A 55,428-nucleotide genomic window follows, 5' to 3' on the forward strand; every position below is an offset into this window, starting at 1 on the left:
AGATGATCGGAAAACTTGGTGCGATACATGGTCTGTCCTCTCAATTGTAGTGGACGCGCCGCTCGATGAAGCGGAACTGGAAGATGGTGAGGACGAAAACCACGATCATCAGGATGACCGACTGGGCCGAAGAGCCGCCGATGTCATTGCCGCGGAAACCGTCGGCATAGACCTTGTAGACCAGCGTGACCGGGTTGTTGGCGGGCTTGTCCTTGACCATGACGTCGATGATGCCGAACGTGTCGAACAGCGCGTAGGTGACGTTGATGGTCAGGAGGAAAAAGGCGGTCGGCGCCAGAAGCGGAAGGATGACCGTCCAGAAACGGCGCATGCCCGAGCGGCAGTCGATCATTGCCGCTTCGCGCACGGAGACCGGCACGTTCTGCAGACCCGACAGGAAGAAGATGAAATTGTAGGGGATCTGCTTCCAGACGGCGACAACCGTCATGGCGAAGGCCGTGTCGTAATAGTTCAGGCCAACCTGCATATGCCAGCCGAAATAAGACATCATCTTCACGAAGGGGCCGACATGCTGGTCGAAGATCATCATGCCGATCAGGCCCGAAACGGGGGCTGCGATGGCGTAGATGGCGATGAGCAACGTCTTGTAGGTCGAGGCGCCACGGATGACGCGGTCGGCCTTGACGGCGAGCAGCAATCCCAGCGAAAGCGACAGGAAGGTGACGAGCACAGTGAAAACGGCCGTGAACAGCGCAATCGACTGGTATTCAGAGCTGAAGATCACATCGGTGTAGTTGCTCAAGCCCACGAAGGTGGAGCCGAAGCCGAACGGGTCCTCAAGGTAAAAGGACGAACTTACCGCCTGGACCGAGGGCCAGTAGAAAAAGATGAAGATCACCGCGAGCTGCGGGAAAAGAAACAGATAGGGCAGAACGGGCGAGGTGAACTGCACACGCTTCATTTCTTCCGCCGCGACGGCAGTCTTCCTGCTGCGTGCCTTGCCCCCGAAACCGAGACGGGACAGGAAACCGCCGGGCTGCGGTTGTGACGTCGTATAGGCCACGAGTTCTCCCCTTTCTTGCAATTACAAAAGAGCCCGCCCGCCCCTTATAGGGAGCGGACGGACCATGATGGGAGATGGCTATCAGCCAGCGGTCTTGGCGAAACGGGTGAGGAGGTCGTTGCCTTCCTTCTCGATGGTTTCGAAGGCCTTCTGAACGGTCGTTTCGCCCGAGAAGATCTTGTTGTATTCGCGTTCCATGATGGAACGGATCTGCGGGTAGAAGCCGAGGCGGTAGCCCTTGGACCATTCGCCCGACGGCAGCATCAGCTGCTTGATGCCGACTTCAGCAACCGGGGTCTTTTCGTAGTAGCCTTCCTTCTTGGCCAGTTCGTAAGCAGCCTTGGTGATGGCGACGTAACCGGTAGCCTGGTGGTAGAACTTCTGGATTTCCGGCGAGGTCAGGAACTGGAAGAAGTCAGCCGTGCACTTGTTTTCGGCTTCCGGCTTGCCGGCCATTGCAAAGAGTGCAGCGCCACCGATGAAGGTGTTGGTGCCGGCGCCCTTGATGCTCGACCAGTAGGGAAGGAAATCAGCCGAGAATGGCATGGAAGCGGTCTTCTGCAGGCCACCGAAGGAACCGGAAGAACCGATCCACATAGCAACCTTGCCTTCTTCGAAAGGCTTCTGGTTGTCGTTCCAGCTTGCGCCGTAGAACTTGTAGAGACCTGCGTCAGACCAAGCCTTCAGCTTTTCGAACATCATGACAAGGTTCTTGTCAGTGAGGTTCATCTTGGTGTCGACAACGCTGTCGTAACCGTTGTTGTTGTTTGCGAACTGGATGTTCTGGCGCGAGAAGAAGTTCTCGGTGAACTGCCAGGTCAGCTGCGAAGCGGTCATCGGGATGAAGCCGGCTTCCTTGAGCTTCGGAGCGACAGTTTCAAACTCTTCCCAGGTCTTCGGAACGGCAACGCCGGCCTTTTCGAAAGCCTGCGGGTTGACGTACATGATCGGAGCCGAAGAGTTGAACGGCATGCCGATGAACTTGCCCTTCGAGTCGGCGTAGAAATAACGAACGCCTTCGATGAACGCGTTGCGGTCGAACTTGTAACCTGCGTTGTTGATCAGATCTTCAGCAGCAACGGTTGCGCCCTTGGCGTTGATGATGGTGGCTGCACCAGCGTCGAAGACCTGGAGGATGTTCGGCTGTTCGCCCGAACGGAAAGCGGCGATGCCGGTTGCCAGAGCTTCCTCGTAGGTGCCCTTGGAGATCGGCGTCAGGTTGCAGGCGGTCTGCGAAGCGTTGAACTTCTGCGAGACTTCGTTGATGACTTCACCGTTGCGGCCGCCCATGCCGTGCCACCAGGTGATGTTTGTTGCTGCGAGCGAGGAGGTTGCAGACATTGCAACTGCCATCGCGGCCATCGAAAATTTCTTGATCATGGTCATGGTTACGTCCTCTCCGCCTTGGTTGGATCGAGGATCGCAATAGGGCTTGCCCGTGACAGGCTCTTAACAGTTCTGTTTCAGATTTGTGACGTTTGCACAGCTTTGCAAAAACTTCACAACACCGTCAAAAAGCATCCGGAAAATGCCGGGGCAAACGCCAGGGCAGGACGGCGATAATATCGTAACGGCAGGATAGAAGATGGGCGTCACGGCGGCGCGACAGCCAGATATCACTTGCAGCCCTTATCCGCCTTTGGGCGCCGTAACCGACCGCATCGATCGCGTCAGCTTCTCGGGCGCGCGCCTTGACCTCGACAAACAGGATAAGAGTGTTTTTGCGGGCGACGATATCGATTTCGCCAAGCCGTGTCCGGTATCGGAACTTCAGTATCCGATACCCTTTAAAGAGAAGATAGAGAGCTGCGAGATATTCGGAGACGTGGCCGCGCCGTTCGGCGCGCCGGCGTTTATGCCGCCTGTCCTCGGCTCCGCGCCCCATCAGCCCTCATCCTTGTCCTTCATGGCGGCATCTTTCATGGTAACCAGCCGTTGATAGAGGTCTCGCTTCGAAAGGCCTGTCAGACGTGCCGCTTCCGCCGCAGCCTTTGCCGCGGGCATGGATGATGCCAGCTCCTCCAGCAGCACATCGACATCGACAGCCGCCGGCACATCATCATAGGCAGGCGGCCCGACGAGGAAGACGATCTCACCCTTGACGTTGCGACCGTCGAAGGCTTCAGCAAGCTCTCCGAGCGACGCGCGGCTGATCTCCTCGAAGGCCTTGGTCAGTTCGCGCCCAACACAAGCCGCGCGGCCCGGCCCCAGAACATCGGCAGCGGAGGCCAGCGTGGCGGTAATGCGATGCGGAGATTCAAAGAATATCAGCGTTGCGGGAATTTTCGACAGTTCCGCCAGTCGGTCGCGGCGTCCTTTTTCCTTCACCGGCAGAAAACCGGCAAACAGGAAGGCATCATTCGGAAGACCGGAAGCAACCAGCGCGGCGAGAGGCGCCGAAGCGCCCGGAATGGGGACTACCCGATGGCCCGCCTCGATGGCCAGCTGTCCGAGCCGATAACCCGGATCGGAGACAAGCGGCGTGCCGGCATCGGAGACCAGAGCCACGGACTTTCCCTGTTCCAGTGCCGCCAGCAGCCTTGGCCCCATCTCATCGGCATTATGCTCGTGATAGGCGTAAGGTTTGTTGGCGATGCCATAGCGATCGAGAAGTACGCGGGTGACGCGCGTATCTTCGCAGGCCAGCACATCGGCACCGGCGAGCGTTTCAAGCGCGCGCAGCGTGATATCGCCGAGATTGCCGATTGGCGTGGCAACGAGATAAAGCGCCGGCTCCAGCGGGCGCGAAGGCACAAAAGTATTGGCGACGCGGTAGCCGCGGGTCGCTTCAGCAGGTCCAGCCACGAGCTTCGCAATTCAGTTGGATGATCATAAGCCCTTTATGGTCAAGGCGATGGCGGCCCGCAAGCGGCACGGGCCCAAGTTTTCTGTGTGCAGGTCTATTGCAAGTGCCGAAATGAAGCGGACACCCCGCATATGCTCTTGCGTTCAAAGGCTGATCTCTGCCATTTTGCCCCTCCACATCGTCCGGCTTGCGAAAGCCGAAGAATATCCGGTGCCCCGCCTCCCGGGACACCCAGGTCGAAAGCGGTTGAGTCCATGCGTATTACTCTCGAGCGGTCCAATCTTCTTAAGTCGTTGAGCCACGTTCACCGCGTGGTCGAGCGCCGCAACACAATTCCGATCCTTTCCAACGTTCTGATGCGCGCTTCCGACGCCAGCGTCGAACTGAAGGCGACGGACCTGGATCTGGAGATCACCGAATCCGTTCCGGCGATGGTCGAGCAGGCCGGCGCGACCACGGTTCCCGCACATCTTCTCTACGAAATCGTGCGCAAGCTGCCCGACGGTTCGGAAGTCCTGCTCGCCACCAATCCTGATGGCGGCTCCATGACGGTCCAGTCCGGCCGTTCGAAATTCTCGCTGCAGTGCCTGCCGGAAACCGATTTCCCGGATCTGACCGCCGGTTCGTTCAGCCATACGTTCAAGCTGAAGGCGACCGATCTGAAGATGCTGATCGACCGGACGCAGTTCGCGATCTCCACCGAAGAGACCCGTTATTACCTGAACGGCATCTTCTTCCACACGATCGAGGCTGGCGGCGATCTGAAGCTACGCGCCGTTGCCACCGACGGTCACCGCCTTGCACGCGCCGACGTTCAGGCTCCTTCCGGTTCGGAAGGCATGCCGGGCATCATCATTCCGCGCAAGACGGTTGGTGAACTGCAGAAGCTGGTAGATGATCCGGAAGCACTGGTCACCGTCGAGGTTTCCGACGCCAAGATCCGCCTGACGATCGCCGACATCATCATGACGTCGAAACTGATCGACGGCACGTTCCCCGACTACCAGCGCGTCATCCCGACCGGCAACGACAAGGAAATGCGCGTCGATTGCCAGACCTTCACCAAGGCCGTCGATCGCGTATCGACCATTTCGTCGGAGCGTGGCCGCGCGGTAAAGCTTGCGCTGACGGACGGCCAGCTGATGCTGACGGTCAACAACCCGGATTCGGGCAGCGCGACGGAAGAAGTTGCGGTCGGATACGAGAACGATCCGATGGAAATCGGCTTCAACGCCAAATACCTTCTCGACATCACGGCCCAGCTTTCCGGCGACGACGCCATCTTCATGCTGGCGGATGCGGGCTCACCGACATTGGTCCGCGATACGGCGGGAGACGATGCGCTCTATGTATTGATGCCAATGCGCGTATAAAACAATCGAGGCGGCCGGAAATTCCGAGCCGCCTTTTTTATGCCGTTTTCTAATTGCGACATTCTTTCCTGCCTTTGCGTCATTGACCTTGACCCCTGAGGTCGGACGACCAAATAGGCATGAAAACCGGGAGAGGTAACTAGATGGAATTACGCTTGAAGGAACGGCTCGGCCGGAAGTTCGACGAGGAAATCCGTTTCTTCAAAGGCTGGATGGATGGCCCGAAAAGCGTAGGCGCGATCTGCCCCACCTCTTCCGTCACCGCCAAGCGCATGGCGAGCGTCATCAACTCCTCATCGGGCCTGCCCGTGCTTGAACTCGGCCCGGGCACGGGCGTCATCACCAAGGCGATCCTGGAACGAGGCATCGCGCCGGAGAACCTGGTTTCGATCGAATATTCGACGGATTTCTACCAGAACCTGATCAAGGCCTATGAAGGCGTACATTTCATCAATGGCGACGCTTTTGCACTCGACAAGACGCTCGGGGAGATGAAGTCCGTCATCTTCGACAGCGTGATCTCCGCCATCCCGATGCTGAGCTTTCCGATGGAAAGCCGTATCGCGCTTCTTGAAGACCTGCTCGACCGCATGCCGGCCGGACGGCCGGTGATGCAGATCACCTATGGCCCGGTCTCTCCGATCATCGCCAATCCGGATCGCTACAAGATCAAGCATTATGATTTTGTCGTGCGGAATATCCCCCCGGCACAGCTCTGGACCTATACACGGGCCTAGTTCACACTCGCGTCAATGGCCCGGTGTAAGCGGGATCGATTTCGACCCGCTGTGGAGCTTTGACCGGCATGACCTTCGGCCTTTATATCACCCACCCGCAGGTGCGCATCGACGCCAATGTGCCGGTGCCGCAATGGGGTCTGTCCGATCTCGGCCGACAGCGTGCCGAGAAAGCAGCGCTGCTCCCTTGGGCGCAAAAGCTCGGGCGCATCATTTCGAGCGACGAGACCAAGGCTATCGAGACGGCGGAGATTCTGGCCGCATCCAACGACGTCCCGATCATGATCGCTCCCGACACGCATGAAAACGACCGGTCGGCCACCGGCTTTCTTGCGCCGCCGGAATTCGAGGCGGCGGCGGACTGGTTCTTCGCCAATCCCACCGAAAGCTTCAGGGGCTGGGAAAAGGCTGCGGATGCGCAGTCCCGCATCGTTTCGGCCTTCGACCGCATCCTTTCCGATCACAATCCAGACATGCCGATCGCTTTTGTCGGTCACGGCGGGGTCGGCACGCTGTTGAAATGTCATCTGCGGCAAATGCCAATCTCCAGAAACCAGGATCAGCCGGGTGGCGGCGGAAATCTCTTCTGCTTCTCCCTTGCGGATCGCGCTGTCTCGTGCGACTGGACCCCGATAGAAACATGGCAAGGGGAATGACCAACATGCAAGCGCGTGACCGACTGATCGTGGGCCTCGATATCCCGACCGTTTCCGAGGCCGAAAAGATGGTCGCCACGCTCGGCGAGAGCGTCTCTTTCTACAAGATCGGCTATCAGCTGGTATTTGCCGGCGGGTTGGAATTTGCCCGTGACCTTGCCAAGGACGGCAAGAAGATTTTTCTCGATATGAAGCTGCTCGATATCGACAACACGGTGGCGAAGGGCGTCGAGAACATTGCGAAGATGGGCATGACCATGCTGACCCTGCACGCCTATCCGAAGGCGATGCGTGCAGCGGTCGAAGCCGCCAAGGGATCGGATCTCTGCCTGCTCGGCGTGACCGTGCTGACCTCGATGGATGCAGCCGACGTGACCGAGGCCGGCTACGCCCAGACGCCGGAACAACTGGTTCGCACCCGCGCGGCGCAAGCACGCGATGCCGGCATGGGCGGCATCGTCTGCTCTGCGGAAGAATCCGCCGCCGTGCGTGAAATCGTCGGCGCCGACATGGCTATCGTTACTCCCGGCATCCGTCCGAAAGGCGCAGATGCCGGCGATCAGAAGCGTGTCGTGACGCCATTCGACGCTCTGAAGGCCGGTTCCACGCACCTCGTCGTCAGCCGCCCGATCGTCAAGGCCGACGACCCGAAGGCATCCGCAGAGGCAATTCTTGCCGAGATGCGGGATGCTCTCTGGCCCGCCAACAACGCCTGACCCGACCGAAAGGCGAGACTAACGATTGTTGGAAACCCGGTTACGGGAGCCTTCATCGACAATCAGGTTCGGGTTTCCGCCAGGAAGACGATTATCGACGACGGTGTTGTTATTCGCGCCGTCGTTGTGATCCAGCCCGCCAAGCAGCATCTTGGGCTGGACGAGGCAATAGCTGTTGAACATGCTCAGCCCCTGCCGGCTGCCAATCCAGACTGCCGGACGCGCCACCGGCACATCATACTTAAAGGTGTTGCCGCTGATGATGTTGCCCTGCGGCGACTGATGGCGGAAGGTGCCGCCCTCGCCGCAATTGCGGTAGAGATAGACCCCGCCAGAAAGCGGGTTCACGAATGTATTGTTCTCGATGCGGTTGCTCGCAGACCCGTCCACCGCGATGACTTCGCGCCATTCGGGGCGAGCGGCGAATGTGTTGCCGGTGATGACATTTCCGGCGGATTCAGCGTCGAGATAAACAACGGTCGAACTTGCCTTGCCCGTAAAGCGTGAATTCTGCAGCGTGACCCTTGTCACACCTGGCGCGAGATAGAGCGGCACGCCGACACTGCCGGAAAAGGCAAGATTGTCGAGCAGGATACCGGTCGGCGCTGCAGCCTGTGCCCGCTGCGTGTGCCCATCCTTGTTCGAGGATGCCTTCACTTCCTTAGCCTGGCCGTTGTTTCCAAGCCCCTGGATGCGCAGATCGCCCTTGATCTGGCAATTGCGGATGGTGATGTCGGTGGGCACGCTCCACTTGCCATCTCCTCCCTTGCGAGACTGGATCAAAACCGTTCTCGCCTTCGTGCCGCTGCCGTCGATCATTGCGCCATTGCAATCGAACACGACGCCGGAGGCGCGACTACCTGAAAACGTGATGCGCTGAGTGATCCTGTCATTCTTGTTCAGGGTGACATCGCAGCGGATATCGACCGGCTTTGCATCCTTGCCGGCCGGCGCGCGCAGCGCATCCATGACATTTGCCGGGCATGCAGCAGCCTGCGCATCGGATGAGAGTGTGAACAGTGGCGAGCCGATCGCCAGAAATAGACCCGCTGACAAAGGGAATGCGTATCGCACCATATTGACTTGCCTCCTGATTCGCCCGATCTCGAATATACCTAAACGGGAGAGGAGGATATTTGATGACCAAGGGATATTGGATCGCACGAATGGATGTGCATGATCCCGAGCGCTACAAGGATTATGTGGCAGCTGCCAAACCGGCATTCGAGAAATATGGCGCCCATTTCCTGGCGCGCGGCGGTACTTCCGAAGAGCTCGAGGGCTCATCACGCCATCGCAATGTCGTGATCGAGTTTCCGTCGATGCAGGCTGCCATCGACTGCTACAATTCACCGGAATATCAGGTGGCCGCCAAAATCCGGCAGGAAGTCGCCGATGGCGAAATGGTCGTGGTCCAGGGGATCTGACAGGCAATCACGCAGGGTGCTGCATCACTCCAGAACCGGCGCATCGAATTTTCCGAAAACCGTCCCCCGGTTGCCGGATCGATGCGCCCGAGACTTGCGACATCTAAGGCCTGCAAGTCTCTTCCACCACGTCGAGGTTTGAGCTAAAGACCAATGAGTAAGAGACAGCTTTCGGGGCAGACCATGACCGTGAACAATCTTCCGCCGCTCGTTACCGTTTTCGGAGGATCGGGCTTCGTAGGTCGCCATGTGGTCCGCACCCTGGTCAAGCGCGGTTATCGCGTGCGGGTCGCTGTGCGCCGCCCAGATCTCGCGGGCTTCCTGCTTCCCGCCGGTTATGTCGGGCAGATTTCACTGGTTCAGGCCAATCTCCGGTATCGCCAGTCCATCGATCGCGCCGTGGAAGGCGCCGCGCATGTGATCAACTGTGTCGGCATTCTGTTCGAGAGCGGTCGCAACACGTTTGATGCGATCCAGGACACCGGTGCGCGCTCGGTTGCCGAAGCCGCCGCTAAGGCCGGCGCCAAGTTCACGCATATTTCGGCGATCGGCGCCGACGTCAATTCCGGCTCGTCCTATGCCCGCAGCAAAGGCCGCGCCGAAGCAAGCATCCGGTCGCTGATCCCCGATGCCGTGATCCTGCGGCCGTCGATCGTTTTCGGGCCGGAAGACAATTTCTTCAACAAGTTCGCCGGCATGGCCCGCCAGCTTCCGGCACTGCCGCTGATCGGCGGCGGCAAGACCAAGCTGCAGCCGGTCTATGTCGAGGATGTCGCCGAAGTGGTCGGTCGCTCGGTCGACGGCACATTGACGCCCGGCACGACCTATGAACTGGGCGGTGCCGAGGTACTGACCTTCCGCGACTGTATCGAGACAGTGCTACGCGTAACCTGTCGCGATCGCGCGCTGGTTTCGCTGCCCTTCGGCATTGCCTCGATGATCGGAAGCATCGCATCCCTGATCCCGTTCGTGAAGCCGCCGGTCACCGCCGACCAGGTGGAGCTTTTGAAAAGCGATAATGTCGTCTCCGAAAGCGCGGTTAAGGAAGGCCGCACGCTTTGCGGGCTTGGCATCCGTCCGGTCGTTCCGGGCTCGATCCTTGCGTCCTATCTCGTGCACTTCCGCCCACAGGGCCAGTTTACGGGTAGTGGCAAGGCGGCCTGACCTTAGCTTTCATCATTTTCATTTGGCGCGCTTCGGGTGCCTGCCTATCAGGCACCCACCTCTAAAGCCTTGGATTTATGCAACTTGACATTTGTCGATGTGGCATAAAGTCCTCACACGCGAATGAGTGTGCGTTAACCGCAGGTTTAGCAAAAACCGTTATTGAATTCAGAAGCGGTGACCAATAAATCGGTCGCACGAAATTAGTTCACTGCAAATCACCTGTTTGAAAGGCGTCTTTCATGGGCAAGCCTATCGCCCTTTTCTTTGCATGCGCGGCACTTGTTATTCTCGCGGGCTCGTTCATGGCGCCCCAGACCGCCGCAAGCGGCAAGGAAGGCTGCGCTCCGGCTTACGGCGTCGATCCTTGCGCCACGGCATCCATTCCTCGCTAAGCGAGACATGAGAGCGGCAACAAGCCGCTCTTTGCTTTTTTAATCCAATTACGGACGCAAAACCGGCGGGCACTCTTGCCGGTTTTGATTTGAGAGCGAGCGCCATCCGGCCCTGTTTCCCGCCTTTGATGGCGGCCTTGCGGTATAGCTGACAGCTCCGGGAAAACCGGCCGCAATATCCGCAATTCGCACCGTTACCAGCAATTGCAATCGTTCTTAATTATTTGCTGACGAAATGCAGGCAGTTTGCGACTTGTCGCGAATTTATGCCGTTTGCTTGTGTTGGCCCTATCAAGTCCATATAGCTGACCTTAAGTCAGGCGGGCGCGATAAAGCCTTAAGCCACCCACACCCCGTACACGATAGCCGAAGCCCGATGCCCACCCTCTATCATCACCCCATGTCGTCCGCCTCGCGATTTGTTCGCCTGATCCTTGCCGAGTATGGATTTCAGGCCGATCTGGTCGAGGAACAGCCATGGGAAAAGCGGCGGGAATTTCTCAACATCAACCCGGCAGCGACGCTTCCCGTCTATGTCGATGACAGCATGCGTGTGCTCTGTGGCCCTTCGGTGCTGATGGAGTTTCTCGACGAAACCCATGGCGTGCTGAAACGCGAGCGCCGGCTTCTGGCGGAAGATCCCTGGCATCGCGCGGAAATCCGTCGCCTGACGGAATGGTTCCTGCAGAAGATGGAACAGGATGTCACCCGTCCCCTCACCCGCGAGCGCGTCTACAAGCTGCAGATGACCGCAGCACAGGGCGGCGGCGCACCGGATTCGAAGGCGCTGCGCACCGCGCGCGCCAATATCCGCCAGCATATGAAATACCTGTCCTGGCTTGCAGGCTCCCGCCAATGGCTTGCCGGTGAACGGCTGAGCTATGCGGATCTGGCTGCCGCGGCCTCGATTTCCGTTCTCGACTATCTCGGCGAAATCGAATGGTCGGATTTCCCCATCGCCAAGGACTGGTACCAGCGACTGAAGTCGCGCCCGTCCTTCCGCCCGATGCTTGCCGAGCGCATTCGCGGCCTGACCCCGGTCTCCCATTATGCGGACCTCGATTTCTAGCGCCGGGAAGAGCGGAGACGAGAAGGCGCTTCGCCGGCGGGAGAAGCTGACCGCGTTCATTCGCGAGGAAGCAACCGCTCAAGGCTTCGACCTCTGTCGCATCACCGTGCCGACAAGCATTCCGCGTGCGCCGGAAAGGCTCTCCGTATTTCTCGATGACAGCCATCACGGCACGATGGACTGGATGGCGGAAACGAAAGAGCGCCGCGCCGATCCTAAAACGCTGTGGGGCGAGGTTCGCTCGATCGTCATGTTCGGGCTGAATTACGGCCCCGAAGAAGACCCGCGCTATCTCCAGTCGATGAAGGACAAGGCGGCGATCTCGGTCTATGCCCGCAATCGCGATTATCATGACGTCATCAAGGGGCGATTGAAGGAAATCGCCACCCGGTTTGCAGCGCGGGCGGGCGAAGACGTCAAGGTCTTCGTCGATACGGCGCCCGTCATGGAAAAACCGCTGGCGGAAGCGGCAGGCCTCGGCTGGCAGGGCAAGCATACCAATCTCGTCAGCCGCAGCCATGGCTCATGGCTGTTTCTCGGCAGCCTGTTCACCACCGCCGAGCTTTTGATCGACGGTCCGGAGAAGGATCATTGCGGCTCCTGCCGCGCTTGTCTCGACGCCTGTCCGACAGCCGCCTTCCCTGCCCCATACCGGCTTGATGCTCGACGCTGCATTTCCTACCTGACGATCGAGCACAAGGGGCCGATCGATCCGGAATTCCGGCCTATGATCGGCAATCGTATCTATGGTTGCGACGACTGCCTTTCAGCCTGCCCGTGGAACAAGTTCGCGGCCAGCGCATCCGAGATGAAGCTGAAGGCGCGCGAGGATCTGAAGGAGCCGTCGATCGCCTTTCTGCTGACGCTGGACGATCCGACATTCCGAACCTTCTTTTCCGGCTCGCCGGTGAAGCGCATCGGGCGCGACCGCTTTGTCCGCAACGTGCTGATTGCCGCCGGCAATTCCGGTGATCGTCAGTTCATTGAACAATGTCGTCTTCTGGCTGACGACCCCTCCCCCACGGTGCGCGGCATGGCGGTGTGGGCCTTGAGGCAGCTGATGGACGATGGCGCGTTTGCCGCATTCGCGAGAGGCCGCGCAGCAGATAATGATCCCGAGGTTCGTCAGGAATGGCAGATGGCAGGAGTGGATTGATGACGGTGATGATCTTCGGGTGCGGTTATTCGGGCAAGGCGATTGCGAAAGCCTTTGCGGAAAAGGGCTTTTCCGTTGCCGGCACGGTCCGCACGCCCGAAGGGGCCGAAGCGCTGTCATCGCATCATATCAAGCCTTACATCTTCGACGGCACGGCGTTCGGCCCGGGATTGCTGGCGGAACTGCAGAACGTCACGCATCTTGTCCAGTCGATCCCGCCCGGCAAGGAGCACGATCCGCTGCTGAAGCTCGTTTCCGGACGGCTTGCCGCGCTCTGCCCGAAACTGGAATGGATCGGTTATCTGTCGACGGTCGGTGTTTATGGCGATCACGGCGGCGATTGGGTGACGGAAGAGACGCCGGGCAGCCCGATCCTCGGCCGGTCGATCGAGCGGGTCGATACGGAAGAGACATGGGCCGAGCAGGGCCGCACCGCAAGCATACCGGTCGCGGCGCTGCGTCTTTCCGGCATTTATGGACCGGGGCGCAATGCCTTCGTCAATCTCGACCGCGGCACCGCGCGCCGCATCATAAAGAAGGATCAGGTTTTCAACCGTATCCGTGTCGAGGATATCGGCAGCGCCGCAGTGTTTCTCGCCGAACGCAATCTTGCCGGCATATATAATGTGACCGACGACGAACCCTGCGCTCCGCAGGACGTGATCGCGGAGGCCGCACGCCTGATGGGTGTCGAGCCGCCGGCGGAAGTTGCCTTCGAGACGGCCGAGATGACGCCGATGGCGCGCTCATTCTATGGCGCCAACAAGCGCGTTTCGAATGAAAAAATCCGCGCGCTGGGCTTTCAATTTGCCTTCCCGAACTACCGGATTTCACTCGCCCAAATGTGGTCAGAGAATACCTGGAGGGGCTGAAAGTCCCGTTTTGAAACGGTTGAAATTTCCATCTTCGGGCCTCTTTCGAGTTAATATTTCTTAATCCTTACGGCAAAGCGCCACATAATCTGTCCAATTTGGGCAGAAACCACGGTGCGACAACAAATTTTTTTCGTGTCTTTTTGTGATCGCGGCGCATCACGGAATCTTGCAGGAACGTGATTCCGTTTACCGACTGATTCCTAAGGTTTTATTCCAACATCAATTAGCCGGCTCGTTAAAAAGATCGATAGCAATGTAATCACAAATGTTACATCCATTAACATTCCGTGATGTCAAATCCCACGTTTTCGCCATTTTTCGCCTCGCCTAAGCCGTCTTGCACGCAAAGTGCAGGGACTTAACGACGGGGACGACCGACTTGAAAACAGTTCGACGCCTAACTGCCGCCACGGCCGCCATTGCTGCTTTTGCACTTCTCGGCTCGGCGCAGGCCAATGCCGCGCCCGGATGCGGACATGCATCCTGGTATGCTCTCACCTCCAAGACCGCATCCGGTGAACGGATGAATGCGGCCAAGCTCACCGCCGCGCATCGCTCGCTGCCTTTCGGCACCAAGGTACTGGTGACCAACAAGCGCAACGGCAAAAGCGTGGTCGTGCGCATCAACGATCGCGGCCCGTTCATTCGCGGCCGGGTGCTCGATGTATCCAAGGCTGCAGCCCAGAACATCGGCATGGTGTCTTCGGGTACCGCACAGGTCTGTTATCAGATCGTTGCCGACACCCAGAAAGTTGCCGGCAAGGGAATTAAGGGCGTCGACGGCTAAGCCATTCGACACTTCGAACTTCAAGGGACAGGCCTTGCTGCGGCAGGCCTCCCCCTTGCCCTTCTGCCCGATCGCGGTTACGACCGGCTCCATACGGGTTCAACCGATACGGAGTTAAGACATGCGACTGGGCGGCCGAGTAACCGGAGCTATTGAAGTTCTGGCAGATATCGAAGCTCGCAAACGCCCGGTGGCGGATGCACTGAAAGACTGGGGCCTTGCCCATCGTTTCGCCGGATCCGGCGACCGGGCAGCCATCGGCAACATCGTCTACGACGCGCTTCGCATGCGGCTTTCCCATGCCTGGCTGATGGATGACGAAAGCCCCGTTGCACTGGCGTATGCGGTACTGTTGCGCCAGTGGGGTTTTACCACCGAGACACTTGCTGCGGAATTCACCGACGACAAGTTTGCCCCTCCGGCGCTGACCGACGCCAATATTTCCGCTTTTTCCAGCCGAAACCTCGATGATGCGCCTCTGCATGTACAGGGCGATATACCCGACTGGGTCCAGCCATCCTTCGAGACCAATTTCGGCGATAGCTGGCTGACCGAGGCCAAAGCGCTTGCCGGCCGCCCGACGCTCGATCTTCGCGCCAATACGCTGAAGGCCAATCGCGACAAGGTGGTGAAGGCGCTCGAGCGTTCCGGCGCAAAGGCCGCTACAATCGCCCGCAATGGCATCCGCATTGCAGCCGGCGAAGGTGCGTCGCGCCTGCCGAACGTGACGGCCGAGCTTTCTTTCCAGAAGGGCTGGTTCGAGGTTCAGGACGAGGGCTCGCAGATCGTCGCCGATCTGGTTCAGCCCGGCGAACACGATCAGGTGCTGGATTATTGCGCCGGCGGTGGCGGCAAGACGCTCGCCATGTCGGCTGCCATGCACAACAAGGGTCAGGTTCACGCCTATGACGCCGACCGCAAGCGCCTTGCGCCGATCATCGAGCGCCTGCGCCGGGCCGGCACCCGCAATGTTCAGGTTCATGACGACCCGCGCCAGCTCGATGCCCTGAGGGACAAGCTGGATGCCGTTCTCGTCGATGCGCCCTGCACCGGCACCGGCACATGGCGCCGCCGCCCGGACACCAAATGGAGGCTGACGCAGAAAAACCTCGACGAGCGGATTTCCCAGCAGCAGGATGCGCTTCGCGAAGCGGCAAAATTCGTGAAGCCCGGCGGAGCGTTGCTTTACGTCACCTGCTCGGTGCTGCCGGAAGAGAATGATCGCCAGGTCGAGCGTTTCTGCGCAGAAAACCCGGCCTTTGCGATCACCTCCGTCGCCGACGACTGGACGAAAATATTCGGCGCGCAGGCGCCCCGTCCTCGCGTTACGGATGCAGGCACAATCACGCTGTCACCTGCAAGTACCGATACGGACGGATTCTTTTTCTGCCGCATGCAACGCAAGGTGTAAATTTCGACCGAGCGGATCAACCATAACTTCAAACCGTTCTAAACTAGAACGTTTGACACCACTTTTAATTCGCGCCAAGAACTCTCATTGGCGACGTCGTGGGATCGGCGCCGCGAAGGAGAGGGACATGACCCGCAAAACCTTGCTCGGCGCCGCTATGGCGCTTTTTGCCGCCTCGACGGTGTTTTCGTCGATACCGGCCCGTGCAGAAACTACACCAGCCGCCGTGCTGAAACACTATGCCGAATTGGCGCAGGCTAAATACGAGGACTCGTTGACGACGGCGCAGGCTCTCGACAAGGCGATCGACGCCCTGATCGCCAAGCCCAGCGACGCTACACTGAAAGCCGCCAAGGCCGCATGGATTGCCGCCCGCGTGCCTTATCAGCAGTCGGAGGTCTATCGTTTCGGCAATCCGATCGTCGACGAATGGGAGGGCAAGGTGAATGCCTGGCCGCTCGACGAAGGGCTGATCGATTATGTTGATGCTTCCTATGGCACCGAAAGCGATGAAAACGCGCTCTACACGGCCAATGTGATCGCCAACCCAAAGCTCAAGATCAACGGTGAAGAGATCGACGTCACCGAGATCACGCCCGAGACGCTTCGCAGCCTGCATGAAGCCGGCGAGATCGAGGCGAATGTCGCGACGGGCTATCACGCGATCGAGTTCCTGCTCTGGGGCCAGGACCTGAACGGAACCGAGGCAGGTGCCGGCAAGCGCCCCTATACCGATTACGACAAGGCCAATTGCACCGGAGGTAATTGCGACCGTCGTGCCGCCTATCTGAAGGCCGCGTCGACCCTGCTGGTCGCGGATCTCGGAGATATGGTGAAAGCCTGGGCTCCGGATGGCGAGGCGACCAAGAATGTCGAGGCCGATGGCAATGCGGGTCTCACCGCAATCCTGACCGGCATGGGTTCGCTTTCCTATGGCGAACTTGCGGGCGAGCGCATGAAGCTCGGCCTGCTGCTGCACGATCCGGAGGAAGAGCATGATTGCTTCTCCGACAACACCTATGCCTCGCATCTCAACGACGCGATCGGCATCAAGTCCGCCTATACGGGTGAATATACCCGTGTGGACGGCACGAAGATGAAGGGACCGTCGCTTTCCGACCTCGTTGCTGCCAAGGACAAGGCGCTCGACAAGGAGATCAAGGGCAAGCTCGATGCGACGCTTACGGCCATGAACGTCATGAAGGATCGCGCCCAGAAGGTCGAAGCCTATGACCAGATGATCGGCGAGAACAATGCCAAGGGCAATGCGGTCGTGCAGAAGGCGATCGACGGCCTGATCGACCAGACCAAGAGCATCGAACGTGTCATCGCGTCGCTGGATCTCGGCAAGATCGAACTTGAAGGCTCCGACAGCCTCGATAATCCTGACGCTGTCTTTAAATGATCGTAGAAAAGGCGGGCCTCACCGCAAGGTGAGGCCCGATCACTCATGGGTGCTTTCAGAGCCTTTCCCTACCTGCTGCCTGTCCTTTCCGGCGCGCTGGTGCTGGTGCCGCTGATTGCGACCGGCAGCGACAGCCAGTTGCCCAAGGCACGAACCGATCTCAATCCGAAGGACGTGAAACGCGTTGAACGCGTGACGCGACCGACTGCGGATTTTTCCAAGGCGGAACAGTTCGAAACCATGTCCGGCGGGGCAGCGACGACGAAAGCGATCGCCAATGGTGACGCGTTCTCGCATTTTTCGCCGAACATCACCTTCGAGGAAGAACAGAATTTCAAGCTTGGCAACGCGCTGTTCACCAAGCTCTGGGTGTCGTCTCCCTCCTCCACCCAGGCTTCCGATGGTCTGGGGCCACTGTTTAATGCGCGCGCCTGTCAGAGCTGCCACCTGAAGGATGGCCGGGGTCATCCGCCGGAGGGCGCTGCCGATGCGACCTCGATGTTTCTCCGTCTTGCGCGCCCCGCACGCACCGACGAGGAACGCGAGGCGATCTCCGATTACCGCAAGCTCAACTTCCCGGACGCTGTCTATGGCGAGCAGTTTCAGGATCTCGCCGTTCCAGGGCTTGCCTCGGAAGGGAAGATGGAAATTTCCTATGAGGAAGTTCCGGTAACGCTCGGTGACGGTGAAGTCGTCAGCCTGCGCAAGCCGAGCTATTCGGTCAGCAATCTCGGTTACGGGCCGCTTGAAGGCGATGTGACACTGTCGCCCCGCATTGCGCCGCCGATGATCGGCATGGGGCTCATCCAGGCGATCCACGAGGCCGATATTCTGGCGAATGCCGATCCGGACGACAAGGACGGCAACGGAATTTCCGGCAAGGTGGCGCTGGTACGCGACCACATGACCGGCGAATTAAAGCTCGGGCGGTTCGGCTTCAAGGCACAGAATGCCTCGATCCGCGACCAGTCCTCCGGCGCGTTTACCGGCGATATCGGCATTTCGACACCCGACACGCCATTTTCGCATGGCGACTGCACCAAGGCGCAAGCCGCGTGTCTTGCCATGCCGACCGGCGTGCAGGAGAGGTTGGGACCGGTCGAGGCGCCCGATCCGGTGCTATCGCTTGTCACCTTCTATTCGGAAAACCTTGCCGTACCGGCGCGTCGCGATATCGACGATCCGACGGTGCTGAAGGGCAAGGAGATGTTCTATTCGGCCGGCTGCACAGCCTGTCATACGCCGAAATTCGTGACCCGCCGCGATGCCGGCAACAAGGCGCATGCCTTCCAGCTGATCTGGCCCTATTCGGATTTCCTGCTGCATGACATGGGCGAAGGCCTGGCGGACGGCCAGCAGGTAGGCGTGGCGAACGGACAGGAATGGCGTACCCAGCCGCTCTGGGGCATCGGGCTTACCAAGACCGTGAACAACCACACATTTTTCCTGCATGACGGGCGTGCCCGCAATCTTACCGAAGCGATCCTCTGGCATGGTGGCGAGGCGGAAGCTGCACGCAGTGCATTTGCCGCGATGGGCAAACAGGATCGCACCGCCCTTCTCACATTCCTGGAGTCGCTCTGATGCGCAAGACTTTCGCCTCCGGCCTGATCGCTCTGCTTCCCGCAGTCTTTGTCCCCGCCGCGTTTGCCCAGGAGGCCGATACCGCGCCGACCGTCGAACTGCCGGCGGCAACCGTGACGAAGGTGATGACGGCAGCGGTCGATGGCTTCATCCGGCCGGGCTACGACGCGTTGCAGAAATCCGCCGAAGACATGACGGCGACGATGAAGACGCTTTGCGCGGCGCCGTCCCAGGCCAATTACGATGCGGCCAAGGCCGGTTTCGGCAAACTTGCCGCCAGCTGGGCGCATATCGAGATCGTCCGCACCGGGCCGGTGATCGAGCAGAACCGCTTCGAGCGCATCCTGTTTTATCCGGACCGCAAGAGCACCGGCCTGAAACAGATTCAGGCGGTTCTATCGAAATCCGACGAAACCGCGACCGATCCGAAGACGCTTGCCACCAAGAGCGTTGCAACGCAGGGATTGGGCGCTCTCGAATATCTGCTCTTCGGAACCGGATCAGATACGCTCAGCGCCGGAAATGACTTCCGTTGCCGTTACAGTGCTGCCGTTGCCGAAAATGTCGGGAATGTCGCCGCCGAGATATCCGGCATCTGGGATGCCCCTGATGGCATCCAGAAGGCCTGGGAGCAGCCGGGCACCGACAATCCCATCTACCGCACCGGCGGCGAGGCGATTACCGGCCTGCTCGGCATTCTCGTTCATGGCGCCGAAGCGGTGCGCGACCAACGGATCGAGACTTTCTACAAGGGCGCAGACAAGGCGAAATTCCCCAAACAGGCCCTTTTCTGGCGCTCGGAAAATACCTGGCCGATGATCAAGGCCAATCTCGATGGATTGTCCGAACTTTTGACGACATCCGGCATGGTGGAGCTTCTGCCTGAAAAGGACAGGCCGATCGTGGCTGCGACCGAAGAGAAGCTGAAGGCGATGTCCGCGCTTGCGGGTGAGGTGACGCCGGATCTCGAAAAGGCCGTGGCGGACGCAACCGAGCGCAAAAAACTCGATACGCTGCTTGCCGACGGCAAGGATGTGATCTCCAAGCTCAACGACGGATATGGCGGCGCGATCGGCCTCTCGTCCGGCTTCTCCTTCGCTGACGGGGACTGAGATGGCCTGGTCTGGTGAGACGATCGACCGTCGCGCATTTCTCAAAGCCGCAGCGATAGGGTTTGCGGCTGCACTTTCGCCGCGCTCGCTCCATGCGCTGGAGCGGGCCGACGCAGTCTATGCCTCGGGCTTTAGGGCAGCGGACGGCTCTTTCGGCATCGCCACGGTTTCCGAACGGGGCGAGATCATCGATAGGGTCGCCCTGCCCGCCCGCGCGCATGGCATGGCTTTCAGTTCCGCGACCGGCCGCACTGTTGCCTTTGCCCGAAGGCCGGGCACGTTTGCGATGGTGTTCGATCCGTCACGTCAGGCCGAGCCAATCATGATCACCGCACCGGAAGGCCGTCATTTCTACGGCCACGGGCATTTTTCGCCGGATGGCGCGGTGCTTTATGCCAGCGAGAACGATTTCGACGGCAATCGCGGCATGATCGGACTATACGATGGCCGGAATGGCTTTCGGCGGATCGGCGAATTCGACGCGCATGGCATCGGCACGCATGACATGACCGTCTCGGATGATGGCGCTCTTCTGGTGATCGCCAATGGCGGCATCGAGACCCATCCGGATTTCGGCCGCACCAAGCTCAATCTCGATCGCATGGAACCGTCGTTGGTGATGCTCGACGCCAGAAGCGGCGCGCTGATCCAGAAACACGCGATGCCCTCCTCGCTCAGCCAGCTTTCGACCCGGCATCTGGACATTGCCGAAGACGGCCGCATCTGGTTCGCCTGTCAGTGGGAAGGTGCCCGCAACGAGACACCGCCGCTTGCCGGTTGGTTCTCGAAAGGCGAGGATATCGCACTGCTCTCTCTGCCGGACGAGACGACAGCTCGTCTCGCCAACTATGTCGGCGCGATTGCCATCAACCGCCGTGAAAACATCGTCGGGCTTACCTCGCCTATCGGCGGCGCGTCGGTGACGCTCGATGCGAAAACGGGCCTTGTGCTGTCTGAAGATGTTGTCCGCGAGGCGGCCGGCGTAGCGCCAGCTGCCCACGGCATCGCCGTGTCATCTTACGATGGGCAGTTCATGAAGACCCGCAGTGCCGTCGCTTGGGACCAGCACATTATCCGGATAAAGTGATCTTTACTCAGGTTGCAACGACCCTAGATCACTCGCCATGGGTAAAATACTGACCTTTGCTTTCTTCATTTTCACCTGCGTTGCCATTGGTGCGCTCAGCAGTTACGCGAACACGCCGGGCGAGTGGTATCAGTCGCTGCAGAAGCCGTTCTTCAATCCGCCCGACTGGGTGTTCGCGCCCGTCTGGGCTGGGCTTTACGTGATGATCGGCGTGGCGCTTTCAACGACGTGGTTCGATAAGAACAATACGGGTCGACTGATCGTCTTTGCCATACAGGGCTTTCTCAACATTCTCTGGTCGCCGGCCTTTTTCGGGCTCCAGAGCCCGATCCTCGGCCTTGTCATCATCGTGCCAATGCTGGCCTTTATTCTGCTGTTCATCCTCATGAGCTGGCAGCCCAACCGCCAAGCGGCGTGGCTTTTCGTGCCTTATGCACTATGGGTTGCATTTGCCACAGCCCTGAACCTTTCGATCGTCATGCTGAATTGATAATAGTCATTTTGTCGCGCTTGCCGATCCGCTGTAGGCGTGCCAGTTTCGCCGCGACACCAAGGGCAGACCATGAAGATTACCGATCCAGGCGACTTTCACGAACGCATCCGGCGCAGCTTCACCAAACAGAATGCCATGGAGATGCTCGGTGCGGAACTGACCCGCATCCAGCAGGGCATGGTGGAGATCGAGCTTCCCTTCGATCCGAAACTCACCCAGCAGCACGGGTTTCTGCATGGTGGCGTCATTTCGGCTCCGCTTGAAACAGCCTGTACCTATGCCGCCTACACGGTGATCGCTCCGGAAGTTTCGCTTCTGACGATCGAGTTCAAGGTCAACCTGCTTTCGCCCGGTCGCGGCGAGCGTTTCCTGTTCCGCGGCGAAGTGACCAAGCCCGGATCGACGATCATTGTGGCCGATGGCCGTGCCTATGCGATCGGCGACGGGCCGGCAAAACTGATTGCCTCGATGACCACATCGATGATGGTCATCCGCGATCGACAGGACGTGGTGGAATGAGTTTCGAACTGAAGCAGATTGGCCGGCATTCAGTGCTGTTCGTCATGGCCGTCGATGCCGAATATGGGCCGCATCTCAAGTCTCGCATCAAACCGCTGATGACCGGTGTCGGTCCGATCGAGGCCGCGATCGTGCTGTCGCATGCGCTGACCAAGCTGCAAGCCAAAAACGAGATGCCGGATCTGATCGTGTCGCTCGGCTCGGCAGGTTCCCGGACGCTGGAACAGACGGAGGTCTACCAGGTCTCCTCGGTTGCCTATCGCGACATGGACGCTTCGCCGCTCGGTTTCGAGAAGGGCCGCACACCCTTCCTCGATCATCCGGCTATCATGCCGCTGCCATTGCGTATCCCCGACGTTGCGGAGGCTGCGCTTTCCACCGGCGGCAATATCGTCTCCGGCGCGGCCTACGATCTGATCGCTGCAGACATGGTGGACATGGAAACCTTCGCCATCATGCGCTGCTGCCAGTTGTTCGGCATTCCACTGATCGGTTTGCGCGGCATTTCCGACGGGAAGGCCGAGCTGAAGCATGTCGATAACTGGACCGAATATCTGCATGTCATCGACGAGAAGCTGGCTGGCGTCATCGACAGGCTAGGAAACGCCCTAGAAAGCGGCGATTTGGCTTTCTGAGCAGTTGCAAAAATCGGGGTTCTTCATTAAAGGCTCGCCATGACCCAGATAGCTCACCCCGACAGCATCCTCATCATCGATTTCGGCAGCCAGGTGACGCAGCTGATTGCGCGCCGCATCCGCGAAGCGGGTGTCTACTGCGAAATCCATCCGTTCCAGAACGCCGCTGAAGCTTTCGACAAGCTTAGCCCGAAGGGCGTCATCTTTTCCGGCGGCCCGGCTTCGGTGACCACCGAAGGCAGCCCGCGTGCTCCGCAGGCCGTGTTCGACAGCGGCGTGCCGATCCTCGGCATCTGCTACGGCCAGCAGACGCTCTGCACCCAGCTTGGTGGTGTCGTCGAAGGTGGCCATGCCGCCGAATTCGGCCGCGCCGATGTGGAAGTGAAAAAGGCCAGCCCGCTGTTCGACGGTTTCTGGGAACAGGGCGGTCGTTACCCGGTCTGGATGAGCCACGGCGACCGCGTGACGAAACTGCCGGAAGGTTTCGAGGTTATCGCGACCTCCGAGAACGCCCCGTTCGCCATCGCGGCCGACGAGAGCCGCCATTACTACACGACGATGTTCCATCCGGAAGTGGTGCACACGCCGGATGGCGCCAAGCTTCTCTCTAACTTCGTGCACAAGATCGTCGGCCTGAAGTCCGACTGGACCATGGCTGCCTACCGCGCCGAAATGATCCGCAAGATCAAGGATCAGGTTGGCAATGAGCGCGTCATCTGCGGCCTGTCCGGCGGCGTCGACTCGTCCGTTGCGGCGATCCTCATCCATGAGGCGATCGGCGACCAGCTGACCTGCATCTATGTCGATCACGGCCTGATGCGTCAGGGCGAGACCGAACAGGTCGTCGGCATGTTCCGCGACCATTACAACATCCCGCTCGTGGCTGTTGATGCATCCGACATGTTCCTGACCCAGCTTGCCGGCGAAAGCGACCCGGAAGTGAAGCGCAAGACGATCGGTCGCCTGTTCATCGAAGTGTTCGAAGCGGAAGCGGCCAAGATCGCTGCCGACGGCAAGGGCGAACCGCGCTTCCTCGCGCAGGGCACGCTCTACCCGGACGTTATCGAAAGCGTTTCCTTCTCCGGTGGCCCTTCGGTCACGATCAAGAGTCACCACAATGTTGGCGGCCTGCCCGAGCGCATGAACATGCAGCTCGTCGAGCCGTTGCGCGAACTCTTCAAGGACGAAGTCCGCGCACTTGGCCGCGAACTCGGCCTGCCGGAGTCGTTCATCGGCCGTCACCCCTTCCCGGGTCCGGGCCTCGCCATCCGCTGCCCGGGCGGCGTGACACGCGAAAAGCTCGACATCCTGCGCAAGGCAGATGCGATCTATCTCGACGAAATCCGCAAGGCCGGTCTCTACGACACGATCTGGCAGGCTTTTGCCGTGCTGCTGCCGGTGCAGACCGTCGGCGTCATGGGTGATTACCGCACCTACGATTTTGTCTGCGCATTGCGCGCCGTGACCTCGGTCGACGGCATGACGGCGGATTTCTACCCCTACGACATGAACTTCCTCGGCCGTGTGGCAACCCGCATCATCAACGAAGTCCGCGGCATCAACCGCGTGGTTTATGATGTGACGAGCAAGCCGCCCGGCACGATCGAGTGGGAATAACAGACTGACAGATCTGTCGGCGCACCATCACGACATGGTGCGCCGATAGCTTATTTTGCTTTTCCGCCATGGGAAGGCATTTCGGGAAATTGGATACCGAGACAAGCGTGGCTTGTTCAAAATTCCAAAAGAGAAAGACCGTTCAGATAACTATCAGCTTCAAGGTCTAAGGTTGCGGTTCAACCGCATCTGTGGATGGATAGGGCAGACAGATAATCACGCTCCCTCCACGGCATCTTTCATCACCTTCGAGTTTTCTCCCAAGCTCTGGATATCTTCCCATGCTCAAACGCCTCTACAACTGGACGATGGCGCTCAGCGCCCGCAAGTCTGCGGAAGTCTGGCTTGCCGTCATCGCATTTGTCGAAAGTTCCATCTTTCTCGTACCCGCCGATGTGCTCTTCCTGCCCATGGCGCTGGCAAGGCCCGAACGGGCCTGGCGTTATGCGCTGGTCGCGACGGTGTTTTCGGTTCTCGGTGGCATTGCAGGCTGGTGGATCGGCTCATTTGCCTTCGATGCGATCGCCGCTCCGATCCTGGAATTCTGGGGCAAGCTCGACACGTTCAACGAGCTGAAGGCCGGGATCACTTTCGAGACGATCCTGCTGATGCTGGTGACCTCCGGTTTCGCGCATCTGCCGCCGATCAAGGTGGTGACGATACTTTCCGGTGCGGTGCATGTGAACATCTGGCTGTTCATCGTCTCGGCACTCGTTACGCGCGGTGCGCGCTTCTTCCTGCTGGCCTGGCTCTTGCGCCGTTATGGCGAGGACATCCGCCACTTCATCGAGAAACGTCTCGGCAAGATCGCGATGATCGGTGCCTCTGTGCTGATCGTCGTATTCGCAGGTTACAAGCTTCTGCTGGCGCACTGAGCGCCGGCAGAAGCTCAAAAAAGAGACTGCTGTGCCGGCTCGGGCGGCGTGAGACGTACGCCCTCAAGCTCGAGCATACGCTGTTTCGAAGTCGACCCTCCGGGAGCGGAAAAACCACCGAGCTTGCCACCAGCGGCCAGCACCCGGTGGCAGGGTATGATCAGCGCCACGGGATTTTTCGCCATGGCCTGCCCCACATCACGCGCAGCCTCCGGCCCAAGGCCGAGTTCCTTGGCGATCGTGCCATAGGTGCTCGTGTGACCCCAGCCGATACGGCGGGCGGCGGCATAGATATTCCTGAAGACCTCATCCTGGCCTGCAAGATCCAGACGGATATCGGAAAAGTCGATACGCTCACCGGCGAAATACCGTTTCACCAGCGCGATCGTCTCTCCAATCTCCACGGGCGGTGGCGATTTTTGACCGTCACCGATCCGGCGCAGGAGAAGGTGCTCGGTCGACAACTCGCTGCTTGTCGGTAGCTGAAAACGGGTGATACCGGCATCATTCCACGCAATGCCGCAGAAGCCGCCAGCGGTTTCGAAAATCGCATATCGATGTCCGGCCATGAGCTCACTCCGTTCGTGTGATTTCCCCTCGCAGAATCCTATTTCATGGACAGGCAATCAACCCGTTTCTTGCGCCTTTGGATCTTCAGTTATTTTCTTCGCGATCAATGTTCGCTTTATGTTCTTTATTGTCAAATGAATTCCGCTATACTGCCTCACCCGCATAATCCCGCGTTGATGAATAATGGGAGGTGCAGAGTTGCAGTACCACCAGCCATCGCTGCCATTGACAGGCAATGCTCCTGAGAAAAACCGATCCGGACATCCTCACTTCGCACCTCGGCGGAGAAGTGAACTCTTTTTCGTACTGAAACCGCCGCCCTCGTTGGCCGAGGAGATATACAAGGCGGCTTGCGAGCATGCGCATGGTCGCACCAACCGCCAACCTCATCCGGCGCATCTGCTGCATGTGAGCCTGTTGTCGATGGACGAATTCGACGAGCCACCTTACGAACTCATTCCCCGGATCGAAACTGCAATCGGATCGATCAGGGCATGCCCGCTCACAGTGACTTTGGACGGTTGCGCGATCTACGGAGGCGGGCGGCATCTGGCGCTGACAAGTGCGGGGAAGAATACCGATATTCAGGCATTCGCGCGGATGCTTCACTGCGCGCTGAGCCGGCATAACCTGCCGCGGCAGGCATTTCGCGCACCTTCGCCTCATGTCACCATCATCTATGGCTACGGGTGCAAGGAGGTTCTGAATATTGGGAAACCATCTACATGGCAGGCGCGTGAATTTGCGCTTGTCTACAGCCACAAGGGCGAAACGCGCCATGAGCCATTTGGATGCTGGCGTTTTAACGTCGACGCTCCACCATATTCCAGGCCGCCAAGCCAGTTATCGCTTTTGGATGAACCAATCACCGGCGGCGACCGAAATCCCGCTCTCACAACAAAGGCCGCCATTCGAAATGACGGCCCGCGAGAAACCATGTGATATTCGGCAATTAGCCGATGCGGTCGAAAGCCTTGGGATCGATACCGAGAATGGTCAGATCGCTGTTCTTCGGACGACGATGGTTTTCAACGGCAGCCGAAGCAGAAACTGCAGCGCCGAAAATTGCGAAGGCGCGGCTGATACGGCTACCACGGTTTTTGTTCTGGGCGTACATGACATCAACTCCTTTTCTGTCGGCTAATATATGCGCCCAAGACCTCGTCTTCACAACGCATACGCGCACAGATCAGCCATGCGAACTTGGCATGCCACTATTTGATCTGCCTCATTGGCTTGCATTCTGCGATGTGGTGTTGTTATCGCTTCGCTGACCAGTCCGGCATCGCGTGATGCGGGCAAAAGGGACAAAAGGACGGCGAAATGGCGATCACCATCTACGGCATCAAGAACTGCGACACGATGAAGAAGGCGCGGACCTGGCTGGACCAGAAGGGTGTGAGCTATGCATTCCACGACTACAAGACATCGGGTATCGATCGCGACCATTTGCAAGCATGGGTCGATAAAGCCGGATGGGAAGTGGTGCTGAACCGCGCCGGCACGACCTTCAAGAAACTCGATGAGGCCGATCGCCAGGATATCGATCAGGCGAAGGCGATTGAGCTGATGCTGGCGCAGCCGTCGATGATCAAGCGGCCGGTGCTGGAAGCGGATGGAAAGCTGCTGATCGGCTTCAAGCCCGAGATTTACGAAAATGCTTTCCGGGACGCCTGAGAATGTCGAAGACTACGCGCGCAACCCAGACCCTCGACAGGCTGAAAATCGCTTATACGACCGTTTCCTACGACTATGATCCCAATGCCGACCGGATCGGGCTGCAGGCGGCGGAGGCGATCGGCGAAGAGCCGAAACGCGTGTTGAAGACACTGATGGCCGAACTCGATGGCAAGCCTATCTGCGTCGTGGTGCCGTCCGATCACGAAGTGTCGATGAAAAAGCTCGCTTCGGCCTTTGGCGGGAAATCTGCCCACATGATGAAGCCGGCCGATGCGGAGCGCTTGACGGGTTACCATGTCGGCGGCATCAGCCCGCTCGGCCAGAAGAAGCTCGTGCCGACCGCGATCGAGATTACCGCGCTGGACGAACCTTATATCTTCGTCAACGGCGGCCAGCGTGGATTGCAGATACGCTTGGTGCCGGCTGATGCGAAAGAGGCTCTGAAGGCGATCGCCGCTCCGCTGATTGCCTGACGACCGCATGTCCAAGACTTCAATTTTGCCCCAAAGCTCTCTAAGTCTAGCCTCACACGAATAATCGAGAGGCTGAGCCATGACCATCGTCCCGAACATCCAGACGTCCATCGATCCGATCAAGCTCGAGAAGCTTGGCGAAGTCGCCGTGAAGGTGGGGCTTGGGCTGGAAAAGGGGCAGGATCTCGTCATCACCGCCCCGATCGCCGCACTGCCGCTGGTTCGCTTCATCACCAAACACGCTTACATGGCCGGCGCGGGTCTGGTCTCGGCCTTCTATTCCGACGAGGAAACGACACTCGCTCGTTATCAGCATGCACCGGACGCCAGCTTCGACAAGGCTTCCAACTGGCTTTACGAGGGCATGGCCAAGGCTTACGAGAACGGTGCCGCCCGGCTTGCGATCGCCGGCGACAATCCGATGCTGCTTTCTGGCCAAGATCCGGCCAAGGTTGCCCGTGCCAACAAGGCCAATTCCATGGCCTACAAGCCGGCGCTCGAAAAGATCGCCAATTTCGACATCAACTGGAACATCGTTTCCTATCCCAATCCATCCTGGGCACGTCAGGTTTTCCCTGACCTGCCGGAAGACGCTGCGGTTGCCAAGCTGGCTGAAGCGATCTTCGCCGCCTCGCGCGTCAACGTCGCAGATCCGGTAGCAGCCTGGGCGGAGCATAATGCAAACCTTAGGAAGCGTTCGACCTGGCTGAATGGTGAGCGTTTTGCAGCGCTGCATTTCACCGGTCCCGGCACCGACCTGACCGTTGGCCTGGCAGACGGCCATGAATGGCATGGCGGCGCGTCCACGGCGAAGAACGGGATTACCTGCAACCCGAATATCCCGACCGAAGAAGTCTTCACCACGCCGCATGCGCTTAGGGTTGAGGGCCATGTATCGAGCACCAAGCCGCTGTCGCATCAGGGCACGCTGATCGACAATATCCAGGTGCGGTTCGAAGGCGGCCGGATTGTCGAGGCGAAAGCTTCGAAGGGCGAGGAAGTGCTGAACAAGGTGCTGGATACGGATGAGGGCGCACGCCGGCTCGGCGAAGTGGCGCTGGTGCCGCATTCTTCGCCGATCTCGGCGAGCGGCATCCTGTTCTACAACACGCTCTTCGACGAAAACGCCTCGTGCCACATTGCGCTCGGCCAGTGCTATTCGAAATGCTTCCTCAACGGCGCTTCGCTGACGCAGGAAGAGATCAAGGCACAAGGTGGCAATTCCTCGCTCATCCATATCGACTGGATGATCGGCTCCGACAAGGTCGATATCGACGGCATCAAGCCGGACGGCTCCAAGGTTCCGGTGATGCGCAGGGGTGAATGGGCCTGAGGCAGCAAGTTGCCTGTCAAAGATAACGGCGCAGCACATGTGTGCGGCGCCGTTTGCGTCTTGAGCAGGATTTTTTCGGCTCCAACCATCCCTTCGGCATAACGTCTGTTGCCGGCTCACATTCTTTGCGGTGAAATCCCGGCGGGTGCTTTCTGCGACCCGCCAAAAGCTGGCTGATCTCTTTCACGAAGGAATACAGCATGCCGATTTTTCCGCATAAGACGATCCTCCCGATATTGCTTGCCGCCCTGTCCTTTTCACCCGCCCTGGCGGAGGAACAAGGCTTGTGGAAAGTTTATAATGACAGCCTGAAAGGCGCCAAATACGTCGATCTGACCCATACGATCACGCCGAACATTCCGGTCTGGGCAGGTTTCGGCAAACCGAGCTTCGGCCAAGCCGCCGCCGGCACCGATCTTGAGGGTTATGCCAAGAAGGGCGAAACCTTTACCTTCGAAAAACACGGCTTTGCCGCTTCAACATACAATCTGACGACCGACCAGCTCGGCACACAGCTCGACCCTCCGGCACATTGGGCACCGGAATATGCGGCGATCGACGAGCTGCCTGCGACCTATGCCATACGGCCGCTGGTGGTCATCAACATCGAGGACAAGGTGAAGACGGATGCCGGTTATCATCTGCAGGTCTCCGATATTACCGATTTCGAGGCGAAACATGGCCTGATACCGGAAGGTTCGGTGGTCTTCGTCCGATCCGGCTGGTCGAAGACATGGCCCGATCCGGCTCTTGCGACAGCTCGTCCATTCCCGGGCGTGGGGCTGGAGGCACTGAAATTCCTGCATAACGAGCGCAAGATCCTGTTTCACGGGCATGAACCGCTCGACACCGACACAACGCCCAATCTGGAAGGCGAATACTGGCTGATGCACAACGGATATGCCCAGGCTGAGGGCGTCGCCAATCTGGACAAGGTGCCGGAAACGGGCGCACTCGTCGCGATCGGGTATCCGAAATTCGGCGGCGGCGTGGGCGGCTATGCGCGCTACATCGCCATTTGCCCACCCGATTGGCCCCATGGCGTGACGATCGGTTCGATCCCCGAAGCACCGCTGCAGAAGTTCGACAAGCCGCTGCATTTCGATGAGCAGGCCGGCATGCGCGTCCGCTGATTTACCTGATCTCTTGCGCCGCGCTTCCTTAACCAGCGCGGCGCAAGCTTATTCGTCAAGCATCCGCAAATCATCACGACGGAAGCAGATAAGAACAGGCCAAGAAACATGGCTTTCCTCCGTGGTGTTCATATGAACCGGAGGGTTGTGAATGCCAGTGATTACATTTGCGAATACGAAAGGCGGCGCAGGCAAGACCACAATGGCGCTTGTCGTGGCCGGGGAGTTGGCAAAGCGAGGTTTTCGCGTTGCCATGCTGGACGCTGATCCGCAGCAGTGGGTTTCCCGCTGGATGACGCGGATGGCGAAGATGCCAAAATTTTCGATCATCGCCCATATCGATGCCGATAATATCGAGAAGACGATCAAGGACCTGAAGAAACGTAACGACTATGTGGTGGTGGACCTGCCCGGCGGCGTGACACCGCTGCTCGCAAAGGGTCTCGGCTTTTCCGACCACGTCTTCGTGCCCGTCCAGGGTTGCGCGCTCGATGCCGCGGGCGGCGCGCAGGTGCTCGACATCCTGAAGAAGCTGAAGAGCGAATGCGACATCCATATCGCGCATTCGGTGGCGCTTACCCGTGTCAGCTCGATCATCACCACACGGGCGCTGCTTGCGGTGAAAGGCATGCTGGCGCAACAGGGCGTCCATGTACTTGCAACGCCGCTGATCGAACGCGCCGCCTATCGCGACATGTTCGATGCCGGAACCCTGATCGACGCTCTCGATCCGGAAGCCGTCAGCAATCTTGCCAAGGCTCAGGACAATGCACGCCTGCTGGTCGACGAGATTGCGCAGCTTGTTCCCGTCCCGGTCAAGGTTCCGAAGACCGCCAAATCGACAGCGACTGCCAAAGCAAAGGCGGAGACACCCCGCAAGACCGCGGCTGCCAAGAAAGCCGCCTGATCCCGCCTACTGGCTGGAACGTCCCCCTTCCAGCCATTCACTTCAGAAGAGACTGCCCTGCTTCGGCGGCCCGGATGCGACATCGGGCTTCGGCGCTTTCCGCTTCGGCGGAACTGCAGCCGGAGCCGCCTGTCCGGGATCGGTCGGGCCCTGTGTTTCACCGGCAACCGCCAGAATGCGGCCATCGGCGAACTCGATCGAAATCGCGCTGCCTTCCGCAACATTTGCCGCGCGCGTCAGGGCGCGATCCGCGCCATCCCGCACCACGGCATACCCGCGCTTGAGCACATTCTTGTAGGAGAGTGACTGCAGCACACGATCCTGCCCCGCCAGCACCGAGCGGCTGCGGGACAAGGTGTGGGCAAGCGCCGTATCCGCCTGACGGATCAGGGCGGCCAGATGCTGGCTCTCGCGCTGCAGATGGCCGGCCAGACGCGCAGGCAATGATTTCAGCGAGGCGTCGATACGCGCCAGTCGCCCTTTTTCGCTAAGGATCTGCCGCTCCACGCAGCGATCTGCCCGCAGGAGCCGGTCGGCCAGAGCCTGCCGCTGCAGTGCCAGCCGGTTCGTCAGCAGGTCAAGCCGCAGCCCGGAAGAGGCACGCTCATACGTGCGGCGCTTGGCGATCGTCGTGCGTTCCAGCGAACGGCCCAAGCCGGCTGCCGCCTCATCGAAACGACGGCGGGGAAGCGCCAGCAACTGGTCAAGCGAGGGAAGTGCCCGCACAAGCGCGCGCAAGGACTGGCTGCGATGATCCATCTGCCTCGATGCGCTGCCGCGCAAACGCGCCGAAAGGTTAGCAAGTTGAGCATCAAGATCGGCCTTTACCGGTACCGCCATTTCGGCAGCGCCCGTCGGTGTTGGGGCCCGCACATCCGCTGCATGATCGATCAGCGTCCAGTCGGTCTCGTGGCCGACGGCTGAAATCAGCGGGATCGCACTCTCGGCTGCAGCTCGCACGACGATCTCGTCGTTGAAGCTCCAGAGGTCCTCAAGACTGCCACCACCACGAGCGACGATCAGCACATCCGGCCTCGGCATTGGATCACCGGGGCGGACGGCGTTGAAGCCACGGATGGCGGCTGCGACTTCCTCGCCCGAACCCTCACCCTGTACTTTGACCGGCCAGACGACGACATGGACGGGAAAACGATCGGTGATGCGATGCAGGATATCACGAATGACAGCGCCTGTCGGAGAGGTCACGACGCCGATAACGCGCGGCAAATAGGGCAAGGGCCGCTTGCGTTCCTTGTCGAAAAGCCCTTCGGCGGCGAGCTTGCGGCGGCGCTCTTCCAGGAGCGCCATCAGCGCGCCAGCACCGGCGGGTTCAAGGTTTTCGATGACGATCTGGTATTTCGACGAGCCGGGGAAGGTCGTAACCTTGCCGGTGGCAATGACTTCCATGCCCTCTTCGGGGCGGAATCTCAGACGGGAAAACGTACCCTTCCAGACCACGGCATCGATGCGCGACCTGTCATCCTTGAGGCTGAAATAGGCATGGCCGGACGAGTGCGGCCCGCGATAACCGGAAATCTCGCCCCTGACCCGCACATGGTCGAAGGCGTTCTCGACGGTTCGCTTGATCGAACCGGAAAGCTCCGAGACCGAAAATTCAGTCAGATTGCTTTGTGCTTCGGGTGCGAACGTGCTGCTCATCTTTTTGTTCTAACCGATCGTCAGAAGGATTTCATCCGCCGGCATGCGGATTGATGTGGACGAGATGGAGAGCGGCACCGATCCTTTTCCGTGCGTGCGTCCCCGGCCCGCGTGGCCGTGAGATAATCCGGGCAGTTCAAACCGGAGAAAACTGCCATGACCGATCCTTTTGCCAATACCCAACCCTCTCTTTCAAGCCCCGCCTCCGCAGGAGGAGCCGTCACACCCAGCGACACGGCCCCGTTTTCGGTTCCCAGCCGTGCGCTTTATGTCGGCAGTGGCGGTGATCTTGCGGTGCGGATGCTCTCCGGCGACGATCTCTCGTTCACCGGCGTATCGTCCGGCAGCTTCCTGCCGATCCGCGTGGTCCAGGTGCATTCCACGGGCACGACAGCGGGCGCAATCGTCGCATTGTTCTAATATGCGAACCGGACAATAATGGAACCCGACCAATGCTGCCGCGTTGCGTCCATATGGAGGAATGGACTTAGGTCGGAGGACAAGCGACCTAAGTCTTAACAGTGATCGGTCAATCGTAGCTAAAAAAATGACCCGCCGTTAGGCATGATGCGAAAGCATTCTTTAGAGGGTCGTAAGATATACGATCTCCGACACACAGGAAGGAGATCCGCCGTGTTATTTCTAACGGCAACAACCATTGGCCTCTTGGCCGGCATGACACGCAGTCTCGCGTCTATAATCGCGGCTGCATTGCTTATTCCCGTTGTCTTTTTTGTTGCTGCCCTCTTCGGCGCCACAAGCATGCTTGGCTTGCTTATCGCTATACTCGGTTTCAACTTCGGACTGATCAATCTGGTCGTCGCGGCTGCGTTCATCCAGTCATTCCGTCACGCCTGACTTATTTCGGATCAGCTTCGTTAACGACAAAAAGCTGGAATTTGCCATCCGATCGGACCGGCGAGAGATAGGCCGGCAACTCGCCTCGTGCCAATGATGCGTAGAGGCCATCACGGTAAAGCTCGATAAGATTTTCGGTTTGCGGATCGTTTCTGCAAAATGCAAGTGCGTTCACACCCGCATTTTTGAGAAGTGCGAGTGCATCATCCGGCTTTGCCATGCCAATGTGAAGTTCCGCCAGCATGCCACCCTGGTTGCGATGATAGGGAGCGGCCAGAACGCTATGCTGCGTAAACCTCAAGATACCCGCGCCACGATTTGAAGGAGCGGCAATCATTCCCGGCGGAAGACTGCGAAGCGCCACCATATCCTGGGCATCGCCGCATGTATTGTCTTCACCGGCGTTCTCCGTAGCAAGAACGTCCATGCTGGTGGCGCCGAAACCCTGTTTCAGGATGACGCCGCCCAGCCCCCAGACGACGGGGACGGATGCCAAGGTCGCCAGGACAAATCCAAGATTGATCGAAATACTCTTCGGATTGTCTCGCGCCTTTTTCTGAAGATCGGCAATCAGTAACGCGAGCGGCGGAATACTCAGGAGATTTGCGAAAAGGCTGCCACGGATCTGGACCAGGGCAACCGCCCAGCTCACAGAAACAAGCGCTAGAAACAGGAGATGCAGGCCACGATCGTCGCCGCGCCAGATACGAAAGGCACAGGCGAAGACAGCGAACAGTCCGACGACGTAGAAACCTGCAATGGTTTCCGGAAACTGCTGCATCTGTGCCGTTATGGATTGCGCCTCAGTAACGTGGTTCAGCCAGAGCTCAACCAGCATCGGATCAAGATTGGCGAGCGGACTGCCAAGGCATTGCGGCGCGATGAGCAGAGCCACTGCGCCAATAACCGCGCCCAGGACGAAAGACGCTGCAAGCCTGATACCCATTCCGGCGCGCGCCGGAAGGCAGGTAAGGCTGAGAAGCCCAGCCCCTCCTAGCGCCGAGAGAGAAAAGAAGCCGAGTGAAAGGTTATCGCAGGTGACAGCGGCGTATGAGCTTGGTGGAATCGTGGCAAGAAATTCAGCCGTAATAGCAAGCGCGAGAGAGAGACCGAATGCGCGGGCAGCGGAGGCAAATACGGCCCCTTGCCAAATCCAGCGGGCGGCGACGCATATACATACGATGGCAACAAAAGGTGTGGTTTCCGCCCCTATGGCAATTGCCAAAGCAGTAGCGATCCCTGCGACGGCGTGGCCCAGCTTATTTCCGCGGCGATCCGCCAGAAGTGCAGTGATCCCGATTGCCAGAACAAGCTGGACATTGTGGTGGTCGAGCGCGCCCGGACGGAACTTCATGCAGGTAAAGGCAAAGAGTGCACCTAGGCCAAGCGCGATATGCATCACCCGCGGCCCATCGTTCTCACTACCCAGGCGCCGACCAGCGAAACCGATGGCGAGCAGAAGCGGGCCAATGAGCAGAAGTGGCCAGACACTGGCCGCCAGGCCTTCGGCCATCTCCACAGGCATGAACAGCGAAAACAGCTTGATAAGTCCGCCGATCGGCGCATCGATGAAGCGGGACCAGTGCATCAGGGTCCCGCCGGAAAGGCCGAGACGGTACTGCATAAGGTCAAACCAGCTCTGGCCACCAAGCCAGTCGCGAATTTCCACCAGCCGCATGACATCGTCATTGTCGGGACCGATCAGATCCTTTGCTTTCGGCACGGAGATGAGTGCGATGGCAACCGCAGTCATCAGCCAGTAAAGCGCGACTGCAGGAAAAAGCCGGGACAGAACGGAGGCTGAAGCAGGCACGGCATCCTGCCGGGACATCTCATCTGTCGTCGTGTTCATCATTCACACTTGTTTTGAGCACTTAAGGAAGTCCCGCAACCTAAACTTAACCTTCCCAAGAAATAGTAAAGCAGACAGGGCAGGCCGTATCTGCACTGGATTTTCCGCGTACAGAGTGAAAATCATGAGTGATATTTCTGCCGGTAATCATGCCAGCGCACATTTCGGCACTTTGGCGGGTTCCATTGCCGGTGATCTGTCGATTGCAGTGCTGATCCCCTGCTATAACGAGGCATCGACAATCGGCGATGTCGTGCATGGCTTTCGGGAGGTTCTCCCGACTGCGCGCGTTTACGTCTACGACAACAATTCCACGGACGGCACCGCGCTCAAGGCAATGCTGGCCGGCGCCGAGGTGATGCGCGAACGCCGTCAGGGCAAGGGCCATGTGGTGCGCCGCATGTTTGCCGATATCGACGCCGATATCTACGTCATGGCTGACGGCGACGGCACCTATTCCCCCAAAGACGCGGAGGAGCTGATCCGCATCCTGCTCACCGAACGCTCTGACATGGTTGTCGGCACCCGCCGCGGTGTTCATGACGATGCCGGTCGCCAAGGCCATGCCGCCGGAAACCGGCTGTTCAACATCCTTTACCGCAGCATATTCGGCCGCGACTTCACCGACATCTTCTCCGGTTATCGCGCCTTTTCACGTCGTTTCGTCAAAAGCTTCCCGGCCGTTTCCGGTGGCTTCGAGATCGAAACGGAAATGTCGGTTCACGCATCGCAGCTAAAATTGCCGGTGACCGAGATCGAACTCGATTACGGGCGGCGCCCCGAAGGCTCGCACTCCAAGCTCTCGACCTATCGAGACGGCGCAAAAATCCTCTGGATGTTCGCCATGCTGATGAAGGAAACACGGCCCTTCGTCTTTTTCGGCGCCATCAGCTCTGTCTTCATGGCAACGAGCCTGGTCTTCATGGCACCCGTGCTCGTTTCCTACTTCGAGACCGGGCTTGTCGATCGCATGCCTACCTGGGTCTTTTCGCTGGTTCTGATGGTGCTTTCGTTCCTGATGTTCACGGCGGGCCTGATCCTCGATTCCGTCTCACGGGCGCGGGCCGAACAGTTGCGCATCCACTATATGAGCTTGCCGCTGCAGAGCAGAGCGCCATCATCCCCGTCCGGCGAGATTTTCATCGAGCCATTGGCCCGACGAGGTGGCAAGAGCGCGGCATGAAGCGGATTTTCTGGTTCCTGTTTGCAGGCGGTATCGGCTTCCTGATCGATGTCGGCGTCAACCACCTGCTTTTGACCTACACGCCGATCGGGCCGTTCCTGTCGCGCATACCGGCGATCATGGCCGCCATGAGCTTTACCTGGTTCGTCAATCGCAACCGCACCTTCGACCCCTCCCCTCACTCGCTTGCGGTGGAAGGGTTTCGATACTGGACGGTGGGCATCACCTCAGCGCTGATCAACTACGCGATTTATTCCGCGCTGATCGCCCGCGCGCCGATCCAGCCGGCGGTCGCGATCGTTTTCGCGTCCGCGGCTGCGACGGTCTACAGCTTTTTCGGCTATTCCCGTTTCGTGTTTCGCCACAAGAACTGAAGCAGTTCCAGCAAAAGTGTGAAGCGGTTTTGCCGGAACTGCCCAGAGCCGAGGGCTAGACGGCTTCCCAGCCATCATGCTCGCCGGCGCGATAGATCGCGTCAATGAAGCGCTGGTTCTTGACCGAACTCTCCAGCGTCACGATTTCCGAGGCTTCGCCCGCAACAGCCTTGGCAAAGGCCTCCGTCTGGCGACGGTATTGGCGGCTGTCGGGGAAGCGGAAGATCTGCGAGATATTGTGCTTCTGGTTGGTCAATTCGACCTCTTCGGCGCCATAACGATCCGCATTGAAGGGCGATTTCAGCTCGATGAAACCTTCGGTGCCGTGGAAGACCATGACCTGCCGGTTCGCCATCTGGGTGGCGATGTAGAAGCTCAATTCGAAACCGCCAAAATCCGCCTTGACGCTTGAATAGATGTCGGTGCCGAAATCAGGGTCGCGGCGCACGAGGGCCTGGACGCGCTGCGGCTCTTCGCCCGTGGCAAAACGGGTGACGATGGTCGGGTAAACGCCGATATCGGGCAATGCACCGCCGCCGAGTTCGGGGATGTTGCGCATATTGCCGGCATCGCGGTTGAAATAGCTGAAAGCGCCCTGGACATGTTTCAACTCACCAATCGCGCCATCCTTCAGCAGTTCGCGCACCTTGTGCCAGACCGGCGCGTAGGTGACCATGAAGGCTTCCGATACGACCACCTTGTTACGGTCACGCGCCTCAATGAGGGCATCCAGTTCCGACGCCTTCAGCGCCAGCGGCTTTTCGACGAGAACATGCTTGCCGGCATTGGCGGCCTTGATCGACCATTCGACATGCTGGCTGGTCGGCAGCGGAATGTAGACGGCATCGATGACGTCGGAGGCAAGCATTTCCTCATAGGAGCCAAAGGCATGCGGCACGCCGAAACGATCGGCCAGCGCCCGCGCCTTCGTCACGTCGCGGCTCGCGACCGCCGTGATCACGGCGTTCTCGGCATCCTGTATCGCCGGCATGACGACCTCTCTTGCAATCTTGGCCGTCGACAAAATCCCGAAACGCAGCATGACGCTCTCCTCTTGCACATCTTCCTGCAAGCTTAGGGTGGGGATGCGACCGGTTCAATGCGCGCTTTTGGCTTTCGTGAAAAATCGGACCCAAGCGCAAATAATGGATTGCGGCCTTCCCGTTTGCAGGACTAACCTTGGCCCTCCCACCGCAAACGATCTCAAAATCAGAATATCTGGAGTATCCCATGGAGTTGCGCAAACTCGGCCGGACCGGTCTTTCCATTTCGCCTGTCGTATTCGGCGGAAACGTGTTCGGCTGGACCGCCGACGAGAAAACCTCGTTCGACCTCATCGACCGTTTCTTCGACGCCGGCTTCAACACGATCGATACCGCGGACGTCTATTCGAAATGGGTCGACGGCCATTCCGGCGGCGAAAGCGAAACGGTGATCGGTAAATGGCTGAAGCGCGGCACGGTTTCCCGCGACAAGGTGATCATCGTCACCAAGGTCGGCCATCCTTCGATGGACGACAGGAAGCTGAAAGCCAGCTGGATCGTCGAGGCCGTCGACAATTCGCTGCAGCGCCTGCAGACCGATTATATCGACCTCTACCTGTCGCATTTCCCGGATGACGACACGCCGCACGAAGAAACGCTCGGCGCCTATGCGAAGCTCAAGGAACAGGGCAAGATCCGCGCGATCGGCTGCTCCAACTACAGCGCCGAACAGCTTAAGGCTTCGCTTGAGGCCGCTGCGAAGGACGGCCTGCCGCGCTACGACGTACTGCAGCCGGAATACAATCTCTACACCCGCGACAAGTTCGAGGGTGCACTTGCCGATCTCTGCATTGCGGAGGATATCGGCGTGATCAGCTATTACGCCCTTGCTGCCGGCTTTCTCACGGGCAAGTACCGCAAGCCGGAAGATGCGACGGGCAGCGCCCGCGGCTACCGCATTCCGGACTATCTGAACGACAAGGGTGCAAAGGTGCTGGCGGCGCTCGATCAGGTCGCGGCAGAGACCGGCGAAAGCCTGGCAACGGTTGCGATCGCCTGGGTCGCGGCACGCCCCGGCATCAGCGCACCGATTGCCAGCGCCACCAGTCTCAGACAGCTCGACGCGATCATCGCGGCCGGCAAGCTGACCCTTTCCGATGCGCAGATGAAGCTGCTCAACGACGCAGCCTGAGGAGGACGGCTAACATCATCGTGACCATCTACGCAGTGCGAAGGTCACATCGCGTCCCTAGATCAAGAGAACCGGCACTCGCCGGTTCTAAAATCCTCAAATAGATATTGGAGATTATCATGGATCTGCGCGTACTTGGCCGGACAGGCCTTTCCATTTCGCCCGTCGTTTTCGGCGGTAACGTCTTCGGATGGACGGCAGACGAGAAAACCTCCTTCGACCTTCTCGACAAGTTCTTCGATGCCGGTTTCGACACGATCGATACCGCAGATTGTTATTCCGGCTGGGTTCCAGGCAATGCCGGCGGCGAATCCGAAACGATCATCGGCAAATGGCTGAAGCAATCCGGCCGTGCGCGTGACAAGGCCGTCATCATCACCAAGGTCGGCTCGACACCACAGGGCAGCGCCATGGAAAAGGGCCTTACGGGCGCGCGTATCATCGATGCGGTCGAAAGCTCGCTGAAGCGGCTGCAGACCGACTATATCGACCTTTACCTCTCGCATTGGCCGGACCCGCAGACACCGCATGAAGAGACGCTGGCCGCCTTCGCCAAGCTGAAGCAACAAGGCAAGATCCGCGCCATCGGATGCTCGAATTTCAACGCCGAGCAGCTCAAGGCCTCGTTCGAGGCTGCGGAAAAAGCCGGCCTGCCGCGTTACGACGTGCTGGAGCCGGAATATAATCTTTATGATCGCTCAGGCTTCGACGGACCGCTGGCCGACCTCTGCAATGCGCAGGATGTCGGCGTGATCACCTATTTCAGCCTGGCATCCGGCTTCCTCACCGGCAAATACAAGAGCAAGGCCGAGGCAGAAGCGAACCCGAACCGTGGCGGCATGGTGGCGAAATATTTCGACGAGCGCGGCACGCGGATCTTAGCCGCACTGGATGAAGTGGCCGCAGAAACCCATTCGCAGCCGGCATCGGTGGCGCTTGCGTGGATTGCCCAGCGGCCCGGCGTGACGGCGCCGATTGCCAGCGCCACCAGCGCCCGCCAGCTCGACACGCTGATTGCAGCGGGTAATCTCAAACTGACCAGCAACCAGATGGCGCTGCTCAACGACGCCAGCGCCTGAGCCCATAACAGGCGGGCCATGCAACCGGCCCGCCTTCCTTATTCAGGATCGGAGACCTTGATGCAGACGCGCAAACTGGGAAAAGACCTCACCGTTTCGGCCATCGGCCTCGGCTGCATGGGCATGAGCCACGCCTATGGCGGCCAGGACGAGGCGACGTCGATCAAGACGTTGCAGCGCGCCGTCGAAATCGGCGTGACCTTCTTCGACACCGCCGAAGTCTACGGACCCTTCGTCAACGAGGAGCTGGTCGGCAAGGCGCTGAAGCCCTATCGGGATCAGGTCGTCATCGCCACCAAGTTCGGCTTCAAGATAGACCCGACAAAGAGCGATTCCGCCGCCATGTCCGGCCTCGACAGCCGGCCGGAACATGTGCGTGAAGTGGCGGAAGCCTCGCTCAAACGCCTCGGCGTCGATGTCATCGACCTCTTCTACCAGCACCGCGTCGATCCCGAGGTTCCGATCGAAGATACGGTCGGCGCGATGGCGGATCTGGTGAAAGAAGGAAAGGTGAAGGCACTGGGCCTTTCCGAAGCCAGCGCCGAGATCATCCGCCGGGCGCATGCCGTGCATCCGATCTCCGCATTGCAGAGCGAATATTCGCTCTGGACCCGTGATCCCGAGGGCGACATCCTCGATACCTGCCGCGAGCTCGGCATCGGTTTTGTGCCCTTCAGCCCGCTCGGCCGCGGTTTCCTCACCGGCAAGATCAAGAGCACGGCAGATTTCGGCGAAGGCGACCTGCGCAGCAAACTGCCCCGCTTCGAAGCCGACAACATGGCCGCCAATCTGGCGCTGGTGACACTGGTGGAAGAGATGGCGGCGCAGAAGGGCGTGAGCGCCGCGCAGCTGGCGCTTGCCTGGGTGCTCGCCAAGGGCGATTTCATCGTGCCGATCCCGGGCGCGCGAAAGATCCCCAACATGGAGCAGAATGCCGCCGCAGCAGATGTAACGCTGTCCGCCGAGGACGTGGCAAGGCTCGACGAAATGCTTTCGCCCGAAAAGATTGCCGGCGCGCGGTATGGCGCTGGTGCGGCGTGGACGCCGAAACGCTGACATCGTACAACGCCACATTGCTCCCGCTTGCGGCTTTGCTATAGTCGCGGGCGGGAGGATTTCAGCAATGTCGGAAGAACAGTCAGTCGAATCCGTCGTGCATCTCTATGTCGACGGCATGGCACTTGCCCATGCGGGCGCACTCAGAAAAGCCTTTCATCCGAATGCCTCGATCATCGGCAATTACCAGGGCAAGGTCGAGTGGATGTCACTCAACGAGTTCATCGATGCCGTTGCATCGGAAGGGCCGACGGTTGCAGGCTCACAGCCGCTGATCCAGATCGAGGCAATCGACGTGACCGGCGATGCCGCAACCGTCAAGGTGGTCGATGAGTTCGCCGGAATGCGATTTTCGGATTATCTGTCCTTGCTGAAGGTCGAAGGTCGCTGGGTGATCGTCAACAAGGTCTATCACCTGCATTCGTGAGCCGCCTCAGCGCTGCAGGTCTGGAAAACTAGTATACCATTCCGCATGGCTGCCTTCATGATTGGCCATGCCGGGTTTGGTGAGAACTCCGCGTGGCGCGACATAGCTTGAAATCCGCCTTGCCGGTCGCTCATGCCACTGGATGTTGAACGCCCATAGTTTCGGAAAGAAACACAGCGAGGCGTAAGGCAGGTGGTCGTGTATCCACCAGGCGAGCCGCTGCCAATCCTCTTGGCGATCACAGTTGTCGACCAGCCACGGCACGACCACGCAGGCAGTCGCACCCATGCAGCCATCGGCATCGCGCATGTCCCAGATATGGTCGGCGGCGGTCGCGGCATTGGTCGAGCAGTTCAGCTTGTTCCTGTTGCCGAATTCGTTGACCTCGCGCGACCGGTAACCGGAGCGGATATGCAGCCGCCCGAAGGTTGCCTGCAGCGGCTCCAGAAGCTCCTCGCAAAGACGGCTTCCGGCTTCGATCGCCAGGTCCGGATCATCGGGAATATTGGGAATGCGATAGAAGTCGGCGATTTCAGAATGGAGAAAATCTCGGAGGAAGAAGTTTTTCGACAACCGGACACGACCGAGATCCTCAAGGCCTTTCATCGAATTCGGCTTGCGCATCTCACGTTCCTCCAGACGGAAGAGAGACTAATATTCAAATGGTCAGTCTCACCACCCGTTTTCAGTGAAGCCCGTTCGAATAAATTTGATTGCATATGCAATTATCTCTGCTATGTTTGATGGATGTTCGATCATTGCCTCTATTTCAACACGACCGCACTTGCACGCCAGTTGGAGCGCGTCTGGTCGGAAGCTTTCAAGCCTTTCGACCTTACACCGTCTCAGGCATTCACGTTGCGCGCGGTTCTGGCAAAACCGGGGATGCTACATAGCGAGCTGGCCGGGACGTTGAGGATTGCGCGGGCAACCGCAACCCGCGCGGTTGATGGCCTTGTGGCCCGCGGCCTGCTCGAACGGCGATCGACGAAACAGGATGGTCGCGAATCTGAAATCCACCCGACCCCCGCTGCGTTGACATTGAAGGATGGCCTGAACGATGCCAGCAGCAAGGTTACCGCACGGCTGAAGGACGAACTCGGCGACGGCACATTTGCCGGCTTCGTCGAGCAGGCAAAGTCGATCGGCAGCCATCTGCCGTAAGTCAAACCCATATAGTTGCATAGCTAACCAATTGAGGAAAACATGCCTATCCTTAATGTAAAAGTCAGCGGTCAACGTTCTGACGAGATGACCCGCGCCATAGCAACCATGCTGACCGAACTGACGCAGCGCATTCTCGGCAAGGATCCGGCCGTGACGGCGATCGCCATCGACTATGTGGATCCACGCGATTGGATCGCCGGCGGTCGGACGCTCTTGGAACAGGGCAAGTCGAGTGTCTATTTCGACATCAAGATCACCGACGAGACCAACACGAAAAGCGAAAAGGCCACCTATATCCAGGCGGCCTTCGAAGGCTTTGAACGCCTCCTCGGCGATCTGCACGAGGAAAGCTATATCTACGTCCAAGATGTGCGCGCCGCAGCTTATGGCTACGGCGGCAAAACCCAGGAATGGCGATATCAGCGCGCCGTTTAGGCGCGCAGCACACCGCCCGTGGTCTTTTCGACATTGGCGACGATCTTGCCGGTCAGGGCTTCGAAATCCTCGTCCGTCAGGGTCTTGTCGACCGGCTGAATGAGAACCTCGATTGCGATCGACTTCTTGCCTTCGCCAAGCGATGCGCCTTCGAAGACGTCGAAGACGTTGACGCCGGTGATCAGCTTGCGGTCGGCGCTGGTTGCCGCCTTGACGATCGCGCCGGCTTCCACTTCAGAGCCGACCACGAAGGCGAAGTCGCGCTTCACCACCTGGAACGGTGAAAGCTCGAGGCCCGGCTTGGTGCGGGTCGCCTTCTTCTTCGGCTCGGGCATGGCGTCGAGATAGATCTCGAAACCTGCCAGAGCGCCGGAGACATCAAGCGCCGCCAGCGTCTTGGGGTGGAATTCGCCGAACGTGCCGAGGATGACCTTCGGACCCATCTTGATCGTGCCCGAACGGCCCGGATGATACCAGGAAGGGCCACCCTGCTCGATCTGGACATTGCCCATGGGCAGGCCGCAGGCTTCGATCACGGCCAGTGCATCGGCCTTGGCGTCATAAACGTCGACCGGCTTGCCGCCGCCCTTCGTTGCGTTCGACCACATGCGGCCGGCACCGTTGATCGAAGCCGTACCGCGGCGGATACCACCGGCGACGCGACGCTGGCCTTCCGGCGTGTCGTTCTCGTAAGTACCCGAGACTTCGAAGATCGCCACATCGCCATAACCCTTGTCGGCGTTACGCTGGGCAGCGGTCAACAAGCCCGGCAGAAGCGACGGACGCATGTCCGACATGTCGGCCGCGATCGGGTTGGCAAGCTTGAGTGCCGACGAACCACCGCCGAAAAGCTTGGCCTGATCTTCCGGGATGAAGGACCAGGTGACGGCTTCCAGCATGCCGCGCGAGGCGAGCGCGCGCTTGGCCGTGCGGGTGCGGATCTGCAGCGTGGTCAAAATCTTGCCGTTCACGGTGCCGAGATTTTCCAGCGGCTCCGGCTTGATGTTGTCGACGCCATGGATGCGCATGACCTCTTCTACGAGATCGGCCTTGCCATCCACATCCGGGCGCCAGGACGGAACCTTGACGGAAACCGTTTCGCCCGTCCCTCCCCCTTGGCCTTCAACCGTGAAGCCCAATCGCGTGAGGATTTCGCGGCTTTCGTCGGTCGAAACCTCAAGGCCGGTCAAGCGCTTCACTTCCGAGAAGGGAAAATCGACGGTTTTGGCTTCAAAACCATTGTAACCGACGATCTTTTCCTTTGCCGGCGTGCCGCCGCAGAGGTTGAGAACCAGTTGCGTGGTGCGGTCGAGGCCGGGAACCATGTATTCCGGATCGACACCGCGTTCGAAGCGGTAACGCGCATCGGTTATGATGCCGAGCGTACGACCGGATTTTGCGATGTTGATCGGATCCCAGAGAGCGCTTTCGATCAGCACGTCGACGGTGTTCTCGTCACAGCCGGAATGTTCGCCGCCCATGATCCCGCCGATCGACTCGACGCCGTTGTCATCGGCGATGACGACATTGTTCGGGCCGAGCTTGTATTCGCGGGTATCGAGCGCCAGCACCGTTTCGCCTTCCTTGGCGCGACGGACGGTCAGATCGCCCTTGACCTTGGCAGCGTCGAAGACGTGCATCGGGCGGCCCTGATCGAAGGTCATGTAGTTGGTGATGTCGACCAGCGCGTTGATCGGGCGAAGGCCGATAGCCTTGAGGCGGGTCTGCATCCATGCCGGGCTCGGGCCGTTCTTGACGCCGCGCACGAGGCGCAGGCCGAAACCGGGGCAAAGCTTTTCGTCATCGAGATCGATGGTCAGGCCGACCGTGGTCTCGCCTTCGAGCTTCAGCGCCGGAGCTGCCGGAACCTTGAGCCTGCCGAGGCCAGAAGCTGCCAGATCACGGGCGATGCCGTAGATCGATGTGCAGTCAGGACGGTTCGGCGTCAGGTTGATCTCGATTATCGGATCGTCGAGACCGGCATAGGCCGCGAATGACGTACCGACCAGCGCATTTTCGGGCAGGTCGATGATGCCGTTATGCTCGTCCGACATGTTGAGTTCCTTCTCGGAACACATCATGCCATGGCTTTCGACGCCGCGGATCTTGCCGACGCCAAGCGTCACGTCGAGGCCCGGAACATAGTCGCCCGGACGCGCCAGGGCCCCGATGAGGCCGGCGCGGGCATTCGGTGCGCCGCAAACGATCTGCAGCGGCTTGCCGCCATTGACGTTTGGACCGGCATCTACGGAAAGAACCCGGAGACGGTCCGCCTCGGGATGCTGCTCGGCCGTTAGGATTTTCGCGATGACGAAAGGCTTGTAGGCCGCCTTGTCGTCAACATCCTCGACCTCGAGGCCGATCGCCGTCAGGCGCTCGCAGATCTGGTCGAGAGTTGCGTCGGTCTCAAGATGATCCTTGAGCCAGGAAAGCGTGAATTTCATGATCTTATCCCTCCCCTTACTGGCTCAGACCGCCGAACAGCGTCGGCATGTCGAGCGGGCGGAAGCCGTAATGGTTCATCCAGCGGACATCGGCGTTGAAGAAGTCGCGCAGGTCCGGCATGCCGTATTTCAGCATGGCGATGCGGTCGAGCCCCATACCCCAGGCAAAGCCCTGGTACTCGTCCGGATCAAGTCCGCCGGAACGCAGCACGTTCGGGTGAACCATGCCGCAGCCGAGGATTTCCATCCAGTCGGTGCCTTCGCCGAACTTGACGATCGGACCGGAGCGGTCACACTGGATATCGACCTCGAAGGACGGTTCCGTGAAGGGGAAGAAGGACGGGCGGAAACGCATCGTTACCGACGGCACTTCGAAGAAGGCCTTGCAGAATTCTTCAAGCACCCAGCGCATGTTGCCGACATTCGACTTCTTGTCGATGACCAGACCCTCGACCTGATGGAACATCGGCGAATGGGTGGCGTCACTGTCCTGGCGATAGGTCTTGCCCGGAATGACGATGCGGATCGGCGGATCCTGCGCTTCCATCGTGCGGACCTGAACCGGCGAGGTATGGGTGCGCAGAACCTTGCGCTCGCCCTTTTCATCCGCCTGGAAGAAGAAGGTGTCGTGCATCTCGCGGGCCGGATGGCCTTCCGGGAAATTCAGCGCAGTGAAGTTATAATAATCGGTCTCGACATCCGGGCCTTCTGCAATCGAGAAACCCATGTCGGCGAAGACGGCGGTGATCTCGTCGATGATCTGGCTGATCGGATGGATACGGCCACGCTCGGCCGGCGAAGAGCGGACCGGCAGCGAGACGTCCAGCGTTTCAGCCTTCAGGCGCGCGTCAATCGCAGCGTCCTTCAGGACCGTCTTGCGCTCCGTGATTGCGTCGGTGATCTCGTTCTTCAGCGCGTTGATTGCCGCACCGCGGGTCTGGCGCTCTTCCGGCGTCATCGAGCCCAAGGTCTTCAGGAGTTCGGAAACCGACCCCTTCTTGCCCAGGGCCGAGACACGGACAGCCTCGATTGCCGCTTCGTCGCCCGCGCCGGCGATCTCGGCCAGAAGCGCGCTCTTCAATGTTTCGAGTTCGGTCATCTTTTCCTGCTTTGCGGCAAATTCAGCCGTTGAACATCGTTGTCAGATAGGTGGTAGCCAGGATGAATTGCCGCAAATCTCTACCCATGTGAAATCGGCCAATCAACCGGGCAAGCCATAAAAAGCGGCCCATGGAACGTGTGATTTCGCGCAGTTCGGCGATTGCCGCCCTCGGGGCAGCCGCAGCCCATGCCGCATAAGCGCGATCCTGCGTTTTCCCGCGCTCGGTCGCCCTTTCGCTCAGTTGCAGAAAGAGCAGCCACAAATCGCGCGCCTGCGCCGTTTCCATCGGCATGACGGCTTCCGGCTCTTCCTCGAAATCGATGAAACCGAGGCGGTCACCCCGGATGAACATGTCCCGCGGATAAGGCCGCCCATGACAAAGCCCGGCACCGTGTAGCCGTCCGAGTTCACCGGCACAGAAAACGAGAAGCGCGTCATGCGCAGCCGGATCGTCATTGCGCAGAGACCTCAACTGCTGCTGTACCGTTGGGGCAATATCGCTCAAAACGATGGCGCTGCCGGAAGAATAAATGACGGCGGCAGTCGGCACGCCCGCCTGTGAGTATTTCGCAATTCTGCGCAGGTCGCGCTGCACCATTCCCTCGGCCGTCTCGACAGGGGAAGGTCGCATGAAGGGAAGCCGGAAAAGACGCGCAACGGCATTTTGAACCGCAACAATGATACGCCTGCCCTTGTCGCCATGCCGCTTGATCCAGACCGTGCCGCAACCGAGCGACACCGCCTGCACCCGCCTCGCATCGGAAACCAGCGCAGCCAGCAGGGTCGCCGTGTCTTCCGACTGCAGCGACGGCCCATTTTTTATGTCAACGACATCATTCGGCACCGCAGCGCTCCTGAATACCGTGAGTGGTCCGTTTCGACGGAATGTCAAACGGCAGAAAACAAAAGACCCGCGCTAGCAGAGCCGCGCGGGTCTTTTACGAATGTAGAGACGAACGCGGGCTTACTTGACCGCGGCTTCGAACTCGTTGGCGTTGCCGGTGTTCTTCAGATAGGCCAGAGCCTTCTTGGAAGCTTCAACCAGTGCGCCGAATGCTGCCGGCTCATGGATTGCCATGTCGGACAGAACCTTGCGGTCGACTTCGATGCCAGCCTTGTTCAGGCCGTCGATGAAGCGGCCGTAGGTCAGGCCGGATTCGCGGACAGCAGCATTGATACGCTGGATCCACAGAGCGCGGAAGTTGCGCTTCTTGACGCGACGGTCGCGGGTTGCGAACTGACGCGAACGGTCAACAGCAGCCTTTGCGGCGCGGATGGTATTCTTGCGGCGGCCGTAGAAGCCCTTGGCTGCCTTGAGGGTCTTGGTGTGCTTGGCGCGGGAAGTTACGCCACGTTTTACGCGTGCCATGTCATGATCTCCTTAAACTGTTCCAGATAGCCGAATAGTCTCAGAGACCGTTGGGCAGGTAGTTCTTGATGACCTTCTTGCCATCAGGCTCAGCGAGGACCATCGTGCCGCGTGCGTCGCGGATGAACTTGTTGGAACGCTTGATCATGCCGTGGCGCTTGCCGGCGGCAGCTGCAACGACCTTGCCGGTTGCTGTAACTTTGAACCGCTTCTTGGCAGACGATTTCGTCTTCATCTTGGGCATTTTGCTACTCCGTATTTGTATCGAAGCCGACTGAAGAGGTCTGCTTCAAGCATTTAGAACGGCCACGGCATGCCCTGCCGGACCGTTCGGACGCGCGCTTATAACCGCAGTCGGTCAAAAGCGCAATGGGGGAAATCCTCCAGTGTGACCGGCCAGAGACCGGCATTCCCGCCACCTTGCGGCTTCCTCGAGGCGGGTCGGCACGGCGCTTATTTCGGCGCCAGTACCATCATCATCTGACGACCTTCAAGCTTGGGCTCAGCCTCAACCTTGGCGATCTCCAGCGTATCTTCCTTGACCTGCAGCAGAAGCTTCATGCCGAGTTCCTGGTGAGCCATTTCGCGGCCACGGAACTTCAGTGTCACCTTTACCTTGTCGCCTTCTTCAAAGAAGCGGTTCATCGCCTTCATCTTCACGTCATAGTCATGAGTGTCGATGTTCGGGCGCATCTTGATTTCTTTGACTTCGACGATCTTCTGCTTCTTGCGCGCTTCGGCCGCCTTCTTCTGGTTCGCGTATTTCAGCTTGCCGAGGTCGAGGATCTTGCACACTGGCGGATCATTGTTGGGCGAGATTTCTACGAGGTCCAGTCCTGCTTCCTCGGCCATCTTGAGGGCCTGGTCGGTGGGCACTGCACCGAGATTCTGGCCTTCGGCATCGATAAGCTGGACCTTGGGAACGCGAATTTCCCTATTGGAGCGCGGGCCTTCCTTGACGGGGGCATCGGCTTTGAATGGTCTGCGAATGGTCGTATTCTCCTAGATCGTTTTCGGGCACAGGCAACGACGAAATTCGCGCGCGGCCGGGAGCCGAGCGGAATGTCGTGATTACCGAGTGGATGTCAATAGCATGACGGCACGAAAAAATCACCTCCTGACAACCGGTTTAGTTCTGATTTATAGCTTCCGTCATTCGCAGGAGTAAGACTATGAGTACGATCAACGCCACCGGAACTGCCACCATTACTGTCGGAACGGGATCGGATGCCCGCGAGATTGCGATCATCTATCGTGCAGCCACGGCGACAACCGAGAAGCCGGCGCTCGTCTGGCTGGGCGGCTATCGCTCGGACATGACGGGCACCAAAGCCGTCGTGCTCGATGCGCTGGCGGAGAGGCTTGGCGCGGCCTGCATTCGTTTCGACTATTCCGGCCACGGCGCGTCAGGCGGCGAATTCCGCGACGGGACGATCTCCCGCTGGCTGGAGGAAACGATCGCGGTGATCGATGCCGCCGCACCAAAGAGCGTCATCCTTGTCGGTTCATCGATGGGCGGATGGATTGCATTGCGGCTGATCCAGGAACTGAAAAAGCGCGCCACAGGACTGAAGATCGCAGGAACCGTATTGATCGCACCGGCGCCTGATTTCACCAGCGAACTGATCGAGCCCGAACTGACGGACAAGGAGCGACAGTCTCTGGCAGAGCGGGGCTATTTCGAGGAGCATTCGCAATACAGCCCCGAGCCGAACATCTACACCCGCGCCCTGATGGAGGACGGCCGAAACAACCGCGTGCTCTCCGGCATTATCGACACCGGCTGCCCGGTTCATATCCTGCAGGGCATGGCAGACCCGGACGTGCCCTATCGGCACGCGCTGAAACTGATGGAATTTCTGCCCGCCGACGACGTCACGCTGACGCTGATCCGCGACGGCGATCATCGTCTGTCACGGCCGCAGGATCTGCAAAAAATGGAAGCGGCGGTGAGCGCCCTAATAATCGATGATGAAAAACTGGGCTGAGACGGAAAAGCCGCAGTCTTAACCATATTCATAAAGAGCCGCACCTTAACAAAAGCTGAACAATTGACTCTGCCCCTTAAGACCTCTTAACTTTTTGTTAGGAATTTAAGGGACGGGTCAATGAATTTAGCCCTGAAGGTGCGGCATGTAGCCGTGATCCTCGCTTGCGTGCTTGCTTCTGCCGGCGCTGCAATACCAGCACCACAAGCCCCAATGGCTATGGTGACCGGTGCTGTGACGTCGCAGCCGATCGGACATTACGAATTCTGTCAGCGCCTGCCGGCAGAGTGCAACGTCAAAAGCCGGTCAGCGCCTGCCGCACGCATGGACGACCATGCCTGGAACGTCGTTCGCGACGTCAACCGCTCAATCAACGCCCGTTATATTGCCCGTACCGATCTCGAAGCCTATGGCGTCGAGGAATACTGGACCTATCCGACCGTCTTTGCCGATTGTGAGGACTATGCCCTGCAGAAGCGCAAGGAACTGGCCCAGCTCGGTTTCGCCCTTTCCGATCTCCTGATCACCGTCGTGCGCAAGCCGGATGGCGAAGGCCATGCCGTGCTGACCTTGCGCACCACCGATGGCGACTTCATTCTCGACAATCTCGACAACGATGTTCTTGCCTGGAACCAGACGCCCTACACGTTCCTCAAGCGCCAGGCGACCTTCAATACCGGGCGCTGGGTGACGATCGAGAACGGCCGCGACCTGCTTGTCGGTGCCTTGCGGTAACAAGAATCTTAGACATAACTCATTAAGCATATAACCCGCCCTGCTTGCAGCGGCGGGTTGTTCTCTCTACTCTTTCGGGAATCAGAAGGTCGCCCGCCGCCTGTCCGGCAGAGCGGATCTTTCTGCGATGGAGGCCTGTGGTGCGTAACGAACGGTTGACAGGCTTGATACGCCCCCATGGTTCCGCCCGCCCCACCCTGCCGCTCTGGCTTGCCGGCGTTCTGACAGCAGTAGTTCTGGGGTTCGGCGCTCTTACGGTCTACGAGAATTACAACAACGCCCTTCGCGAAGGCGAAGCGCGCGCTGTTTCATCCGCACATGTAGTCGCCGCCCATATGGAATGGATGATGGAGGCCAGCGATCTGGCGCTTCGCCGTATCGAGGCGGCGATCAGCGGGCGCCCGATCGACAGTTCCGCCGAACTGATCCTCGATCTGGAACGGGCCGTGGGCGAGCTGCCCGTCGGCTTCGAATATGCCATTCTCGATCAGGATGGTCAGACCCGCTTTTCCAGCGCACCGGACAATAGGCTGCCGAACCACGCCGAACGCGCCTATTTCAAGCGCCTCAAGGACGGCGAAACGCTCACATTCAGCAGGCTGCTCGACGACGAACAGGCGGGAAAGCCGGCCTTCATCATTGCCAGGCGGATCGGCAGCGGCAGCGATTTCCTTGGCGTTGCCTCGATCACCATCCCGAATGACAATCTCGACCGGTTCTGGTCATCGATGAATCTCGGACCGAACTCGACGATCTCGGTCATTCGTGACGATGGCTGGCTGATCGCGCGACGCCCCTCCGCCCTCAAGCCGGTCAATCTGAGCACGACAGAGTGGTATCCGCTGACCCGCGAGAAGGCGAGCGGCTTCCACCACAATCCGGTGTCGCAGATCGATGGCTTCGCCCGGATCGTCGCTTTCTGGAAGGTGCAGGACTGGCCGCTGATCGCGCTTGCGGCGATCGAACGGCAGGAAGTGCTCGACCAGTTCTGGCGCAATCTGTTCGGCGACGCGCTGTTTGTAGTGCCCATGATGGCGATCTTGGTGGGCGCCTCTTTCTGGATCTATACCCTTCTCTACCGGACTGCCGCACGCAATGAAGAACTGGAACAGGCCGCCGAGCGCAATCGTTTCCTGCTGCGCGAAATCCATCACCGGGTGAAGAACAATCTGCAGGCTGTGCTGGCGCTCGTGCGGCTGCAGCGGCTGCCGCAGGAAGCGCGTGACGACATGGCGAGACGGATCAGTGCGATGATCGCCGTGCATGAGCAGATCTACAACACCGACCAGTTCGAGGAAGTCGAAGTCGCGCCCTATGCGACGCGGCTGATTTCAGACATCGCGTCGGGCTATGACATGCCAGTGAAACTTGATCTCGATCTTGCGCCGATCGCACTCGACCGGGACCTTGCCCTGCCACTCGGCATGATCATCAACGAGGTGGTTTCCAACGCCTTCAAATATGCCTTTGCCGGACGCAGTGAAGGCAAGCTCAGCGTGCGCCTGTTTCAGGAGGTGGGCATGTTGAAGCTTGTCATTCGTGACGACGGGCCGGGAATAGCGGAAGATGCCCGCACGACCGGCATGGGCACGAAGCTGATCTCGAGCTTCGTGCGCCAGCTGGGCGGGCAATCCGAAATGCACAACGACAGAGGCGCGGTATTCACGCTGACCGTACCGACGACGGAAGAGGCAGCGGAAGCTGCCTAAACCGCCTAAAGCGTGCCGCGATCCATCGGATTCGCTCACACGCTTTAGGCCCTTGTTTTGGCGCATGTCTTTTGCGCAAAACCGCGGCACACTTTTGCGCGACATGCTCTATCCGGCATTGCCGATGAAGATGCCGGCAGCCAGAACCAGAGAACCGCCGAACACGACCTGGAAAACGGCGCGCATGAACGGCGTCTCCATGTAGCGGTTCTGGATGAAGGCGATCGCCCAGAGTTCGAAGAAAACGACGATGGCAGCGACGATCGTTGCAGTCCAGAAATGCGGGATCAGATAGGGCAGCGCATGGCCAAGGCCGCCGAGCGCCGTCATGATGCCGGAAGCCAAGCCACGCTTGATCGGCGATCCGCGGCCGGAAATCTTGCCGTCGTCATGCGCGGCCTCGGTAAAGCCCATCGAAATGCCGGCGCCGACCGAGGCCGAGAGGCCGATCAGGAAGGTCGACCAGGTATCGCCGGTAGCAAAGGCTGCGGCAAAGATCGGCGCGAGCGTCGAGACCGATCCATCCATCAGGCCGGCCAGACCGGGCTGGACATAGGTGAGGATGAACTGGCGGCGGGCGTTTTCGTCCTCTTCGCCTTTCGTCTCTGTCGAAACATGCTTTTCCGTCAGCATACGCGCGATGTCTTCATGGCCTTCCTCGGCCAGCGCCAGATCGCCGAGCAGTTGCCGGGTCGAGGCATCCGAAACCTGTTTGATCGCCTCGCGATAGAAACGCGCCGCCTGCTGCTCCATCGCCTCTGCTTCCGCCCGCGCCGTCTCCAGCGGCAGGTTCTTTCGCAACCAGTCAGGCTTGCGTGCATAAAATCCCTGGACGTGTTCGCGGCGGATCAGCGGAATGCGCTCGCCGAAACGGGCGCGAAAAATCTCGATCAGCGAATTCTTGTGGGTCTGCTCGACCTCGGCCATGTCTTCGAACACTTTGGCCGAGGCAGGATAGTGGTCCCTCAGACCATCGGCATAACCGAGATAAATACTGGCATCCTCCTCTTCCGAGGCAATCGCCAGCGCGAGGATTTCTTCTTCAGACAATGATGAAAATGGCCGGCGGGAGGACGGCAGAAGGCGGGTAAACATCGAAAACTCCACTTAGAATAATTCTAAACTATGCCTTTGGCCGAAAGAATGCAAGTGGACTTGCAGCTCGATCAGCGAGCATGCTCGCGATTGTAAAACGACAGCTTTTCGCAATTTATGAAAAGCAATGCTGCGGTGCAGCGTAATATTTGAAAAATACTTCTTGCCGGGCATGAAACAAACGGCTTATGAGCGACTTGGCACGCATGGATATCAGGGCGCGCCAAAGCATCTGGGAGGCTTTCTTTTTCATGAACCGCAGACATTTCTTCCGTCAAGCTGCCACTGCCGGGGCTGGCGCCGTGGCCGCAACCGCGCTCGCTGCTCCTGCTATTGCCCAGGAGAGCCCGAAAATCACCTGGCGCATGACGTCTTCCTTTACCAAAAACACGGACATTCTCTGGGCTGCCAGCACCGATATCGCCGCCAGCGTGAAGGAAGCTTCGGACGGCAACTTCACCATCAACACCTTTGCGGCCGGTGAAATCGTACCCGGGCTGCAGGCGGCCGATGCGGTTTCCAACGGCACCGTCGAGATGGCGCATACCTGCTCTTACTATTACATCGGCAAGGACCCGACCTTTGCGCTCGGCACCGCCGTGCCCTTCGGTCTCAATGCCCGCCAGACCAATTCCTGGTTCTCGATCGGCGGCGGCAACGAGCTGCTGAACGAATTCCTCGCCGGACACGGCCTCTATGCCCTTCCGGCCGGCAATACCGGCGCGCAGATGGGCGGCTGGTACCGCAAGGAAATCAACACGGTTGCCGACCTGAACGGCTTGAAGATGCGGATTGCCGGTCTCGCCGGCCAGGTGATGTCGAAGCTCGGCGTCACCCCGCAGCAGATTGCCGGCGGCGACGTTTATGCGGCGCTAGAAAAGGGCACGATCGACGCCACCGAATTCGTCGGTCCCTACGACGACCAGAAGCTCGGCTTCGTCAAGGTTGCCAAATATTACTATTATCCAGCATGGTGGGAAGGCGGCCCTGCCGTCCACGCCTTCTTCAACCTCGAAAAGTTCAACTCCCTGCCGAAGAGCTATCAACGTATCCTGAAAGATGCCTGCGCCAACGCCAACCAGAACATGCTGGCCCGTTACGATGCGCATAATGCAAAGGCGCTGCGCCAGCTGGTTGCGGAAGGTGCGGTGCTGAAGCCGTTCACCCAGGAAATCCTCGAAGCCAGCTACAAGGCTGCACAGGAAGTCTATGCCGACCTGAACGCAAAGAATGCCGCCTTCAAGAAGATCTACGACAGTCAGCAGGCTTTCAAGAAGGATGGCTATCTGTGGAACCAGATCGCCGAATACAGCTATGACGCCTTCATGATGACGCAGCAGCGCAAGGGAACGCTGTAGGCCTTTTCAGAATACTCGAAATTCGAAGCCCGGACATGCGCCGGGCTTCTTCGCATTTACGAAAAACAAGAAATCATCGGTTATGACGCGGCTCGGCTTGTTCTTGCCAAATCAATGCGCTTAACACGATGCCTACAACCACAGATGCGCGCAGGCGCGGGAGGATGAATTCGATGGATCGCAGGCATTTCTTCAAGAAGGCGACGGCGGCCGGCATCGGCGCGGCAGCGGCGACGACACTGGCAGCGCCCGCAATCGCCCAGGAACAGCCAAAGATCACCTGGCGCATGACGTCTTCCTTCCCGAAGAGCCTCGATATCATCTTCGGCGCAGGCAACGAGCTT

General features: G+C 59.2%; 61 protein-coding genes (2 of these 61 cut by a window edge). 42 read left to right on the forward strand and 19 right to left on the reverse strand.

The window, feature by feature from the left end:
* From HNQ72_RS13960 to rsmI, 5 genes are all read right to left on the reverse strand, one after another.
* Positions 1-29 carry the start of an ABC transporter permease subunit gene (locus HNQ72_RS13960; RefSeq protein ID WP_183992795.1) on the reverse strand. Its footprint begins 814 nt before the window's first position, so 29 of the gene's 843 nt are visible here — the first part of the coding sequence; its start codon is at positions 27-29; its stop codon lies beyond the left edge, outside the window.
* A gap of 11 nt (positions 30-40) precedes the next feature.
* Positions 41-1,024, reverse strand: coding sequence for an ABC transporter permease subunit (locus tag HNQ72_RS13965; protein ID WP_244654372.1), 984 nt, complete (start codon positions 1,022-1,024; stop codon positions 41-43).
* An 81-nt stretch (positions 1,025-1,105) separates the two neighbouring features.
* Positions 1,106-2,404 carry an extracellular solute-binding protein gene (locus HNQ72_RS13970; RefSeq protein WP_183993138.1) on the reverse strand — a complete coding sequence of 433 codons (1,299 nt, stop codon included), beginning with the start codon at positions 2,402-2,404 and terminating at the stop codon, positions 1,106-1,108.
* Between the two features lie 130 nt (positions 2,405-2,534).
* Entirely contained in the window at positions 2,535-2,909 is a 375-nt protein-coding gene (locus HNQ72_RS13975) for a YraN family protein (protein ID WP_148146035.1), read from the reverse strand.
* The gene (gene rsmI, locus HNQ72_RS13980; protein WP_244654371.1) at positions 2,909-3,829 is read right to left on the reverse strand and encodes a 16S rRNA (cytidine(1402)-2'-O)-methyltransferase; all 921 of its coding nucleotides are present in this window, start codon (positions 3,827-3,829) and stop codon (positions 2,909-2,911) included. The genes HNQ72_RS13975 and rsmI overlap by 1 nt, the downstream gene beginning before the upstream one ends.
* Positions 3,830-4,084: 255 nt before the next feature.
* Between rsmI and dnaN the strand changes: the two genes are divergently transcribed.
* From dnaN to pyrF, 4 genes are all read left to right on the forward strand, one after another.
* Entirely contained in the window at positions 4,085-5,203 is a 1,119-nt protein-coding gene (gene dnaN / locus HNQ72_RS13985; protein WP_183992796.1) for a DNA polymerase III subunit beta, read from the forward strand.
* Positions 5,204-5,346: 143 nt separating this feature from the next.
* Entirely contained in the window at positions 5,347-5,940 is a 594-nt protein-coding gene (gene pmtA, locus HNQ72_RS13990; protein ID WP_183992797.1) for a phospholipid N-methyltransferase PmtA, read from the forward strand.
* Positions 5,941-6,008: 68 nt separating this feature from the next.
* A complete protein-coding gene (locus HNQ72_RS13995; protein ID WP_183992798.1) occupies positions 6,009-6,596 on the forward strand; it encodes a histidine phosphatase family protein in 588 nt (195 codons plus the stop codon).
* Positions 6,597-6,601: 5 nt separating this feature from the next.
* Positions 6,602-7,312, forward strand: a complete 711-nt coding sequence (pyrF, locus tag HNQ72_RS14000; protein ID WP_183993139.1) for an orotidine-5'-phosphate decarboxylase — start codon at positions 6,602-6,604, stop codon at positions 7,310-7,312.
* An 18-nt stretch (positions 7,313-7,330) separates the two neighbouring features.
* Here pyrF and HNQ72_RS14005 read toward each other — a convergent pair whose 3' ends face one another.
* Positions 7,331-8,389, reverse strand: a complete 1,059-nt coding sequence (locus HNQ72_RS14005) for a right-handed parallel beta-helix repeat-containing protein (RefSeq protein WP_183992799.1) — start codon at positions 8,387-8,389, stop codon at positions 7,331-7,333.
* Between the two features lie 62 nt (positions 8,390-8,451).
* On the opposite strand from HNQ72_RS14005, the gene HNQ72_RS14010 reads away from it, so the two are divergent.
* The 17 genes from HNQ72_RS14010 (at position 8,452) to HNQ72_RS14090 (ending at position 24,923) form a co-directional block, all read left to right on the forward strand.
* The gene (locus tag HNQ72_RS14010) at positions 8,452-8,739 is read left to right on the forward strand and encodes a DUF1330 domain-containing protein (RefSeq protein ID WP_183992800.1); all 288 of its coding nucleotides are present in this window, start codon (positions 8,452-8,454) and stop codon (positions 8,737-8,739) included.
* A 183-nt stretch (positions 8,740-8,922) separates the two neighbouring features.
* Complete coding sequence (locus HNQ72_RS14015; protein WP_183993140.1) at positions 8,923-9,903, forward strand: complex I NDUFA9 subunit family protein; 981 nt, start codon at positions 8,923-8,925, stop codon at positions 9,901-9,903.
* Between the two features lie 242 nt (positions 9,904-10,145).
* Positions 10,146-10,298, forward strand: a complete 153-nt coding sequence (locus tag HNQ72_RS14020; RefSeq protein ID WP_112454502.1) for a hypothetical protein — start codon at positions 10,146-10,148, stop codon at positions 10,296-10,298.
* Between the two features lie 376 nt (positions 10,299-10,674).
* Complete coding sequence (locus HNQ72_RS14025) at positions 10,675-11,367, forward strand: glutathione S-transferase family protein (RefSeq protein ID WP_183992801.1); 693 nt, start codon at positions 10,675-10,677, stop codon at positions 11,365-11,367.
* Positions 11,348-12,523: a tRNA epoxyqueuosine(34) reductase QueG gene (queG, locus tag HNQ72_RS14030; RefSeq protein WP_183992802.1), complete on the forward strand. Its 1,176-nt coding sequence runs from the start codon at positions 11,348-11,350 to the stop codon at positions 12,521-12,523. Before HNQ72_RS14025 ends, queG begins: the two co-directional genes overlap by 20 nt.
* Positions 12,523-13,395 carry an SDR family oxidoreductase gene (locus tag HNQ72_RS14035; protein WP_183992803.1) on the forward strand — a complete coding sequence of 291 codons (873 nt, stop codon included), beginning with the start codon at positions 12,523-12,525 and terminating at the stop codon, positions 13,393-13,395. The genes queG and HNQ72_RS14035 overlap by 1 nt, the downstream gene beginning before the upstream one ends.
* Before the next feature lie 382 nt (positions 13,396-13,777).
* Positions 13,778-14,185 carry a septal ring lytic transglycosylase RlpA family protein gene (locus HNQ72_RS14040; protein WP_183992804.1) on the forward strand — a complete coding sequence of 136 codons (408 nt, stop codon included), beginning with the start codon at positions 13,778-13,780 and terminating at the stop codon, positions 14,183-14,185.
* Between the two features lie 121 nt (positions 14,186-14,306).
* Positions 14,307-15,596: an RsmB/NOP family class I SAM-dependent RNA methyltransferase gene (locus tag HNQ72_RS14045; protein WP_183992805.1), complete on the forward strand. Its 1,290-nt coding sequence runs from the start codon at positions 14,307-14,309 to the stop codon at positions 15,594-15,596.
* Between the two features lie 127 nt (positions 15,597-15,723).
* Positions 15,724-17,001 (forward strand): imelysin family protein, encoded by a 1,278-nt coding sequence (locus HNQ72_RS14050; RefSeq protein WP_183992806.1) that lies wholly within the window; start codon positions 15,724-15,726, stop codon positions 16,999-17,001.
* Between the two features lie 45 nt (positions 17,002-17,046).
* Positions 17,047-18,585, forward strand: a complete 1,539-nt coding sequence (locus HNQ72_RS14055; protein ID WP_183992807.1) for a di-heme oxidoreductase family protein — start codon at positions 17,047-17,049, stop codon at positions 18,583-18,585.
* A complete protein-coding gene (locus tag HNQ72_RS14060; protein ID WP_183992808.1) occupies positions 18,585-19,697 on the forward strand; it encodes an imelysin family protein in 1,113 nt (370 codons plus the stop codon). The genes HNQ72_RS14055 and HNQ72_RS14060 overlap by 1 nt, the downstream gene beginning before the upstream one ends.
* A 1-nt stretch (position 19,698) precedes the next feature.
* Positions 19,699-20,784, forward strand: a complete 1,086-nt coding sequence (locus HNQ72_RS14065) for a DUF1513 domain-containing protein (RefSeq protein WP_244654370.1) — start codon at positions 19,699-19,701, stop codon at positions 20,782-20,784.
* 37 nt (positions 20,785-20,821) lie between these two features.
* Complete coding sequence (locus HNQ72_RS14070; RefSeq protein WP_183992810.1) at positions 20,822-21,274, forward strand: TspO/MBR family protein; 453 nt, start codon at positions 20,822-20,824, stop codon at positions 21,272-21,274.
* A gap of 72 nt (positions 21,275-21,346) precedes the next feature.
* Complete coding sequence (locus HNQ72_RS14075; RefSeq protein ID WP_183992811.1) at positions 21,347-21,796, forward strand: PaaI family thioesterase; 450 nt, start codon at positions 21,347-21,349, stop codon at positions 21,794-21,796.
* The gene (locus tag HNQ72_RS14080; protein ID WP_183992812.1) at positions 21,793-22,431 is read left to right on the forward strand and encodes a 5'-methylthioadenosine/S-adenosylhomocysteine nucleosidase; all 639 of its coding nucleotides are present in this window, start codon (positions 21,793-21,795) and stop codon (positions 22,429-22,431) included. Before HNQ72_RS14075 ends, HNQ72_RS14080 begins: the two co-directional genes overlap by 4 nt.
* A 39-nt stretch (positions 22,432-22,470) precedes the next feature.
* A complete protein-coding gene (guaA, locus tag HNQ72_RS14085; RefSeq protein WP_183992813.1) occupies positions 22,471-24,048 on the forward strand; it encodes a glutamine-hydrolyzing GMP synthase in 1,578 nt (525 codons plus the stop codon).
* Between the two features lie 281 nt (positions 24,049-24,329).
* Positions 24,330-24,923 carry a YqaA family protein gene (locus HNQ72_RS14090; RefSeq protein WP_183992814.1) on the forward strand — a complete coding sequence of 198 codons (594 nt, stop codon included), beginning with the start codon at positions 24,330-24,332 and terminating at the stop codon, positions 24,921-24,923.
* A gap of 14 nt (positions 24,924-24,937) precedes the next feature.
* On the opposite strand, the gene HNQ72_RS14095 is transcribed toward HNQ72_RS14090, so the two are convergent.
* Positions 24,938-25,492 carry a methylated-DNA--[protein]-cysteine S-methyltransferase gene (locus HNQ72_RS14095; RefSeq protein ID WP_183992815.1) on the reverse strand — a complete coding sequence of 185 codons (555 nt, stop codon included), beginning with the start codon at positions 25,490-25,492 and terminating at the stop codon, positions 24,938-24,940.
* A 199-nt stretch (positions 25,493-25,691) separates the two neighbouring features.
* On the opposite strand from HNQ72_RS14095, the gene HNQ72_RS14100 reads away from it, so the two are divergent.
* Entirely contained in the window at positions 25,692-26,435 is a 744-nt protein-coding gene (locus HNQ72_RS14100) for a 2'-5' RNA ligase family protein (RefSeq protein WP_183992816.1), read from the forward strand.
* 10 nt (positions 26,436-26,445) lie between these two features.
* Here the strand turns inward: HNQ72_RS14100 and HNQ72_RS14105 are convergent, their stop codons facing one another.
* Positions 26,446-26,610 (reverse strand): hypothetical protein, encoded by a 165-nt coding sequence (locus tag HNQ72_RS14105; RefSeq protein ID WP_183684924.1) that lies wholly within the window; start codon positions 26,608-26,610, stop codon positions 26,446-26,448.
* A gap of 206 nt (positions 26,611-26,816) precedes the next feature.
* Between HNQ72_RS14105 and HNQ72_RS14110 the strand changes: the two genes are divergently transcribed.
* The 5 genes from HNQ72_RS14110 (at position 26,817) to HNQ72_RS14130 (ending at position 31,019) form a co-directional block, all read left to right on the forward strand.
* Positions 26,817-27,170 (forward strand): ArsC family reductase, encoded by a 354-nt coding sequence (locus HNQ72_RS14110; RefSeq protein ID WP_183992817.1) that lies wholly within the window; start codon positions 26,817-26,819, stop codon positions 27,168-27,170.
* Positions 27,171-27,172: 2 nt separating this feature from the next.
* Entirely contained in the window at positions 27,173-27,646 is a 474-nt protein-coding gene (ybaK, locus tag HNQ72_RS14115; protein WP_183992818.1) for a Cys-tRNA(Pro) deacylase, read from the forward strand.
* Between the two features lie 79 nt (positions 27,647-27,725).
* The gene (locus HNQ72_RS14120; protein WP_183992819.1) at positions 27,726-28,979 is read left to right on the forward strand and encodes an aminopeptidase; all 1,254 of its coding nucleotides are present in this window, start codon (positions 27,726-27,728) and stop codon (positions 28,977-28,979) included.
* A gap of 200 nt (positions 28,980-29,179) precedes the next feature.
* Complete coding sequence (locus HNQ72_RS14125; RefSeq protein WP_183992820.1) at positions 29,180-30,112, forward strand: cyclase family protein; 933 nt, start codon at positions 29,180-29,182, stop codon at positions 30,110-30,112.
* Between the two features lie 151 nt (positions 30,113-30,263).
* Positions 30,264-31,019 carry a ParA family protein gene (locus HNQ72_RS14130; protein WP_183992821.1) on the forward strand — a complete coding sequence of 252 codons (756 nt, stop codon included), beginning with the start codon at positions 30,264-30,266 and terminating at the stop codon, positions 31,017-31,019.
* A 42-nt stretch (positions 31,020-31,061) separates the two neighbouring features.
* Here HNQ72_RS14130 and xseA read toward each other — a convergent pair whose 3' ends face one another.
* Entirely contained in the window at positions 31,062-32,678 is a 1,617-nt protein-coding gene (gene xseA / locus HNQ72_RS14135; RefSeq protein ID WP_183992822.1) for an exodeoxyribonuclease VII large subunit, read from the reverse strand.
* 156 nt (positions 32,679-32,834) lie between these two features.
* On the opposite strand from xseA, the gene HNQ72_RS14140 reads away from it, so the two are divergent.
* Positions 32,835-33,098, forward strand: coding sequence for a spike base protein, RCAP_Rcc01079 family (locus HNQ72_RS14140; RefSeq protein ID WP_183992823.1), 264 nt, complete (start codon positions 32,835-32,837; stop codon positions 33,096-33,098).
* Between the two features lie 213 nt (positions 33,099-33,311).
* Complete coding sequence (locus HNQ72_RS14145; RefSeq protein WP_183823684.1) at positions 33,312-33,536, forward strand: hypothetical protein; 225 nt, start codon at positions 33,312-33,314, stop codon at positions 33,534-33,536.
* A 1-nt stretch (position 33,537) separates the two neighbouring features.
* On the opposite strand, the gene HNQ72_RS14150 is transcribed toward HNQ72_RS14145, so the two are convergent.
* Positions 33,538-35,388, reverse strand: coding sequence for a hypothetical protein (locus tag HNQ72_RS14150; protein ID WP_244654369.1), 1,851 nt, complete (start codon positions 35,386-35,388; stop codon positions 33,538-33,540).
* Positions 35,389-35,560: 172 nt separating this feature from the next.
* Between HNQ72_RS14150 and HNQ72_RS14155 the strand changes: the two genes are divergently transcribed.
* Positions 35,561-36,571, forward strand: coding sequence for a glycosyltransferase (locus tag HNQ72_RS14155; protein WP_244654415.1), 1,011 nt, complete (start codon positions 35,561-35,563; stop codon positions 36,569-36,571).
* On the forward strand, positions 36,568-36,945 hold the full coding sequence (locus HNQ72_RS14160; RefSeq protein WP_183992825.1) for a GtrA family protein: 378 nt from the start codon (positions 36,568-36,570) through the stop codon (positions 36,943-36,945). Before HNQ72_RS14155 ends, HNQ72_RS14160 begins: the two co-directional genes overlap by 4 nt.
* Positions 36,946-37,000: 55 nt before the next feature.
* Here the strand turns inward: HNQ72_RS14160 and HNQ72_RS14165 are convergent, their stop codons facing one another.
* Positions 37,001-37,987 carry a Gfo/Idh/MocA family protein gene (locus HNQ72_RS14165; protein ID WP_183992826.1) on the reverse strand — a complete coding sequence of 329 codons (987 nt, stop codon included), beginning with the start codon at positions 37,985-37,987 and terminating at the stop codon, positions 37,001-37,003.
* Positions 37,988-38,175: 188 nt separating this feature from the next.
* Between HNQ72_RS14165 and HNQ72_RS14170 the strand changes: the two genes are divergently transcribed.
* The 4 genes from HNQ72_RS14170 to HNQ72_RS14185 all read left to right on the forward strand — a co-directional run bounded on the left by HNQ72_RS14170 (position 38,176) and on the right by HNQ72_RS14185 (position 41,682).
* Entirely contained in the window at positions 38,176-39,120 is a 945-nt protein-coding gene (locus tag HNQ72_RS14170) for an aldo/keto reductase (protein WP_183992827.1), read from the forward strand.
* A 119-nt stretch (positions 39,121-39,239) separates the two neighbouring features.
* Positions 39,240-40,199, forward strand: coding sequence for an aldo/keto reductase (locus HNQ72_RS14175; protein WP_183992828.1), 960 nt, complete (start codon positions 39,240-39,242; stop codon positions 40,197-40,199).
* A gap of 60 nt (positions 40,200-40,259) precedes the next feature.
* On the forward strand, positions 40,260-41,255 hold the full coding sequence (locus tag HNQ72_RS14180; protein ID WP_183992829.1) for an aldo/keto reductase: 996 nt from the start codon (positions 40,260-40,262) through the stop codon (positions 41,253-41,255).
* Positions 41,256-41,322: 67 nt separating this feature from the next.
* Positions 41,323-41,682: a nuclear transport factor 2 family protein gene (locus tag HNQ72_RS14185; RefSeq protein WP_183992830.1), complete on the forward strand. Its 360-nt coding sequence runs from the start codon at positions 41,323-41,325 to the stop codon at positions 41,680-41,682.
* 6 nt (positions 41,683-41,688) lie between these two features.
* Here the strand turns inward: HNQ72_RS14185 and HNQ72_RS14190 are convergent, their stop codons facing one another.
* Positions 41,689-42,306: a hypothetical protein gene (locus tag HNQ72_RS14190; RefSeq protein ID WP_183992831.1), complete on the reverse strand. Its 618-nt coding sequence runs from the start codon at positions 42,304-42,306 to the stop codon at positions 41,689-41,691.
* A 123-nt stretch (positions 42,307-42,429) separates the two neighbouring features.
* On the opposite strand from HNQ72_RS14190, the gene HNQ72_RS14195 reads away from it, so the two are divergent.
* Both HNQ72_RS14195 and HNQ72_RS14200 read left to right on the forward strand, forming a co-directional pair.
* The gene (locus tag HNQ72_RS14195) at positions 42,430-42,846 is read left to right on the forward strand and encodes a MarR family winged helix-turn-helix transcriptional regulator (RefSeq protein ID WP_183992832.1); all 417 of its coding nucleotides are present in this window, start codon (positions 42,430-42,432) and stop codon (positions 42,844-42,846) included.
* A gap of 42 nt (positions 42,847-42,888) precedes the next feature.
* Positions 42,889-43,284, forward strand: a complete 396-nt coding sequence (locus tag HNQ72_RS14200) for a tautomerase family protein (RefSeq protein WP_183992833.1) — start codon at positions 42,889-42,891, stop codon at positions 43,282-43,284.
* On the opposite strand, the gene pheT is transcribed toward HNQ72_RS14200, so the two are convergent.
* The 6 genes from pheT to infC form a co-directional block, all read right to left on the reverse strand.
* A complete protein-coding gene (gene pheT, locus HNQ72_RS14205; protein WP_183992834.1) occupies positions 43,281-45,728 on the reverse strand; it encodes a phenylalanine--tRNA ligase subunit beta in 2,448 nt (815 codons plus the stop codon). The two genes, HNQ72_RS14200 and pheT, sit on opposite strands and share 4 nt — an antisense overlap.
* 16 nt (positions 45,729-45,744) lie before the next feature.
* Positions 45,745-46,827 carry a phenylalanine--tRNA ligase subunit alpha gene (gene pheS / locus HNQ72_RS14210; RefSeq protein WP_183992835.1) on the reverse strand — a complete coding sequence of 361 codons (1,083 nt, stop codon included), beginning with the start codon at positions 46,825-46,827 and terminating at the stop codon, positions 45,745-45,747.
* A 22-nt stretch (positions 46,828-46,849) separates the two neighbouring features.
* Positions 46,850-47,674, reverse strand: a complete 825-nt coding sequence (locus HNQ72_RS14215; protein WP_183992836.1) for a BUD32 family EKC/KEOPS complex subunit — start codon at positions 47,672-47,674, stop codon at positions 46,850-46,852.
* A 120-nt stretch (positions 47,675-47,794) separates the two neighbouring features.
* Positions 47,795-48,199 (reverse strand): 50S ribosomal protein L20, encoded by a 405-nt coding sequence (gene rplT, locus HNQ72_RS14220; protein WP_148146077.1) that lies wholly within the window; start codon positions 48,197-48,199, stop codon positions 47,795-47,797.
* Positions 48,200-48,239: 40 nt separating this feature from the next.
* Positions 48,240-48,443, reverse strand: a complete 204-nt coding sequence (gene rpmI, locus HNQ72_RS14225) for a 50S ribosomal protein L35 (RefSeq protein ID WP_112454548.1) — start codon at positions 48,441-48,443, stop codon at positions 48,240-48,242.
* A 209-nt stretch (positions 48,444-48,652) separates the two neighbouring features.
* Positions 48,653-49,189: a translation initiation factor IF-3 gene (gene infC, locus HNQ72_RS14230; protein ID WP_183993142.1), complete on the reverse strand. Its 537-nt coding sequence runs from the start codon at positions 49,187-49,189 to the stop codon at positions 48,653-48,655.
* Positions 49,190-49,371: 182 nt separating this feature from the next.
* On the opposite strand from infC, the gene HNQ72_RS14235 reads away from it, so the two are divergent.
* The 3 genes from HNQ72_RS14235 to HNQ72_RS14245 all read left to right on the forward strand — a co-directional run bounded on the left by HNQ72_RS14235 (position 49,372) and on the right by HNQ72_RS14245 (position 52,631).
* Positions 49,372-50,187, forward strand: coding sequence for an alpha/beta hydrolase (locus HNQ72_RS14235; RefSeq protein ID WP_183992837.1), 816 nt, complete (start codon positions 49,372-49,374; stop codon positions 50,185-50,187).
* Between the two features lie 120 nt (positions 50,188-50,307).
* Entirely contained in the window at positions 50,308-50,922 is a 615-nt protein-coding gene (locus HNQ72_RS14240; RefSeq protein ID WP_183992838.1) for a transglutaminase-like cysteine peptidase, read from the forward strand.
* A gap of 140 nt (positions 50,923-51,062) precedes the next feature.
* Complete coding sequence (locus tag HNQ72_RS14245) at positions 51,063-52,631, forward strand: sensor histidine kinase (RefSeq protein ID WP_183992839.1); 1,569 nt, start codon at positions 51,063-51,065, stop codon at positions 52,629-52,631.
* Positions 52,632-52,739: 108 nt separating this feature from the next.
* On the opposite strand, the gene mbfA is transcribed toward HNQ72_RS14245, so the two are convergent.
* Positions 52,740-53,726, reverse strand: a complete 987-nt coding sequence (gene mbfA, locus HNQ72_RS14250; protein ID WP_183992840.1) for an iron exporter MbfA — start codon at positions 53,724-53,726, stop codon at positions 52,740-52,742.
* Between the two features lie 251 nt (positions 53,727-53,977).
* Between mbfA and HNQ72_RS14255 the strand changes: the two genes are divergently transcribed.
* A complete protein-coding gene (locus HNQ72_RS14255) occupies positions 53,978-55,084 on the forward strand; it encodes a TRAP transporter substrate-binding protein (RefSeq protein WP_183992841.1) in 1,107 nt (368 codons plus the stop codon).
* A 173-nt stretch (positions 55,085-55,257) separates the two neighbouring features.
* Positions 55,258-55,428 carry the beginning of a TRAP transporter substrate-binding protein gene (locus HNQ72_RS14260; RefSeq protein WP_183992842.1) on the forward strand. It continues 933 nt past the right edge of the window, so only the first 171 of its 1,104 coding nucleotides appear in the window; the start codon lies at positions 55,258-55,260; the stop codon falls past the right edge of the window.

It is taken from the genome of Aliirhizobium wenxiniae (assembly GCF_014201355.1).
GTDB lineage: Bacteria > Pseudomonadota > Alphaproteobacteria > Rhizobiales > Rhizobiaceae > Neorhizobium > Neorhizobium wenxiniae.

Bases quoted from the DNA above. Each gene is read 5' to 3' on its own strand.
- HNQ72_RS13970 (WP_183993138.1), bottom strand. From the start codon at position 2,404: ATGATCAAGAAATTTTCGATGGCCGCGATGGCAGTTGCAATGTCTGCA.
- HNQ72_RS13975 (WP_148146035.1), bottom strand. From the start codon at position 2,909: ATGGGGCGCGGAGCCGAGGACAGGCGGCATAAACGCCGGCGCGCCGAA.
- dnaN (WP_183992796.1), top strand. From the start codon at position 4,085: ATGCGTATTACTCTCGAGCGGTCCAATCTTCTTAAGTCGTTGAGCCAC.
- pmtA (WP_183992797.1), top strand. From the start codon at position 5,347: ATGGAATTACGCTTGAAGGAACGGCTCGGCCGGAAGTTCGACGAGGAA.
- HNQ72_RS13995 (WP_183992798.1), top strand. From the start codon at position 6,009: ATGACCTTCGGCCTTTATATCACCCACCCGCAGGTGCGCATCGACGCC.
- pyrF (WP_183993139.1), top strand. From the start codon at position 6,602: ATGCAAGCGCGTGACCGACTGATCGTGGGCCTCGATATCCCGACCGTT.
- HNQ72_RS14005 (WP_183992799.1), bottom strand. From the start codon at position 8,389: ATGGTGCGATACGCATTCCCTTTGTCAGCGGGTCTATTTCTGGCGATC.
- HNQ72_RS14010 (WP_183992800.1), top strand. From the start codon at position 8,452: ATGACCAAGGGATATTGGATCGCACGAATGGATGTGCATGATCCCGAG.
- HNQ72_RS14015 (WP_183993140.1), top strand. From the start codon at position 8,923: ATGACCGTGAACAATCTTCCGCCGCTCGTTACCGTTTTCGGAGGATCG.
- HNQ72_RS14020 (WP_112454502.1), top strand. From the start codon at position 10,146: ATGGGCAAGCCTATCGCCCTTTTCTTTGCATGCGCGGCACTTGTTATT.
- HNQ72_RS14025 (WP_183992801.1), top strand. From the start codon at position 10,675: ATGCCCACCCTCTATCATCACCCCATGTCGTCCGCCTCGCGATTTGTT.
- queG (WP_183992802.1), top strand. From the start codon at position 11,348: ATGCGGACCTCGATTTCTAGCGCCGGGAAGAGCGGAGACGAGAAGGCG.
- HNQ72_RS14035 (WP_183992803.1), top strand. From the start codon at position 12,523: ATGACGGTGATGATCTTCGGGTGCGGTTATTCGGGCAAGGCGATTGCG.
- HNQ72_RS14045 (WP_183992805.1), top strand. From the start codon at position 14,307: ATGCGACTGGGCGGCCGAGTAACCGGAGCTATTGAAGTTCTGGCAGAT.
- HNQ72_RS14050 (WP_183992806.1), top strand. From the start codon at position 15,724: ATGACCCGCAAAACCTTGCTCGGCGCCGCTATGGCGCTTTTTGCCGCC.
- HNQ72_RS14055 (WP_183992807.1), top strand. From the start codon at position 17,047: ATGGGTGCTTTCAGAGCCTTTCCCTACCTGCTGCCTGTCCTTTCCGGC.
- HNQ72_RS14060 (WP_183992808.1), top strand. From the start codon at position 18,585: ATGCGCAAGACTTTCGCCTCCGGCCTGATCGCTCTGCTTCCCGCAGTC.
- HNQ72_RS14065 (WP_244654370.1), top strand. From the start codon at position 19,699: ATGGCCTGGTCTGGTGAGACGATCGACCGTCGCGCATTTCTCAAAGCC.
- HNQ72_RS14070 (WP_183992810.1), top strand. From the start codon at position 20,822: ATGGGTAAAATACTGACCTTTGCTTTCTTCATTTTCACCTGCGTTGCC.
- HNQ72_RS14075 (WP_183992811.1), top strand. From the start codon at position 21,347: ATGAAGATTACCGATCCAGGCGACTTTCACGAACGCATCCGGCGCAGC.
- HNQ72_RS14080 (WP_183992812.1), top strand. From the start codon at position 21,793: ATGAGTTTCGAACTGAAGCAGATTGGCCGGCATTCAGTGCTGTTCGTC.
- guaA (WP_183992813.1), top strand. From the start codon at position 22,471: ATGACCCAGATAGCTCACCCCGACAGCATCCTCATCATCGATTTCGGC.
- HNQ72_RS14090 (WP_183992814.1), top strand. From the start codon at position 24,330: ATGCTCAAACGCCTCTACAACTGGACGATGGCGCTCAGCGCCCGCAAG.
- HNQ72_RS14095 (WP_183992815.1), bottom strand. From the start codon at position 25,492: ATGGCCGGACATCGATATGCGATTTTCGAAACCGCTGGCGGCTTCTGC.
- HNQ72_RS14105 (WP_183684924.1), bottom strand. From the start codon at position 26,610: ATGTACGCCCAGAACAAAAACCGTGGTAGCCGTATCAGCCGCGCCTTC.
- HNQ72_RS14110 (WP_183992817.1), top strand. From the start codon at position 26,817: ATGGCGATCACCATCTACGGCATCAAGAACTGCGACACGATGAAGAAG.
- ybaK (WP_183992818.1), top strand. From the start codon at position 27,173: ATGTCGAAGACTACGCGCGCAACCCAGACCCTCGACAGGCTGAAAATC.
- HNQ72_RS14120 (WP_183992819.1), top strand. From the start codon at position 27,726: ATGACCATCGTCCCGAACATCCAGACGTCCATCGATCCGATCAAGCTC.
- HNQ72_RS14125 (WP_183992820.1), top strand. From the start codon at position 29,180: ATGCCGATTTTTCCGCATAAGACGATCCTCCCGATATTGCTTGCCGCC.
- HNQ72_RS14130 (WP_183992821.1), top strand. From the start codon at position 30,264: ATGCCAGTGATTACATTTGCGAATACGAAAGGCGGCGCAGGCAAGACC.
- xseA (WP_183992822.1), bottom strand. From the start codon at position 32,678: ATGAGCAGCACGTTCGCACCCGAAGCACAAAGCAATCTGACTGAATTT.
- HNQ72_RS14140 (WP_183992823.1), top strand. From the start codon at position 32,835: ATGACCGATCCTTTTGCCAATACCCAACCCTCTCTTTCAAGCCCCGCC.
- HNQ72_RS14150 (WP_244654369.1), bottom strand. From the start codon at position 35,388: ATGAACACGACGACAGATGAGATGTCCCGGCAGGATGCCGTGCCTGCT.
- HNQ72_RS14160 (WP_183992825.1), top strand. From the start codon at position 36,568: ATGAAGCGGATTTTCTGGTTCCTGTTTGCAGGCGGTATCGGCTTCCTG.
- HNQ72_RS14165 (WP_183992826.1), bottom strand. From the start codon at position 37,987: ATGCTGCGTTTCGGGATTTTGTCGACGGCCAAGATTGCAAGAGAGGTC.
- HNQ72_RS14170 (WP_183992827.1), top strand. From the start codon at position 38,176: ATGGAGTTGCGCAAACTCGGCCGGACCGGTCTTTCCATTTCGCCTGTC.
- HNQ72_RS14175 (WP_183992828.1), top strand. From the start codon at position 39,240: ATGGATCTGCGCGTACTTGGCCGGACAGGCCTTTCCATTTCGCCCGTC.
- HNQ72_RS14180 (WP_183992829.1), top strand. From the start codon at position 40,260: ATGCAGACGCGCAAACTGGGAAAAGACCTCACCGTTTCGGCCATCGGC.
- HNQ72_RS14185 (WP_183992830.1), top strand. From the start codon at position 41,323: ATGTCGGAAGAACAGTCAGTCGAATCCGTCGTGCATCTCTATGTCGAC.
- HNQ72_RS14190 (WP_183992831.1), bottom strand. From the start codon at position 42,306: ATGCGCAAGCCGAATTCGATGAAAGGCCTTGAGGATCTCGGTCGTGTC.
- HNQ72_RS14195 (WP_183992832.1), top strand. From the start codon at position 42,430: ATGTTCGATCATTGCCTCTATTTCAACACGACCGCACTTGCACGCCAG.
- HNQ72_RS14200 (WP_183992833.1), top strand. From the start codon at position 42,889: ATGCCTATCCTTAATGTAAAAGTCAGCGGTCAACGTTCTGACGAGATG.
- pheT (WP_183992834.1), bottom strand. From the start codon at position 45,728: ATGAAATTCACGCTTTCCTGGCTCAAGGATCATCTTGAGACCGACGCA.
- pheS (WP_183992835.1), bottom strand. From the start codon at position 46,827: ATGACCGAACTCGAAACATTGAAGAGCGCGCTTCTGGCCGAGATCGCC.
- rplT (WP_148146077.1), bottom strand. From the start codon at position 48,199: ATGGCACGCGTAAAACGTGGCGTAACTTCCCGCGCCAAGCACACCAAG.
- rpmI (WP_112454548.1), bottom strand. From the start codon at position 48,443: ATGCCCAAGATGAAGACGAAATCGTCTGCCAAGAAGCGGTTCAAAGTT.
- HNQ72_RS14235 (WP_183992837.1), top strand. From the start codon at position 49,372: ATGAGTACGATCAACGCCACCGGAACTGCCACCATTACTGTCGGAACG.
- HNQ72_RS14240 (WP_183992838.1), top strand. From the start codon at position 50,308: ATGAATTTAGCCCTGAAGGTGCGGCATGTAGCCGTGATCCTCGCTTGC.
- mbfA (WP_183992840.1), bottom strand. From the start codon at position 53,726: ATGTTTACCCGCCTTCTGCCGTCCTCCCGCCGGCCATTTTCATCATTG.
- HNQ72_RS14255 (WP_183992841.1), top strand. From the start codon at position 53,978: ATGAACCGCAGACATTTCTTCCGTCAAGCTGCCACTGCCGGGGCTGGC.